The following is a 57,014-nucleotide window of genomic DNA, read 5'->3' on the forward strand; positions in this document are numbered from 1 at the left end:
TTTTGCTCTTCAAAACTGTAAAACTCTACGGCTTCAGCAACAATCTTGGCAGGAACTTCTACTGACAATGCTGATTTAGCAAATCTGGTAAATTGCCCAATCGGGTCGACTTTAAAGTCTTCGTACCAAAAAATCTCCTTAGGCACTCCCGACCAAGATTCGTAGAACCGCACCGCCCTCTCCAAAATGCCGTCGTGCAGGCACTCCTCAAAGGTGGCGTAAACGTCTCTACGCTTTGCGTAATAGGAGTAAAGTGCGGATGGTATGTCGCGAGCCACCATTATCGTTCTAGCTCGATCAAGACCCCATAATGGAGACTCGCCGCGATAACCATGGGTGTGAAGGCAATAGTCTCTGGGGATGCCAAGCTGGCTTAAGGGAGGAGCCTTTGCCGCGCGCGCGTCCGCTGGGTGAAACAGCGTTACTGGCTTTACTTCGCTTCCTTTGTATTGGCCAGATTCTTTGTACTCAATTTTATATTCACCTGTTAGGTGCTTCACCACCGCATAAGTTGTTACGTCGGTGGTCCAGTTCCACCCTGAAGAGGGAAACGACGCGATCAAGGTGGTGTTGGTTTTATCGCAGGCGACTAACCTCAGGTAATCAAGCGATCTCGTATTCATCCCCTTCTTCTTGGAAGGCATTATTATGCTTTTTGCCAATCTCAGCGACTGAACTAACATGCTTATTTCTCCATTGCTGAGCAGCTAGATAAAGTCCGGCGGCCTCACTGCGACGACAAGCAAATCCGACGCGATCGCCTTCGAATTGCTTCCTTTGACCCTGCCACACTTCAAACAATGACCACTCCGGGCCGACAGGCTCTAAGTGGTCTCAGGCCTCCTTGACAAAGAAGGATACGATGAAACTCGCCTCACGCTTCGAAGCGGCAACTTGCAGTGGCGCCGAATTGTTAGCCATGCCGAACGTGCCCGCCGTGAAGCTGATCTCCACCTCGAACACGCTGAACCATGCGATGGCATATGGCGCACCCGACAAGATTCGAACTTGTGACCTCTGCCTTCGGAGGGCAGCGCTCTATCCAGCTGAGCTACGGGTGCCTGGCCGGGGGCGGACCTTAGCGACCAGCCCGCCCCGATGCAAGGCCGACCGGCCGGTGCCCATACCGCTCCTGTCGCGCTCCATCGTGCCAATTGCAGGTCTATCTGCACCTATCTGCGGCTTATCTGCGCTTAAGTTAACCCTGCTTCGGCCTATTCCTGCTTATTCCTCCCTGTTTCCGCTTACTCCTGTTATTCCGGCCTGTCCGCCGTCCCCCGCCTCATGCACACAGGTGCATCGGCGAGGCGCGCATGATGGATGTCTCAATGTCCTTCCGGCGCCGCGACGAAACCTGGTCAGCCGCAGCCATCCGGTACCGCTGGCGCTCACCGGCAGGGTGCTCAGATTTGATTCGTTACGAGTGGGTACGCTGTACTCTGAGCGTTACCCGCCATCGGATTGTCCCGCGACTGCAGAGCCCGGCGTGCGCTCACAGGGAGAATAAACAAAAAGAGAACATTCGGCAAGCAGAATATGCAGAATACTGCTGTATTCCACTGCCTGTCCCCGCATCCCAACGTGAGGAATCCCTCACCCCTGCCGGCGCGTCAGCTCCAGGAACAGGTCTTCCAGATCGGCTTCCTGGGTCGAAAGGTCGGCGATCTCCAGACCGGCCGACTGGATACGCGCCAGCACGGTGGCAAACGGCGTCACGCTGGGACGGTAATGCAGGCGCAGGCGCCGCGGCCCGAGCAGTTCCGCCTTCAGGTCGGCGAGGACGGCCGGCGGCGCGTCGAGATCGGCGCCGAGGGTGAGAATCACGTCCTTGCGGTCGAGCCGCGCCAGCAGGGCCGGCGTCTCGTCGCTCGCCACCACGCTGCCGTGGTTGATGATGGCGATGCGGTCGCAGAGCGCCTCGGCCTCTTCGAGATAATGCGTGGTCAGCACCACCGTGGTGCCGGCGGCGTTGAGCTGGCGCACATAGGCCCAGAGCTGCTGGCGCAGTTCGATGTCGACGCCGGCGGTCGGCTCGTCCAGCACCAGCACCGGCGGCGCATGCACAAGTGCCTTCGCCACCAGCAGACGCCGCCGCATGCCACCCGAAAGCGTGCGCGCATAGGCTTCCGCCTTATCGCTCAGGCCCACCGCGGCGAGGATCTCGTCGGTGCGGCGCTCGGCCTTCGGCACGCCGTAGAGGCCGGCCTGGAATTCCAGCGCCTCGCGCGGCGTGAAGAAGGGATCGAGATTGAGTTCCTGCGGCACCACGCCGATGGCGGCACGGGCGCGGCGCGTGTCGGAATCGATGTCGTGACCCCAGATCGCGGCCCGGCCCGAGGTCTTGCGCACCAGGCCGGCGAGAATGTTGATCAGCGTCGACTTGCCGGCGCCATTGGGACCCAGCAGGCCGAAGAAGGAGCCGCGCGGCACCTCGAGACTGACGCCCTTCAGCGCCTGCTTCGCGCGGGCACCCCGGCCGTAGACTTTCACCAGGTCGCGCACCGCAATGGCAGCGCCTGCCAGCGGCGGAGAATCGGCTTCAGGCCCGGAAATGGCGGTTTGCGGCATGAAATTCACGGCGGACCCGCCGCTCCTGACGGCCTGTAGGACTGGCGTTCGAGGGACTGCTGCGCTAGGTATCACCTCGCGCCCGGAGGGTCAAACCGGCCGCACTTGCGAAGCGGAGACCAGCGTCATGCAAGCTACCAAGCCAGCCCCTGTCGAGACCATCACCGTGGAGAGCCCGGTCGTGGCCTGTGATGGCGGCGGCGGTCCGCTCGGGCATCCGCGGGTCTACCTCAACATGGGCAACAAGACCGACATCGAGTGTCCCTACTGCAGCCGTCGCTACGTGCTGGCCGCGGGCGCTCACGGCCATCACCACTGACGGCCGGCGGCTTGGCCGGCATGGCAGGCAAGCACCGCCTCTACCTCGTCGACGGCTCGGGCTACATCTTCCGCGCCTATCACGCGCTGCCGCCGCTGACGCGCAAATCCGACGGCATGCCGGTGGGCGCCGTCTCCGGCTTCTGCAACATGCTGGCTTCCCTGCGCGACAAGGCCGAGCATGACGAGGCTGTCAGCCACATGGCGGTCATCTTCGATGCCGCGCGCGAGAATTTCCGCAACGAGATCTATCCGCAGTACAAGGCCAACCGGACCGAGACGCCGGAAGACCTGATTCCGCAGTTCAAGCCGATCCGCGCCGCCTGTGCCGCCTTCGGCCTCGCCGCCATCGAGAAGGACGGCTTCGAGGCCGACGACCTGATCGCCTCCTACGCGAAGCTGGCGGAAGCCCAGGGCATCGAGACCTGCATCGTCTCCTCCGACAAGGACCTCATGCAGCTGGTGCGCGAAGGCGTCGGCATGATGGATCCGATGAAGGACAAGTCGATCGGCCGCGCCGAGGTGGAGGAGAAATTCGGCGTGCCGCCGGAGAAGGTGGTCGACGTGCAGGCGCTGGCCGGCGACAGCACCGACAACGTGCCCGGCGTACCCGGCATCGGCATCAAGACCGCGGCCGAACTGATCCGCACCTTCGGCGATCTCGAGACGCTGCTGGCGCGGGCGCACGAGATCAAGCAGCCGAAGCGGCGCGAAAGCCTGATCAACTTCGCCGAGCAGGCGCGCATCTCCTACCAGCTGGTACGGCTGAAGGACGACGTGCCACTCGAGCTCGGGCTCGACGACCTGAAGCTGGGCCCGGTGGAATGGCCGAAACTGGCGGCCTTCCTCGACGAGATGGAATTCCGCACCCTCAAGGGACGCATCGAGAGCCGGCTGAAACTGCGCGGCAACGCCTCGGTGGCGGCGGGCGCGATGGCGGCGCAGCCGGCGCCGGTGACGCCGATCGCCTTCGAGGGCGAAGGCGGACCGGAGACGCCGCCGCTCTCGCCGCCGCCGGAAGGCTACGGCATGGTGCAGGATCTCGACAGCCTGCGGGCCTGCGTGGCGCGCGCCTATGCCACCGGCATCGTCGCCATCGACACCGAAACCACCGACCTGTCGCCGACGCGGGCGAAACTGGTCGGCATCTGCCTCGCCACCACGCCGGCCGAGGCCTGTTACGTGCCGCTCGGGCATGTGAAGCCGGGCGGCGGTCTCGATCTCGCCGGCGACGGCGCGCTGAAGCAGATCCCGCTCGATGAGGCGCTGGCGGTGCTGAAGCCCATGCTGGCGGATCCCGCCGTGCTGAAGGTCGGGCAGAACATCAAGTACGACATGGCGGTGCTGGCGCAGTACGGCATCGAGATTGTCGGCTACGACGACACGATGCTGATGTCCTACGTGCTGGATGCCGGCAAGCATGGCCACGGCATGGACGAGCTTTCGGAACGCCATCTCGGCCATACGCCGATCTCCTACGATCAGGTGACCGGCACCGGACGCAACCGCATCACCTTCGACCAGGTGCCGCTCGAGAAGGCGCGCGATTATGCTGCCGAGGATGCCGACATCACGCTGCGGCTGTATTACCGGCTCAAGCCACGGCTGCTGACCGAGAAGCAGGTGACGCTCTACGAGACGATCGAGCGGCCGCTGCCGGCCGTGGTCGCCGCGATGGAATGCGCGGGCATCAAGGTCGATCCGGCCGAGCTGAACCGCCTGTCGGCCGATTTCGCGCAGCGCATGGAAGGCTTCGAGAAGAAGGCGCATGAACTGGCCGGAGAGCCGTTCAACATCGGCTCGCCCAAGCAGCTCGGCGAGATCCTGTTCGACAGGATGGGCCTGCCCGGCGGCAAGAAGGGCAAGACCGGCGCCTATGCCACCGGAGCCGACATCCTCGAGGAACTGGCGGCGCAGGGCCATGACCTGCCGCGCGTCGTGCTCGACTGGCGCCAGCTGCAGAAGCTGAAGAGCACCTATACGGACGCGCTGCTGCAGCAGATCAACCCGAAGACCGGCCGGGTGCATACCTGCTACTCGATCTCGTCCACCAATACCGGGCGCTTCGCCTCCAACGATCCGAACCTGCAGAACATCCCGATCCGCACCGAGGAAGGCCGCAAGATCCGCCGCGCCTTCATCGCCGAGCCGGGCCACAGGCTGATCTCGGCCGACTATTCGCAGATCGAGCTGCGCATCCTCGCCCATATCGCCGACATCGCGGCGCTGAAGCAGGCCTTCCACGAAGGCCTCGACATCCACGCGCTGACCGCCAGCCAGGTGTTCGACACGCCGATCGAGGGCATGGACCCGAGCGTGCGGCGCGCCGCCAAGGCGATTAATTTCGGCATCATCTACGGCATGAGCGCCTTCGGCCTCGCCGCCCAGCTCGGCATCCCGCAGGGCGAGGCGAAGGCCTATATCGACGCCTATTTCCGGCGCTATCCCGGCATCCGCGACTACATGGACCGCACCAAGAAGCAGGTGCGCGAGCGTGGCTATGTCAGCACCCTGTTCGGCCGCCGCGTGCATTTTCCCAACATCAACACGAAGAATCCCGCCGAGCGCGCCTTCTTCGAGCGCGCGGCGATCAACGCGCCGATCCAGGGCTCGGCCGCCGACATCATCAAGAAGGCGATGGGCCGCCTGCCCGCCGCGCTGCAGGCGGAAGGCCTGAAGGCCCGCATGCTGCTGCAGGTGCATGACGAACTGGTCTTCGAGGCACCGGATGCGGAAGTGGAAGCCACCATCGCGGTGGCGAAACGTGTGATGCAGAACGCGGCCTCGCTCGCCGTGCCGCTCACCGTCGAGGCCAATTCAGGCCTGAACTGGGACGACGCGCATTAAAGGAAGACGTGGATGGCCGGGACAAGCCCGGCCATGACATCTGTATTCCGGTCAGAAACTTTTTATTGTCATGCCCGGGCTTGACCCGGGCATCCACGAGTTTTTTACGGCACGCAGCGCTGCACGATGGCGCCGCAGGGTTCCAGCGTCTCGCGTCCGGTCGAGGTGCGGCCACGGAACTCCACCTGGGTCACCCGGCCCTGCTGCAGCACGAAGATCGCCTCGCAATACCGGAAATAGTCGTAGGATGCCTCGCCGCGGTTGGTCGGCGTGTAGCCGACATCCGACACCGCGGCGGCCGAGCGGCTCGTCTCGCGGAAATAGCTCCACAGATCGATGCCGTTCTCGCGATTGGTCGCCGTCGGCTGGCCGGCGCAGGCCTGCAGCTGCTCGGCGGTGAAGCCGATCATGCGGGTGCGGGCTGCCTCCGCCTTGTCGGCCAGCGGCGAGGCGCAGGCGGCAAGCGGCAGCAGCAGGACGGCGGAAAGAGCGCGGCGCATCGCCTCACTCTGCCGCATTGCCGCGGGGCGGTCAAAGGGCGGCTGAAAGGGATTCCCGGCTGGTGATTGTCGAGCCGTGCCGCTTCCGCTTAAATCCCGGCAAGCCGACAGGAGGAATCATGGCTGCCCCCATCGTGATCGAAGCCGTCAAGCTCAGGGCCGCCGTGCGCCATATCGTGCTGGCCGGCGGCAGCAACGAACGGGAAGCGGCGCTGGTGGCCGACAATCTCGTGCTGGCGAACCTGACCGGCCATGACAGCCACGGCATCGGCATGCTGCCGCAATACATCCTCGCCGTGGTGGAGAAGCGGCTGACCGTGAATGCCGCGCCGACGGTGACCGGCGACCACGGCGCCATCCTCAATCTCGATGGCAACATGGGTTACGGCCAGGTGATTGGCCATGACGCGATGGAGCTCGGGATCCGCCGGGCGCGCGAGCTGGGCGTCTGCATCGTGAGCCTGCGCAACAGCCACCATATCGGCCGCATCGGCCACTGGGGCGAGCAATGCGCCGCGGCGGGCTTCGTCTCGACGCATTACGTGAACGTGGTCGGCCGGCCGCCGCTGGTGGCGCCCCATGGCGGCTCGGATGCGCGCTTTGCCACCAACCCCTATTGCTGCGCCCTGCCCGCCACCGAGCCGGGCGGCGAGCCGCTGGTGCTCGACATGGCGACGTCGAAGATCGCCATGGGCAAGGTACGCGTCGCCATGAACAAGGGCGAGCAGGTGGCGCCCGACACGCTGATCGACGCGCAGGGCAATCCGACCACCGAGCCGCGCACCATGTTCAGCCAGCCGATGGGCGCGATTCTCGCCTTCGGCGGCCACAAGGGCTACGGGCTGGCGGTGATCGCCGAGCTGCTGGCGGGCGCCTTCACCGGCGGCGGCACGATCCATGACGGCAACTGGACGCGCAACACCATCACCAACAACATGCTCTCCGTCATCGTCGATCCGGCGAAACTCGGCGGCGCAGCGAACTGGCGCGACGAAATGGCAGCCTTCGTGAAATGGGTGAAGGCATCGAAGCCGGCGCCCGGCACCGACGAGGTGCTGGTGGCGGGCGAGCCCGAGCGCCGCGCGAAGGCAAAGCGACTGGCCGAGGGCGTGCCGGTCGATCCCACCACCTGGGGCGAGATCGTCGCGGCCGGCGAGTCGGTCGGCATCAGCGCCTCGCAGACCAACGCCGCCGCGGGAATCGCCACATGAAAGTGAAAGCCGTCATCGATGCCGCCGCCCGCCTGCGCCAGGCGGAGGAGAGCGGAACCCCCTGCGCCAACCTGCGCGACCTGTTCGACGCCGAGGACATCGCCGCGGCCTATGCCGTGCAGACCGCCAACCGCGACCACTGGCTGAAAGCAGGCCGCCGTCCGGTCGGACGCAAGATCGCCCTGAGCGCCAAGGGCGCGCAGGCGATGTTCAGAACCACCGAGCCGGCCTACGGCATGCTCTATGCCGACATGCTGCTCGGCGACGGCGACGAGGTCGCCAAAGGTCGCGTACTGCAGCCGCGGCTGGAAGGCGAGGTCGCCATGGTGCTGGACCGCGACCTCGACATGGAGGAACCGACCCTGGTCGACGTGCTGCGCGCCGTCGGCTACTGCCTGCCCGCCATCGAGATTGTCGGCTGCCGCATCGCCAGTCTCGACACGAAGCTGGTCGACCTCGTGGCCGACAATGCCGGCGGCGGCCTGTTCGTGCTCGGCGGGCCGGCGCGCAAGCTGGACGGCCTCGACCTGCGCCGCATGACCATGGTGATGACGAAGAACGGCGAGCAGGTGGCCCAGGGCACCGGTGCCAATGTCGCCGGCTCGCCGCTCAATGCGCTGGCCTGGCTGGCGGCCAGGCTGGTCACCGACGGCCAGCCGCTGAAGGCCGGCGACGTGGTGATGACCGGCACCTATTTCGCGATGCAGCCGGCCGCGCCCGGCGACCAGATCGAGGTGATCGCCGAAGGCCTCGGCCGCTGCAGCGTGAGCTTCGCGGCGTAAGCCTACCCGCGCGCCAGCTCCGCGGCGCGGTGGATGGCGGCGCGGATATCCTGGTAGGTACCGCAGCGGCAGAGATTGGTCATCGCCGCATCGATCTCCTCGTCGGTCGGATTGGCGGTCTCCTGCAGCAGGGCGACGGCGGCCATGATCTGGCCCGACTGGCAGTAACCGCATTGCGGCACGTCCAGCTCGGCCCAGGCGCGCTGTACCGGATGCGTCGGCATGCCATCGGCATCCCGCGTGGCCGACAGGCCCTCGATGGTGAGGATGGCCGCGCCCTCGGCAATATCGGCGACCGGCAGCGAGCAGGAGCGTACCGGCTCCCCGTCGATCAGCACCGTACAGGCGCCGCAGACGGCGATGCCGCAGCTGTATTTCGTGCCGGTCAGGTTCAGCACGTCGCGCAGAACCCAGAGCAGCGGCATCTCGCCTTCCACCTCGACGGTGACGGGCTTGCCGTTGATGTTCAGCACAGGCATGGCAGGGACTCCTCGGATGCCGCACCCTAGCATGACTGGACGGCAAAATCCCCAGGCGGCACAATCGGCGCCCAAAGATCCAGGAGGAAACGGCATGCGCGCCATCGAGTTGCAGGCTTTTGCGGTCGACCGCCTGGTGATGGCGGAGCGTCCGCAGCCGGAGCCGAAGCCCGGCGAGGTGCTGGTCGGGGTCAGGGCCTGCTCGCTCAACTACCGCGACTGGCTGATGGTGCAGGGCGCTTACAACCCGAAACAGAAGCTGCCCCTCGTTCCGCTGTCGGACGGTGCCGGCGAGGTGATCGCGGTCGGCCCAGGCGTCAGCGGCTTCAAGCCGGGCGACCGCGTGGTCCCGCATTTCTTCCCCAACTGGTCCAGCGGCGAGCCCAGCGCCGAACGCTTCAGCGTCTCCATGGGCGGACCGTATGACGGCTGGCTCTGCGAACAGCGGACCTACCCCGCCCATGCGCTGGCCAGGATTCCCGACCATCTCGACTTCGCCGAGGCCGCCACCCTGCCCTGCGCGGCACTGACCGCCTGGAGCGCCATCGTCACCCTGGGCAGGGTGCAACCGGGCGACCTCGTGCTGGTGCAGGGCACCGGCGGCGTGTCGCTCTTCGCGCTGCAGTTCGCGAAGCTCGCCGGTGCGGAAGTCATTGTCACCTCGTCCAGCGACGAGAAGCTCGAGAAGGCGAAGGCACTGGGCGCCGATCACGGCATCAACTACCGCAACACCCCGGAATGGGGCCGCGCGACGCGGACGATCACCGGCGGCCGGGGCGTCGACCATATCGTCGAGGTCGGCGGCGCCGGCACGCTGAACCAGTCGATCCGCGCCATCCGGCCCGGCGGCACGATCAGCATGATCGGCGTGCTGTCGGGGCCGACGAGCAACGACCTGCTGCTGCCGCTCGTCGTGATGCAGCAGGTGCGGCTGCAGGGCGTCACCGTCGGATCGAAAGACGGCTTCGACGCCATGCTGCGCGCCATGAGCCAGGCGAAGATGAAACCGGTGCTGGATCGCAGCTTCGATTTCTCGGAAAGTGGCGTGCGCGAGGCCTATCAGCACATGGGCAAGGGCGCGGCCTTCGGGAAAATCACGGTTTCCGTGTAACTCCGGGCGTCCATGGCCTTCGCGGCTGAAACCGGCTACCCTTCCGGCGCCGCTGAACGCGGCGGCAGGGAACGCCGGACGGCGGTGCAGGTTGAGGGATCATGAGCAATCCGGTGCGCGACAATCCCGGTCTTAACCGGTACGAACTCGAGGTTGATGGACAGATCGTGTTCGCCAATTACCGGCGCCGTGACGGCACGCTGGTCATCACCCATGTCGAGGCCCCCGTGCCGCTGCGCGGCACCGGCGCCTCGCACCGGCTGATGCAGGGACTGATGGACATCGTCCGGCAGGACGGCATGAAAGTCGTTCCGCTCTGCGGCTTTGCCTCGGCCTGGATCCGGCGCCACAAGGATTACGCCGACCTGCTGGCCGAGCGCTGATCCGGACAACCCTGCTTGTATGGCCTGACCGGCTGCCTATATTTGGCGGTAGACCGCAACAAACGGCCCGGGCGGTTGGCTTTTACCGGCCCGGCCATTATCTCTGAGCCATTCGCACGCTTTCCAACCGGAAGAAGACCTGATCATGGAACTTGGACTGACACCCGCCTCCCCTGCCACCGGCGCTGCCGCCGGCGCCCAGAACGGCGCCGCGGGCGCGGTCAAGGATGCCGACATCACCACCTTCATGCAGGATGTCGTCCAGGCTTCGATGCAGGTGCCGGTCATCGTGGATTTCTGGGCACCCTGGTGCGGCCCCTGCAAGCAGCTCGGGCCGGCGCTGGAGAAGGTCGTCAAGGCGGCCAATGGCAAGGTCCGCCTCGTCAAGGTCAACATCGACGATCCGAAGAACCAGCCGCTGGCGCAGCAGCTGCGCATCCAGTCGATCCCGGCGGTTTACGCCTTCTCCAAGGGGCAGCCGATCGACGGCTTCGTCGGCGCGCTGCCCGAAAGCCAGCTGAAGAAGTTCGTTGAAGGCCTGACCGGCGGCGCACTGGAAGGCGACACGGCCGGGCAGATGATCGAGGCCGGCAAGGCCGCGCTCGGCGCGCAGGACTGGACCGCGGCGGCCCAGGCCTTCTCGACCGCCCTCGGCGCGGAACCCGAGAATGTCGCGGCGCTTGGCGGCCTCGCCCGGGCGCTCGTTGGCATGGGCGAAATCGAGGAAGCCAGGGAAGTGCTGAAGCAGGTGCCGGAGGCGCAGGCGGGCCACGCCGATGTGGCGGCCGCGCGCTCGGCGATGGAGCTGCTCGAGCAGAGCGCCGGTGCTGCAGACCAGCTGCAGCCGCTGGAAGCCGCCGTCAACGCCAATCCGGACGATCACCAGGCCCGCTACGACTATGCCCTGGCCTTGGTCGGCGCGCAGCGCAACGAGGAAGCGATGAACCAGCTGCTCGAGCTGGTGAAGCGCGACCGCAAATGGAATGACGAGGCTGCGCGCAAGCAGCTGGTCAAGATGTTCGAGGCGCTCGGCCCCATGGATCCCCTCGTCGTGGATGCGCGCCGGCGCCTGTCGTCGATCCTGTTCGCATGAGCAGTGAGGAAGAGGCAGCCGCTCCCGTCGATCCCGGCAGCCTGAGCCGCGTCATCCCCATCTTTCCGCTCAGCGGCGTCTTGCTGCTGCCGCGCGGCCTGCTGCCGCTGAACATCTTCGAACCCCGCTATCTGGCGATGACGCGCGATGCGCTCAGCGGACACCGGCTGATCGGCATGATCCAGCCCGTCGAGAGCGGCCGCGGCAGGCAGCCCGATGTCTACAGCATCGGCTGCGTCGGCGAGATCGCATCGGCGGCGGATACATCCGATGGCCGCATCCTGATCACCCTGCGTGGCCTGTGCCGCTTCGCCGTCGAGGCGGAACTGGACGTCGATACGATGTACCGGCAGGTGACGGCGGATTACAGCCGCTTTGCCGCCGACGCAGTGCCGGCGCCCGCCGGGCAGTTCAGCCGTGACCGGCTGCTGAACGCGCTGCGCGCTTACTGCACGCGGCACAACCTGCCGGCCGACTGGGACTCGATCAACGCCGCCGGCGACGAGCTGCTGGTGCATTCGCTCTGCATGATCTGCCCCTTCACGCCGGGCGAAAAACAGGCTCTGCTCGAGGCTGCCGATTTCCCCGCGCGGGCCGAGATGCTGATCACGCTGCTGGAAATGGCGCTGCTCGACAATGTCGGACCGCAGCAGGGACGCAACCTTCATTGAGAAGACTGTCATGAGCGACACGCCCGCACAGACCCCGAACACGGCTTCCTCCCCGGTCGATCCGAAGCTGCTGGAGCTGCTGGTCTGCCCGGTGACCAAGGGCCCGCTGGTTTATGACCGCGAGCGCAACGAGCTGGTCAGTGAGAAAGCCGGCCTTGCCTATCCGATCCGCGACGGCATCCCGATCATGCTGGTCGACGAGGCGCGCCAGCTGGACGACACGCCGGCCCATGCCGGAGCCTGAGCATCGCAGCGACATGAACGAGGATTCGCCCTATCAGCGCGCCGGCCGCCCGGCCTGCTCGGAATTGCGCTACGTCTCGGCCGACAAGCGGCTTGAAGTCAGCTTCGCCGATGGCAAGCAGTTCAGCTTCACGGCGGAATTCCTGCGCGTTGAAAGTCCCTCGGCCGAGGTCCAGGGCCATGGCCCGGGACAGAAGACCCTGGTGCCCGGCCGGCGCCATGTCGGCATCATCGGCATCGAGCCGGTCGGCACCTATGCCGTGCGGCTGCGCTTCGACGACCTGCACGATACCGGCATCTACTCCTGGGAATGGTTCTATGACCGCGGTCATGACCAGGACGCGCTCTGGGCCGATTACCTGCAGCGCTTGGAAGCCCGCGGCCTCAGCCGCGATCCGCGGCGCTAGAGGCCAGGCGCGCGCCGGGCGCCACAAGTAACAGCCGATCAGAGCCACGAGCAGGCCGAGGGTCAGCCAGAACGGCGCGTCTGCCGGCTGAGGTGTGATCACGCCAGTGCCCTCGGCCACCAGCATCCAGGTCCCTTGAATGTACGGGCCTCAGCTCGTCCGCCGCCCCAGCTCGGCCTCCAGCGCGGTCACCAGTTCCTCGATCCGGTAGGGTTTGGGCAGGATGCGCAGGCCATGAGCCTCGGCAATCCCCTCCCCGTAACCCGTGGTCAGCACAACGGGAAGATGCGGCTGGATGCGCCGGGCTTCCTCGGCCAGCTTCACCCCGTTGCTGCCGCCAGGCAGCACGACATCGCTGAACAGCAGGTCGATGGGCTGGCCGCCCGGCTTGCGACTGTCTGAGAGGACACGCAGCGCTTCGTCGGCATTGCCGGCGCAGGCAACCACATAGCCGATATTCTCCAGCGCCGGGGCCACCAGCGCGATGGTCAGGGGATCGTCCTCGACCACCAGAATATGCTGCTTCTGCGACACCGCCATGGACATCTGGCCGTCCCGCCTGGCGAGCTTCGCCGACCGGGGCCGTCTGGTGCTGCGCGGCAGCAGCAGGGTGACGGTCGTGCGTCCCGGCTCGGAGTCGATATGGACAACACCGCCGGACTGGCGCGCGAATCCGTAGACCTGACTCAGACCCAGGCCTGAGCCGAGGCCGCTGGGCTTGGTCGTGAAAAAGGGCTCGAAAACCCGGGCGAGAATCTCGGGCGGCATGCCGGTGCCGCTATCGGTCACGCGCAGGCGGAGATAGCTCCCCTCCGGAATGTCCGACCGGTCCCCGACCATCACCTCGACATTGTCCGCGGCGATCACGAAGCGCCCGCCGTCGGGCATGGCGTCGCGGGCATTGGCGGCGAGATTGATCAGCGCCAGCTCGAACTGCGTCGGGTCGACCTCGACCGCCCAGAGATCGGGCCCGAACTCGGTGGCAATGGCGATGTCGGCGCGCAGCACGCGGGCCAGCAGGCCGGACATGCTGAGGATCTGGCTCGGCACGTCGATGACCTCGGTGCGCACCGCCTCGCGTCGCGCAAAGGCCATCAGCTGCCGCGTCAGCTTGGCGCCGCGCGAAATCGCCTGGAAACCGGCCTCCAGCAGCGGGCGCAGGCGGGCATCATTGCTGCGCCGGTCAACCATCTGCAGGCAGCTCGACAGCGCCTGCAGCAGATTGTTGAAGTCGTGCGCGACGCCACCGGTCAGCTGGCCGATGGCCTCCATCTTCTGCGCCTCGGCCAGCGCGGCGAAGGCCTGCTCGCGTTCGGCCACCGCCTGCTCGACGCGCTTCTCGAGTTCTTCGTTCAGGCGCCGCAGTTCGTCTTCCATCACCTTGCGGTCGTGGATGTCGGTGCTTGCGCCCGACCATCCTATGATCGCCCCGGAATCGTCGCGGATCGGAGCGGCGCGCACGAGAAACCAGCGCCAGGCGCCATCCGCCCGCCGGTACCGCGCCTCGACTTCATAGCCGGTATTGTCCTTCTGCGCCTTGCGCCAGGCGGCCTTGATCACCGCGACATCGTCCGGATGCACGCCTTCGACCCAGCTTCTGCTGCTCGCCTCGTCCGGAGTGAGCCCGCTGTATTCCAGCCAGCGATCATTGAAATAGCCCGACGGCCACGCCTGGTCCTTGCTCCAGACAATGGCGGGCACGACATTCGCCATCGTGCGGAAGCGCTGCTCGCTTTCGGCGAGCGCCTTCAAGGCCGCTTTCTGCTGGGTCATGTCCTGCACGATGCAGATGTAGCGGCGCTCCGCCTGCTGCAGCCGGGCAAAGCGGATGAAGACCGGCACCCGGCTGCCATCCCGGCGAATGTATTCCTTCTCGTAGGCATCGCAGACGCCGTCGGCATCGGCCTGCGCGAGATGCGCCGCCTCGACATCCGCGTATTCCGGCGGTGTGACCGTTGCCCAGTTCGCCAGACCGTCATCAAGCTCCCTGCGCGAATAGCCGGTCATCGCAAGATAGGCGTCATTCGCTTCGAGGATGTGACCATCGGCGTCGGTTACTGCAATTCCCACCAGATTCGAATCGGCAAGCCGGCGCAGCCGGACTTCGCTGCGTTCCAGCGCCATCCGGAGGTCCCGCTCCCCGGTGCGGTCCGAGATCACGATCCCGATGCCGGGACCAAGCGGAAAAATCCGCAGCATCGCCCGGCGCCGGGGATTCACGATGGAATCCATCTCGCGCTCGATCTCGCGCCCGGTCTCGAAAACCGCGCGACAGTATTCCGCGACGACGGAGCTGCGCACCGGGGAGAAGACATCGAAGAAGCTGCGGCCGATCACCGATGCGCGTTTCAGCTCGAACCAGTATTCCGCAGCCGCATTGAAGTGGACGATGCGCCAGCCGGTGTCCAGGGCATAGAAGCAGTCGCCGATGCGATCGAGGACAGGTGCGATCCGATCAAGCGCCGCCTGCGTCGCGGCCATGTCGCTGTCCGTCTGCGGATCGGATTGCAGATCCGTTGCCACCATGAGGCCCCCTTCCGGCATCCGGATGCTACACACAAGCCCGGACTGCCGCCAAACCCTTTCCTGCCCGGCTGGCCAGAGCCTGCCGTCGCGGCACGTCCCCGCGGTACGCGTCATGGTCGCGTGCCGACCGATTCGGGTTGTGGAGGCTAGAGTCGTTCGCCGCGCAGCAGCCGCGGCAGGGTGCCGAGATCGCCCATCGCATGCCGCATGAACAGCTTCTTCAGCGGCGGCAGGCGCTCCACCACGCCCAGGCCGAGATCGCGAGCGATTCGCAACGGCGCGATGTCGTTGGAGAACAACCGCGTCAGTCCGTCGGTGACGGCGCTGAGCACAAGCGTATCGGTGCGGCGCCACCGGGCATAGCGCTCCAGCACATCGGCCTGCCCCGGATCGAGTCCGAGTCGCCGCGCCTCCACCAGCGCCTCGGTAAGCGCGGCGATGTCGCGCAGGCCGAGATTGAGGCCCTGTCCGGCAATCGGATGAATCCCGTGGGCGGCATCGCCGATCAGCGCCAGCCGGTGATCGGTATAGCGCTCGGCATGCAGGAAGGTGAGCGGATAGGACCAGCGCGGCCCCACCACATGCGCCTCGCCATATCCGTCGCCGAAACGGCGGCGCATCTCGGCCTGGAAGTCGGCGTCGTCCAGCCCCATGATCGTGGCGGCCCGCTCGGTCGGCTCGGTCCAGACCAGCGACGAGCGATGCACGCCGTTCTCGTCATCGGTCATCGGCAGGATTGCGAAAGGCCCTGCCGGCAGAAAACGCTCCTGCGCCGCGCCCTCGTGGGGCAGTTCATGGGCCACCGTGCAGACGATGCCGGTCTGATCGTAGGACCAGGTGGTGGTCCGGATGCCCGCCTGCTCCCGCATCGCCGACTGGCGGCCATCGGCCCCGATCACCAAGCGTGCCCGCAGCTGCCGCCCGTCGGCCAGCGTCAGCTGCGCCGGCGCGCCGGAACCGGGCAGCCCGCGGTCCACCTTTGCCACTGTCATGGGCGCGATCAGCTGCGCGCCGGGCAGCTCCGCGAGCGCATCCTGCTGCGCCTGCCGCATGATGCGGTTTTCCACCATATAGCCGAACGGGGCGTCGCCGAGGTCACGATGGTCGTAATGCAGGAACAGCAGCGAGTCGCCGTCCGAGACCCGAATATCCCACATCGGCTGCGCCTCGCGCACATGGCGCCACAGACCGATGGCCTCCAGCATGCGCTGCGAAGCCAGCGCGATCGCCGATACCCGGCCGTCGAAGCCGGCACGCAGCACGCGGGCAGGATCCTCGCGGTCGATGATGGCGACAGACATGCCGTGGCTGGCCAGGGCGATGCCCTGGGTCAGCCCGGCGAGGCCGCCGCCCACGATGACGACATCGAAAAGCTCTGTTCGCGCGGAAGGTTCCATGGCCGTACCATCGGCAAGTCGGGCGAGGCTGTCCAGTCCCGGCGCCGCCCTGCGGATTTGGTTGGACGGCGCGCCGGGACGGGTCTAGCCTGCCGGCATGCAGCGGCGATCGCCTGTCGTCTCGATGCTGGCATGGCTTGCGGCCACCCTCCTCCTCACCGGAGCGGCGGCAGCACAGCGTGCTGCTCCCGAACGCGTCGCCAATGTCGACATCGAACTGATCCTGGCAGTCGACATTTCCGGCAGCATCGACCCCGACGAAGCCCGGCTGCAGCGCGACGGCTATGCCCGCGCCATCGCCGACCCCGCAGTGGTAAAGGCGATCCGCAGCGGCGTGCATGGCCGCATAGCGGTCAGCTATTTCGAATGGGCCGATGCAATGACCCAGGGCAGCCTGGTGGAGTGGATGCTGATCTCCGACCAAGCCAGCGCGGAAGCCGTGGCGCGCCGGCTGCTGGAGCATCCGATCCGCACCGCGCGGCGCACCAGCATTTCCGGGGCCATCCAGTATGCCATCCCGATCTTCGGCAGCGGCGAATACCGGGGCGTGCGCCGCGTGCTGGACATCTCCGGCGACGGCCCGAACAACGACGGCCCCCGCGTCGACCTGGTACGTGACCAGGCGCTGGCGGCCGGCATCGTCATCAACGGCCTGCCGATCATGAACGGCCGGGTCAATACCTGGGGCTTCCCGGTCCTCGAGGATCTCGACCTCTACTACGAAGGCTGCGTGATCGGCGGACCGGGATCCTTCGTCGTGGTGGCGGAAAGCTTCGACACCTTCTTCGAGGCGGTCCGCCGCAAGCTGATCCTGGAGATCGCCTCCGCCCCGCATGTCCCGCCGGCCTGGCAGCAGGGCGGCCCGGTGATCAGGACGCAGTCCGGCAGCCGCTACGCCAGGGGCTGCGATATCGGCGAGCGCCAGAGCAATGAATTCTGGCGTCGCCGCTTCGACCAGTAGCGCCGGCCACCGGCCCAGGTCTTCGCCCCCGGGCAAATCACAGCGCCCGGCCTTGGCCTTGCCCGTTTTTTGCCGTATTCCCGGGGAATAAAAACCGGCCATTCGGCCTACCTCTTTCTGCCGTCAGCTCTGGGGAGTTCCCGACCATGTCCACGCGTCCCGGTCCGTTCGACCGCGCCGATTTTCCCTTTGCCCTGCGTCTGGTGACCGAAGCCGCCGCCCTGGCCGCCTATGACTGGGTCGGCCGCAGCAAGAAGGAAGAAGGCGACGGCGCCGCCGTCGAAGCCATGCGCAAGGCGCTGGGCTGCATCAACGTCAATGCCGTGGTGATGATCGGCGAGGGCGAGAAGGACAAGGCGCCCCTGCTCTATCGCGGCGAGCGCATCGGCTCGGGCGAACCGGAAATCGAGATCGCGGTCGACCCGATCGAGGGCACGACCAACATGGCGAACGGCGTCGATAATTCCATGGCGGTGCTCGCCATGGCGCCGCGCGGCTCGATGTTCGACCTCGGCCCCAGCTTCTACATGGACAAACTGGTGGTGCCCGCGCCCGCCAGAGGCAAGATCGATCCGGCCTGGCCGGTGAAGAAGAAGCTGGAGGCGCTGAGCCAGGCCCTGAACAAGCCGGTCTCCGAGCTGCGCATCTTCGTGCTCAACCGCAAGCGCCACCATGCCATGATCAAGGAGATCCATGACGCCGGCGCCCGGACCATGCTGCAGGAGAACGGCGACGTCGCCGGCGCCTTCATGGCGCTGCAGAAGGGCGGCAACGTCGACGCGCTGTTCGGTACCGGCGGCTCGCCGGAAGGCATCATCACGGCGATCTTCACCCGCGCCATGGGCGGCGAATTCTTCGGCCGCGTCGATCCGCAGGGCGAGGACGAAGCCGCCAGGGTGAAGGACTTCGGCCTCGATCCGGCGCGGTGGATGAGCGGCAGCGAGCTGGTGAAGAGCGACGATGCCATCTTCGTCGCCACCGGCATCAATTCCGGGCCGCTCTGCCGCGGCGTCTCCTTCGAAGGCAACTTCGCGCGGCTGCACACCGTCATCCTGATGGCGAGAAACGGTGCGCGCTACGATCTGGTGAGCCGGATTCCGCGCGGCTGATCCCGCCATGGCCATCCGCGAGGTCCCGATCAAGCCCTTCGCCGGCCAGAAGCCCGGCACGTCCGGCCTGCGGAAGAAGGTCAGCGTCTTCCGCCAGCCCGGCTATCTGGAAGCCTTCGTGCAGTCGGTGTTCGATACGCAGGACAACCTGCGCGGCGGCACCCTGGCGCTGGGCGGCGACGGCCGCTACTTCAACCGCACGGCCATCCAGATCATCCTGCGCATGGCGGCAGCCAACGGCGTGGCCCGTGTGCTGGTCGGCCGGGGCGGCATCCTCTCGACGCCGGCAGCCAGCGCGGTCATCCGCGCGCGCAGGGCGCAGGGCGGCCTCGTCCTCTCGGCCAGCCACAATCCCGGCGGGCCCGACGGCGATTTCGGCATCAAGTACAATGTCGCCAATGGCGGGCCGGCGCCGGAAGCCGTGACCGGGGCGATCTACGGCCGCACGCAAACGATCGACCGCTACCGGACGGTCGACGCCGCCGAGCTGAACCTGGATGCGATCAGCGAGCAGACGCTCGAAGGCATGACGGTCGAGGTGATCGATCCGGTCGGCGACTATGCCGTGCTGCTGCAGCAGCTGTTCGATTTCGACGCCATCGCGGCGATGCTGAAGCGGCCCGATTTCCGCTTCCGCTTCGATGCCATGCACGCCGTCACCGGCCCTTACGCGAGGCGGCTGCTGATCGACATGCTGGGCGCCCCGGCAGGCTCGGTGATCAATGCCGAGCCGAAGGAGGATTTCGGCGGCGGCCATCCCGACCCCAATCCGGTTTACGCGAAGGCGCTTTACGACGACGCCGTCGTGCACGGGAAACTGGATTTCGCCGCCGCCTCGGACGGCGACGGCGACCGCAACATGATCCTCGGCAAAGGCATCGCGGTCTCGCCCAGCGACAGCCTGGCCGTGCTGGCCGCCAACGCAACGCTGGCGCCGGGCTATGCCAGGGGCATCGCCGGCATAGCGCGCTCGATGCCGACGAGCCGGGCGGCCGATGCGGTGGCGGCCGCCCTCGGTGTGCCCTGCTTCGAGACGCCGACGGGCTGGAAATTCTTCGGCAACCTGCTCGATGCCGGCCGCATCACGCTCTGCGGCGAGGAAAGCTACGGCACCAGTTCGGACCATGTGCGCGAGAAGGATGGTCTCTGGGCCGTTCTGTTCTGGCTGAACGTGCTGGCGAAATCACCGGGCGAGACGGTGAAGTCCATCCTGCAGGCCCATTGGCGCCGCTTCGGCCGTCACTACTACACACGACATGATTACGAGGCGGTGGATGCCGCGCTGGCGCAGCAGGCCATGGATGCCCTGCGCGCCGCCCTGCCCGGCCTGCCAGGCAGCAACATTGGCGATCTGACCATCACTGCCGCCGACGACTTCGCCTATCGCGATCCGATCGACAACAGCGAGAGCCGGGGCCAGGGTCTGCGCATCATCTGCGGCGACCGGGCGCGCATCATCGCGCGCCTGTCGGGCACCGGAACCGAGGGTGCGACGATCCGGTTGTATTTCGAAGCCTTCGAACCCGATCCGGCCCGGCAGCAGGACGACGTGCAGCAGCGGCTGAAACCGCTGATCGACTTTGCCGAAGCGAAAGCCGGTATACGTGCCCGCACCGGCCGCAGCGGGCCGGACGTGATCACATAGCCAACCAGAGGGGACCGATGACGACGCAGCCGCCGCCGATCGACCAGACTCCCGCCTGGCGGGCCCTTGCCGCCCATGCCTCCGCCATCCGGCAACGTCATCTACGCGACATCTTTGCCGCCGATCCGCAGCGCTTCGAACGCTTCTCCTTCCGCTGCGACGATCTGGTGCTCGACCTGTCGCGGCAGCGCCTGGAGCAGGAAACGCTGTCTCTGCTGCTCGATCTGGCACGCGAGGCCGATGTCGCCGGCTGGCGCGACCGCATGCTGGCCGGCGAGCGCATCAACACCACCGAGGATCGCGCGGTGCTGCATACCGCCCTGCGCCTGCCCCGGGAAAGCAGCCTGACCGTGGATGGCGAGGATGTCGTGCCGGCGGTGCACCGCGAGCTGCAGCGCATGGCGGAAATGGTGGAAGCCATCCGCGGCGGCGCCTGGCGCGGCGCCACCGGCGAGCGCTACCGCCATGTCATCGCCATCGGCATCGGCGGTTCCGACCTGGGTCCGCGCATGGTGACCGAGGCGCTTTCCGCCTACCGGCAGCCCGGGCTGGACATCCACTTCGTCAGCAATGTCGATGGCGCCGATATCGCCCGCGTGCTGGCCATCTGCGATCCCGCCGCGACGATGGTGATCGTCTCGTCGAAGACGTTCACCACCCAGGAGACCATGGCCAACGCCGAAACGGCCCGCGCCTGGCTGCTGGAGCGGCTCGGGTCGGGGGCGGACTGGACGAAGCATTTCCTCGCCATCTCGGCCAATCGCAGCGTGCCGGGCAAGTTCGGCATTCCCGAAAACGGCGTGCTGCAGTTCTGGGACTGGGTCGGCGGCCGCTACTCGCTGTGGTCGGCGATCGGCTTTCCCATCGCTCTCGGGATCGGCATCCAGGGTTTCCGCGACCTGCTGGCCGGAGCGCATGCCATGGACCGGCATTTCGCCGAAGCGCCGGCGGAGCGTAACCTGCCGGTCCTGATGGCTCTGGCCGGGATCTGGAACATCAACTTCCTTGGCCATACCGCGCTGGCGGTCCTGCCCTATGACCAGGGCCTTGCCCGTCTTCCCGCCTACCTGCAGCAGGCCGACATGGAGAGCAACGGCAAGTCGGTCGACCGCTGGGGCCGGAGCCTCGGCTATGCCACCGGGCCGGTCGTCTTCGGCGAACCGGGCACCAACGGACAGCATGCCTTCTACCAGCTGCTCCACCAGGGGCCGCAGATCATCCCCGCCGATTTCATCGTGCCGCTGTCCGGCGCCTACAAGCTGGGCCAGCACCAGGAGATGCTGCTGGCCAATGCCTTCGCCCAGGCGGAGGCGCTGATGCGCGGCCGCACCCGCGAGGAATCGGAAGCCGAGCTGCTGGCCTCCGGCATGGCGCCGGAGAAGGCGGCGGCGCTGGCGCCCCACCGGGTGTTCAGCGGCAACCGGCCGAGCACCACGATCGTCCTGCCGCGGCTGGATCCCTATCATCTCGGCATGCTGATCGCCCTCTATGAGCACAAGATCTTCGTCCAGGGGGCGATCTGGGGCATCAACTCCTTCGACCAGTGGGGCGTCGAACTGGGCAAGCAGCTGGCCAAGCCGATCCTCGAGGAACTGCTGGATCCGGCGCTCGAGCATCCCCATGACCCGTCGACACGGGCCATGATCGCCATGGCGCGGGCACGACCGAACGCGTAAGCTGCGTCCCGGGGTAACGGGACAGGCAAACCGGCATGAGCGAAGCCGATGCCGTGCGCCAGGGCATGCGGGAGATTGACTTCGTCCTGCATTCCTCATGGCGGCTAGGAAAGAACATCGTGGCGGGCTGGACCTATCAGGGCAGCCGCGTCAGTTTCTGCTTTTCCGAGGCCTATAACGTGCTCGGCCAGGCCGAGCAGCAGCCGCGCCTCATCCGCGGCAAGCGCATGATGGGCGCACGCACCTTTGCCGAGACCTGCAAGCTGCTACGCACGCGCGCGGTCACCATGGACCTGCCGTTCAGCATCGGCCAGGGCAGTCGCGACGTCAGCCCGCTCCAGATCGAGAACCTGGTCAAACGCTATACCGTGATCTCGACCACCAGCCGGGCGGTTATCCTGTTCGACATCGTCGGCTTCTCGAAGCATACGCCGCTGGAGCAGGTCGCCCAGCTGAGTTCGCTGGAATACAGCATCAATGCCGCCAACAAGCGGCTGAACGAAGCAGGTCTGCGGACGGAACTGGCGCGCTCCACCGTGGGCGACGGCTTTTATGTCTGGAACCGCAACAAGGGCCTGGAGCACGATCTGCGCACCTGGCTGGCGCTAATCCTGATCCTCACCGACAACGCACTGGCGCGGCAGAAGGGCAATCCCCGGCTGGTGCCGACCCTGCGGGCCGCCTTCTCGGTCGGCAGCCATTTCTCCTACCACCAGGTGGAAGGCAACACCCCGCGCGGCTTCGAATACATCGTCGGCGACGTGACGATCGCCCTGGCACGTATCATCGCCAAGGCGATGCCCGGGCAGATCCTGCTCGGGCAGTTCACCCGGGATGCGACCACCGTCGGCCAGCCGGCCACCATTGATGCGCTCGGTTTCCTCGCCTATGCCGAGAAGCTGATACCGCGGCTGCTGGAGATCGAGGTCGGACATGCCGCGCTGGCGGCGATCCGCGCCGGCATCACCAAGCCGTCAGGGCCAGGACGCGGGGGCATCGGCGTGTACCGCATCCGCGACAAGCACGGCTATGCGCACCAGGCATTCAATATCCGCATCACGGTGGAGCGGACCGACATGAACCCGCTCAATCTCGGGCTGCTCAACGAGGATCTGAAGGGCTTCGACGCCGAGCCGGCCGCCTACAGCGCCAGGCCGGTCGCCGCCCGATAGGCTGCGCGCCGGCGCTCAGCCCGGCATCTTCTCCACGGCGGCCAGGCCGTCACGCATCAGCCTGCTGGCGGCGTTCGCGCCGCCCACCAGTTCCAGCAGGCGCACCGCGCCGTAGACCTGCTGCTTCGCGGCCTCGCGGCCCTGCGCGTTCAGCTTGCCAGCCTTGATATCGGCGATCAGCGCCGCGCCACGCTGCTCGGCCTGCTGCGCGAGGCTTTTCAGCGCATCGCCGACATCCTTTTCGGCGCCGATCTCACCGGCCACCCTAGCGACTTTCTGGATCGCATAGATCCGGTTCTCGGCCTCGACCTTGGCGTCATATGATGCCTGCCCGCCGGCGCTGCCCTCTGCGGGCGCCGCCAGCGCGGCGGCGATCTTGCTGTCCGCGCCGTCCAGCATGCCGGCCCTGACCATCTGGCGCAGCTTGGCGCCCGCGGCATCCATCTCGGGCTGCGGCCCGTCCGCCATGCCGTCGGCCTTGAGGCGGCCGATCATGCGCACGAAATCATCGACCATGCCGGCGATGTTGCCGTCATCCATCTTTGCCGGGTCGCTGCGGCCGATGGTCTTGAAGAAACGCTTGCTGTCGCCGCTGATCATGCGACGGACATACTGGCCCGGCGTGAGGCCGGCGATACCGGTCGGAAGGTCGTTCAGCGTGTCGAAGACCGGCAGCAGCTGGAACGGATTGGTCATCCGCGCGGCGGTGAAGGCGATCATGTATCCGGGCAGGCCGGCGCCGCTGCCGCACAGTGCGACATAGGCGTCCCTGATCGCCTCGATCTGCTCGTCGAGCAGTTTGCCCACCGGCTTGGGCGACAGCTGCGTGCGCAGCTCCTCCAGCGGCCCGGCAAGCTCCAGCATGCCCATCATGTCTACGAGGTCGAGCAGTACGGTCTCGCCGCCGAGTTTCGCGACAAGTTCGGCGCGATAGGCCGGGTCCGTGTCGGCACGGCTGGTCTGCTCGCGCAGGCAGCGCGCGGCGATGCTCCACAGGGTCGCACCGAATCTCGGGATGCGCGGATCGGCCTCCGTGCCGAGCGCCGGAGCGGGCGACTGGCGCAGGCTGGCTTCCAGCTCCTTCACCGCCGCCTGGTCGAGGCACTGCAGGACGAAATCCCAGCATGGCGCCAGCGAGCTGCGCGCGATGCGGCCGAACTGCTTCTCGTTGTCTTCCGGCAGGATCAGCAGATCCTCGAAGGGATGGCAGAAGATGCGCTGCAGGGTCAGATGGCGCGGCGGCCGCGTCTTCACCAGGCGCGGACGCAGCGCGCCGAGCGCCGCATCCGCCATCGCTGCGGAAAGCACGACGGCGCGCGACCGTTCGATAAGCAGCGTGAGCTGTGCGACCTTCTCGTCGGGGATTTCGAATAGCTTGCGTTCGATATCACGCAGCTCGGCGGCCAGATCGGTCATACCCGTCTCCGTTTCACGCTTTCGACGCGCCGGACCATTTCGCTGTCAAGAGCACCCGTATTCCACCCCTCGAGGGCGCGCACCTGCATGCGCGAATTCTCCTGCATCCCCTGCGCGTTCGGCCGGTTTGCAGCCTCCTTTTCCGGAATGATCGGCAGAATGCGGTAAATTTCCGTTACCGCTTCGCGCTGGGCGTCGCGGTCTCGATCCTCGGCATCGCGCCACAGCAGGACGATGAATTCCCATCCGTCCACGGTCCACCACAGCCGTTCGACATCCTTCTGGATGTTGGGCAGCGCCTTCTCCCAGTTGGCCAGCACGCGGTCGGGATAGTCGGCCGGCCGCAGCGCGGCGGCGATCAGGTCGCGGGCGAACTCGGCGCTGAAATAGGCGATCCGGCTGATGGCGCGGGCGAGCCCGGCTGCCTCCGACTTGTCGGTCTCGGCCCAGGCGCCGATGTTGTCGGCCAGCTCGGACATGCCGGTCACCATGCGGCGCAGCCGGCATTCCTTCGGCATACCGCCGAGGCCGAGCGGCGCCAGCACCTCGCCCCAGCGCTCCAGCCGGTTGTACAGCTCGTTGGCACTGGTGCCGAACCGCTGGGCGATTTCGCCCAGGGCGCTCTTGATCCGCTCGCGGCTGCCCGGCGCGGTGAACTCCGCCATCTTCATGGTCATCGCACCGGCCGCCATCTTTTCCAGCGCCTGGCGGAACAGGAAGAAGCGGGTCAGCAGAAGCTCCTCTTCCTCTTCCGCCAGAGCTTCCTGGGCCGAGCGCTGCGATTCCGGGCCGGCCAACCCGGTCTTCGCCGTCTCCAGGGTGGCGCGGCGGACATCCGGCGGCAGGCAAGAGCCATGCTTGAGGATCGCCTCCTGCAGGGCGCGGTCGTGCATGGTCAGCGAGAAGATTTCGGGCACGTCTTTCCAGCGGATGACGTAATTGCCCTTCACGCCCGAAAAGGCCGAGACCGTCAGTTCGAGGTTGTCGCGGTCGTCCTTGCGGATGCGCGCCTGGCTCAGCGCCGGCGTGGTAAAGGCGACAGCGGTGCCGCGTTCCTCGAACCTGGCAGGCTGAAACTGCTGCCCCGCTCCCTTCGGAAAGTTCATTCCCCCCGCCCTGATAGAATAACAAGCGCCCAAGGCCTACTTAAGCACAGGAACGGGGCGGCGGAAACGACCGGCCCGCCGGTCAGGGCAGGCAGGCGCGGGATTTTTCGATCACCCGCAGGGTTTCGTTCCAGGTATCCAGCCGGTGCAGTTCGGCCGGGTCGACCCAGGCCACGGCGGCGGCGTCATCCCCGGCCACCGCCTCGCCGGATACCCAGCGGGCGGCATAGTCGACGATGGTGTAGTGGTACAGCACCCGGCCGGCCGCATCCCGCTGCACCGAATCGACCACCTCGACCAGCCCGAGCAGCTCGATCTCCACCCCGGTTTCCTCGCGGATCTCGCGCCGGATACCCTCGGCGACCGTCTCGCCAAGCAGCTGCAGGCCGCCGGGCAGGCTCCAGATGCCCTGCCGCGGCGGGCGGCCGCGCTGCACCATCAGCACTTTGCCGTCCTTCCACACGATGGCGCCGAGGCCGATCAGCGGCTGTTCGGGATATTCGCGGGACATTCCAACCTCTTTGCTTGCCGCCCGACCCTTGCGGCGACAGGATAGCAAAAAGCGCAGGGAAACGCCCATGATGGTCTATTTCGACGCGCGCAGCGCCGCGGTGATCGCCGATCCCTACCCGGCTCTGCGGGCGCTCCGCGACCATGACCCGGTCCACTGGAGCGACCGGCTCGGCGGCTGGATGCTGACCCGCTACGACGATATCCGCCGCTCGCTGCGCGATCCGCGCCTGTCCTCGGACCGGATGCGCCCCTTCTTCTCCCACCTGCCCGAGGATGCCCGCAGGGAGCTGCGCGATCTCGGCGAGCATATGGCGCTCTGGGCCGTGTTTAACGACCCGCCGGACCATACCCGCCTGCGCGGACTGATGAACAAGGCTTTTACCTCCTCCGCGGTGGCGGCACTCCGGCCGCGTATCGCCGAGCTCGTCCATGAACTGGTCGACGGCCTGCTGGAGCGGGGCGAGACGGATTTCATCCGGCATTTCGCCTACCCCCTGCCCGCCGGCGTGATCGCCGCCATGCTTGGCGTGCCGCGCGCGGATGTCGACCGGCTCAAGCAATGGTCGGACGATCTCGGCAGCTTCGTGCTGACCTCGCGGCTGTCGCCCGACAAATACACCCGGGCCAATACGGCAATCCGGGAGATGAATGCCTATTTCGGTGACCTCGTCGAAGCGCGCCGCCGGCAGCCGGCAGACGACGTCGCCTCGGCCCTCACGGCCGCCGGGGAGCGCGGCGATTTTCTCAGCCGCGACGAGCTGGTGGCCGCCTGCGTGCTGCTGCTCTTCGCCGGCCACGAGACGACGACCCACCTGCTGGGCAACGGCCTGCTGGCGCTGCTGCGGCATCCGGATCAGCTGCTCGCGCTGAAGGACAATGCCGAGGATGAAAAGGCGGTTTCAGCCGCGGTGGAGGAAATGCTGCGCTGGGACGGGCCGTCTCTGGCGCAGGTGCGGATCCTGGCCGACGATTACGAGCTCGGCGGCAGGGTCATGCGTAAGGGCGACCGGGTCTTCCAGATGCTGGCTGCCGCCAACCGCGACCCGGAGGCATTCGAGAACCCGGACGCCTTCGACATCGCGCGCCGGGACAACCGGCACCTGACCTTCGGCTTCGGCATCCATTTCTGCCTCGGCGCGCCGCTGGCCCGGCTCGAAGCCCAGATCGCCTTCCCGATCCTGCTGGACCGGCTGAAGGAGATCGGCCTCGCCGGCGCGCCGGACTGGAGCGATTCGATCGTGGTGCGCGGGCTGAACAGGCTGCCGATCCACTGCTCGGCAGCCTGAGTCCGGCGGGCGGCTATTCCGCCGCCTGCGCCTGGGCCGATTGCAGGATCTGCCAGATCTTCTGCGGCGTCGCCGGCATGTCGATATGGGTGACGCCGAGATCGGACAGCGCGTCGACCAGCGCATTGATCGTCGCCGGCGCCGAGCCGACCGCGCCCGCCTCGCCGGCGCCCTTGACGCCGAGCGGATTGGTCTTGCACGGCACCTCGCAGAGGATCACCTCGATATCGGGGAAGTGATCGGCCCGCGGCATGCAGTAGTCGGTGAAGCTGCCAGTCAGCAGCTGGCCGTCCTCGTCATAGACGACGCGCTCGTACAGCGCCTGCCCGATGCCCTGCACCACGCCGCCATGGATCTGGCCCTTCACGATGGTGGGATTGATCACCCGGCCCATATCGTCGGCCACGACATAGCGCACGACTTCGGCGACGCCGGTCGCCTCGTCCACCTCGATCTCGCAGACATGGCAGCCATTCGGGAAGGTGATCGCCTGCACCTGCCAGTCGGCGGCGGTGTCGAGGCCGCCCGCTTCGCCCGGCTTCGCGCCGGAGCGGCGGCGGGCTTCCTCCGCCACCTCCATGATGCCGGCGCCGCGGTCGGTCCCGGCGACGACGAAGCGGCCGGCGGCGAATTCGATGTCGCCCTGCGCCGTTTCCAGCATCTCGGCGGCCACCGCCTTGCCCTTCTCGATGATGGCATCCTTCGCCTTCAGGATCGCGCCGCCTTCCGAATACAGCGACCGCGCACCGCCGGTGCCGCCGCCGGTCGGAATCGCATCCGAGTCGCCCTGGCGAATGCGGATGCGGTCGAAGTCGACGCCAAGCTGCTCGGCGACGATCTGGCTGTAGGCGGTCTCGTGACCCTGGCCCGTCGACTGCGTGCCGACATAGACGTCGACGAAGCCGTCTTCGGCGAAGCGGATTTCCGCGCGCTCGGTCGGCGCGCCGCCGGTCGCCTCGAGATAATAGGCCATACCGATGCCGCGGCGCTTGCCACGCTTGCGGGCCTCGGCCCGGCGCGCCGGGAAGCCGGCCCAGTCGATCGCCTTCAGCGCGGTATCCGCCGTGTTCTCGAACTCGCCGGAATCGTAGGTCAGGCCCATGGCGCTGGTCCATGGGAAGGCGTTGGGCGGGATGTAGTTCCTGCGCCGCAGTTCGGACGGATCGATCTTCAGCTCACGCGCCGCGGTGTCGATCAGCCGCTCCATCACATAGTTGGATTCCGGACGCCCGGCGCCGCGATAGGCATCCACCGGCACGGTGTTGGTGAAGATGCCCTCCACCCGCGCATGGACTGCCTGGAACCGGTAGACCGAGGACAGCACCTTGGTGCCCGCCATAGTCGGAATCATCGGCGCATAGGTGGAGAGATAGGCGCCCATATCGGCGATGTTGTGGGTGCGCAGCGCGAGGAAGTTGTTGTCCTTGTCCAGCGCCAGCTCGGCATGGGTGAGATTGGCGCGGCCATGGGTATCGGTCAGGAAGGCCTCGCCGCGCTCCGACGTCCATTTCACCGGACGGCCCAGTGCGCGGGCGGCGAACAGCGTCATCACCTGTTCGGGATAGATGAAGATCTTCATGCCGAAGCCGCCGCCGACATCGTCGGTCCTGACGAGGAATTTCTCCTCCGGCAGGTTGAAGATCTTGGCCAGCAGCTTCTTCTGCACCCACACGCCCTGGGTCGGCACATAGAGCGTGAAGCGGCCGCTGTCCTTGTCGAAGGCCGCCAGCGAGACGCGCGCCTCCATCGAGGCGACGACGACGCGGTTGTTCTCCAGCGTCAGCTTCACGACCTTCGCCGCCGAGGCGAACAGCGCATCGGCCTTGGCCTTGTCGCCCACTTCCCAGTCGAAGGCACGGTTGTTCGGCACCTGCGGCCAGATCTGCGGCTGCCCCGGATCCGTCGCGGTCCTGAAATCGGCCGCGGCCGGCATCGGATCGTAGTCGATTTCGATCAGCTCGGCGGCGTCGCGCGCCTGGGCGGTGGTTTCCGCCACCACGAAGGCGACCGGGTCGCCGACATGACGCACCATGCCATCGGCCAGTGCGGGACGCGGCGGATCGGCGCGCATCGAACCGTCACGGTTTTTCAGCGGAATGGTGCAGGGCAGATCGCCGATGCCGGCAGCCTTCAGATCGGCGACCGTGTAGACGGCCAGAACGCCCGGCGCCGCCTGGGCCGCCGTGGTGTCGATCTTCACGATCTTGGCATGCGCATGCGGCGAGCGCAGCATCACGCCGTAAGCCTGGCCGGGGAGCGAGATATCGTCGGTGTAACGCCCCTTGCCTGTGATGAAACGCTGGTCTTCGACGCGGCGAACCGGCTGGGCCTGGCCGAATTTGGTCATCGGGCGTCCTTTCTGGGGCAGTCAGGTCTGGGAAGCTGCGGGAAATGATAGGGATTCCGACCTTCCTTTCAACCCGTCCGGATGCGCCGATTGCAGCGGCGCAAGCCCCTACGGCCCATGGGCCCGCAGCGTGCGGTAGGTCCAGAAAGGCAGGGCACCCATGATGACGCAGAAGCCGGAGAACAGGAACACGGCCGTGTAGCCGCCGGTCAGGTCGTGCAGCTTGGCGCCGGCGAAGGTCCCGAGCGCCACCCCCAGGCCGGAACCCACCATGATGGTGCCGAAGATCATGCCGAATCTGCGCCCCTGGAAGATGCGGGCTGCCGTCGCGCCCACCATCGGCCCGCGGGCACCGAAGGACAGGCCGACGAGCAGCACGAAGGCCGCCAGCAGCACCGGTCCCTGCCAGAGCTTCAGGGCCCAGAGCGAGGCCAGACCGCCGAGGCTGAAGAGATAGGAAATCGCCGCCGAGGGATGCCGGCCGATCCGTCCGTCCGCCCAGGCGAACCCAACGATGCCCAGCGGGGTCAGAACACCGACGAAGCCGTAGATCGAGGCAGCCTGCAGCGGCGCGTAGCCGAGTTCGACCAGATAGGCCACGGCCTGCACCATCACCGAGAACATGCCTGCCCCGGTGAAGAAGAAGACCGAGGCGAGTCCCCAGAAGGCCGGATTGCGCAGCGCCTGGCCAAGCGTCCAGCCTTCATCGACACCGCCATCGAGGCGCGGCGCCGGCGGCGGCACGACGATGCGGCCGGCCTGCGCCTGCGGCCAGGGGATCAGAAGCAGGGCCGGGGTGACCAGCACCGCCGCCCCTGCCAGGACGAGATAGGCGTTTCGCCATCCCCAGGTCTCGATGGCGAACTGCGCCAGCGGCACCATCAGCAGCGAGCCGATTCCCAGGGCGGCGTAGACCACGCTCATGGCGCGGGAAAGCTGGGCGCCGTCGAACCAGCGTGCGACCAGCGCCGAATGCGGCGCATTCCCGAGCGAGGCGGCGGAGGCGCCGACGCCAATCCCGATGAAAAGGTAGAGCTGCCACAGCTGGCCGGCGAAGGAGGCCGCCAGCAACCCACCGATCAGCAGGACGAGGCCGCCGATATACAGCCTCAGGGGACCGAAACGGTCGAAGCAGTAGCCGGCCAGCGGCGCGGCGCAGCCGGCCAGCATCATCTGCAGCGAATAGATCGCCGCGACATCGGCACGATCCGCCTGGAATTCCTCGGTGAGCGCCAGCAAAAAGGTCGCAAAGCTCTCGCCGACTCCGCGCGACAGCGCGTTGAGTAGAAAGCACAGGACAAGGATCAGGATTGCCGTGCGCGCGCTGTCCTTTACTACGCCGTCCTCGGGCATGATCAGCCCTCGGCCTGGCGCAGCATGTTGCGGGCGATGACCAGTTGCTGGATCTGGCTGGTGCCTTCATAGAGACGGAACAGCCGGACATCACGGTAGAAGCGTTCCACCGCGTATTCCTGCATATAGCCGGCACCGCCGTGGATCTGTACCGCGCGGTCGGCCACCCGCCCGACCATCTCGGAGGCGAAATATTTGCAGCAGGCCGCTTCCATCGACACATTCTCGCCGGCGACATAGCGTCTTGCCGCGTCGCGGATCATGCTGCGTGCGGCGTAGGCTTCCGTGCGGCTGTCGGCCAGCATGGCCTGCACCAGCTGGAACTCGGCGATCGCCTGGCCGAACTGCTTGCGTTCACGGGCGAAGCCAAGAGCCTCATGGATCAGCCGCTCCGCCGCGCCGACGCACATGGCCGAGATATGCAGCCGGCCGCGGTCCAGCACCTTCATCGCGGTCTTGAAGCCCTGCCCCTCACGCCCACCGATGATATTGGCGGCCGGCACCTTCACATTGTCGAAGATCACGTCGGCGGTATGCGCGCCGCGCTGTCCCATCTTCCGGTCCGGCTTGCCGATCGTGATGCCGGGCGTCTTCGCCTCGACGATGAAGGCCGTGACGCCACCGGCCCCCTTCGTATTCGGATCGGTGCGCGCCATCAGCGTGAAGATGCCGGCATGCGGCGCATTGGTGATGTAGCGCTTGGTGCCGTTGATGACATAGTGGTCGCCCTGGCGCTCGGCGCGGGTGCGGATCGAAGCCGCATCCGAACCCGCATCCGGCTCGGTGAGCGCGAAGGAGGCAATCACCTCGCCGCTGGCCAGCCGCGGCAGCCAGGTCTGCTTCTGCTCCGGCGTGCCGTCGATCAGGATGCCCTGGCTGCCGATGCCGACATTGGTGCCGAACAGGCTGCGGAAGGCCGGCGAGGTCCAGCCCAGTTCGAAGACCAGCTCGATCTCCTCCGCGAGATCGAGGCCGAGGCCGCCATACTCCTCGGGGATCGAAATACCGAACAGGCCCATCTCGGCGAAGGCCTTGCGGATCTCGTCGGGGATCCGGTCTTCCTCGGCAATCTGCTGCTCCAGCGGGACAAGCCGCTCGCGGATGAAGCGGCGCAGGGTCAGACGGGTCTGCTCAAGCGTTTCCTGGTCCATGATTCACTCTTCCGATCGGTCTGCGGCCAAGGTGGCACAACTCGATTGCATCGAAAAGCCGGCCGCCTCAACGCTTGCGGAAGGCAATGGCGGCGGCCCAGCCGGCGAGGACGGCGAGCAGCACCGCCACCATGCCGTAGACGCCGGGCTCCTGCCGCGAAAAGTCGAAGACCTGCTGCTCGATGCCATGCTTGTCGATGAACAGCGGCGTCGACTGCGCCGCCACGATGCGGTCGTTGCGGATCAGGTAGATTTCCGCACGGTAAGTACCGACCGGCACCGTGGACGGGAAACTCAGTTCCGTGCGGAACAGCTTGGGGCCAAGAAAATCGATGGCGTCCACCGCCTCGTGATACAGGCCTTCGCGGATCTTCTGCCGGATGATCGCACGGCGGAAATCGGCCATGTCGGGCGGCGGTTCGCCACCCAGATGGCGGAAACGCAGATTGTCGGTGCCGATCTGCAGCCGCTGCAGCAGCGGTTCCGGCGCGATCTCCTCGAGCGGCTTGTTGCTGACCACCGCGTAGTAGCCGGGCACGCCGTCGAAGCTGACCGAGCGTTCGGTCAGCCACAGGCCGAGCGTCCGCCCCTTGCGGCGCACCACCGCATTGCTGACCGGACCGCGCACCACGACGATGATGTCGCCCGGCTCGTCGATGGCGCCGAACAGCAGCAGTTCCGTACCAGTGAAGCTGGAGGTGATGGCGATCAGATGCGAGGACAGGTCGGTGATCAGCGGTGCATCGGCCGGCGCCGGACCGCGCGGCGCGTTGCGCGTCGCCTGCGCCGCGGCTTCGCCGACGGCCAGACCGCAGACCAGGATGACAAGGAGCAGCGCCGCCTTCATGGCTGCATCCCCGTTTCGAGGAAATAGGGGTCGGCGGGAGGCCAGACCAGTTCGAAGGCCAGCGCGATGGCGACGGTCAGCACCAGCGCGGCCAGCAGGCCGCGGATCTGCTCGCCGCGCAGCCGGGCACCATGGCGCACGCCGTACTGCGCACCGATCACCGAGCCGATCAGCAGGATCAGCGCAAGCGTCACATCCACCGTCTGCGTCGTCACCGCATGCAGCATCGTCACGTTCGCGGTGACAAAGATGATCTGGAACAGCGAGGTGCCGACCACCACGGCGGTCGGCATGCCGAGCAGGTAGATCATCGCCGGCACCAGCATGAAACCGGCGCCGACACCCATGATGGCGGCCAGGATGCCGACGACGAAGCCGAGCATCACCGGCAGCAGCACGCTGATGTATAGCTGCGAGCGGCGGAACCGCATCTTGAAGGGCAGCGCGCGAATGAGCGGATGGTCGTGCAGCCGCTTGCGGCGGCCGACCGGCTGGGCGGCGTTGGGTTTGCCGAACAGCGCCTTCAGGCTTTCGGCCATCATCATGGTGCCGATGATGCCGAGGATCAGCACGTAGGACAGCGCGATGACGGTATCGAGCTGGCCGAGCCGCTTGAGCACGCTGAAGAGGTAGGCCCCGAAGCTCGAGCCGAGCAGACCGCCCACCAGCAGCACCAGCCCCATCTTGAAATCGACGTTGTTCTTGCGCCAATGGGCGTAGACCGCCGACACGCTGGAGGCGACGACCTGATTGGCGGAGGTCGCGACCGCGACCGGCGGCGGGATGCCGATGAAGATGAGCAGCGGGGTCAGCAGGAAGCCGCCGCCGACACCGAACAGACCGGACAGGTAGCCGACCGCCCCGCCCAGCCCGAGCAGCAGCCAGAGATTGACCGACAACTCAGCGATGGGCAGGTAAATCGGCATTCTGCTGGGGGGTCCGGTACGCGAGGGAAGCCTAGAGTGACACGGGATTTATTGCGTTTGCGTAATCGGTCTACTTGGCTGCCGCTGCCGTCTCCCCGCTGTCGGACCGCACCCCGGCGCGCTCCAGCTCGCGGCCGAGATTCCCGCTCAAAAAACTGAAATACATACGGAAATCGGAAAACAGCGACCAGAAGGGGTAGCGGAAGGTGGCCGGCCGGTTTTTCTCCACGAAGAAATGGGCGATCCAGGCCGGACCATAGCCCGCCACCAGACCCGCGAGCAGCCAGCGCCAGTCGCCGGTGAGAATCAGGGCGACCAGGCAGGCGATTGCCAGCGTGGTCCCGAGGTAGTGCCAGGCCCGGGTCGCCGGCTTGCCGTGCTCCCGCAGGTAATAAGGCCAGAAATCGGCATAGTTGGAAATCCGATTGTCGGACATTGCCGCCTCCTCCACAGCTCGCACGGTCAGTGTACGCCTCTAAAGCCCGGATTTCCAAGCTAAATTCCGGAAAATCCACAGCGCCCAGAATCAATTTGACGTTTACGTAAACGTAAACTAAGACTCCCTGCCGATATCGAAAACAGGACCAGCGTGGGAGGGCCTGCCGTGTCGGAAAAGACCTATACGATCACAGACCTGGCGCATGAGTTCAAAGTCACTGCGCGCGCCATCCGGTTCTATGAGGACAAGGGCCTGCTGCATCCGACCCGCAACGGCATGATGCGGGTCTATGCCAAGCGCGACCGCGCCCGGCTGCAGCTGATCCTGCGCGGCAAACGGCTCGGCTTCAGCCTGTCCGAAATCCGCGAGATGATCGATCTCTACGATGTCGGCGACAACCGCATCGAACAACTGACCGTGACCCTGAAGCGCTCGCGCGAGCGCCTGGCAGCGCTCGAGACCCAGCGTCAGGACATCGAGGACGCCATCAACCAGCTGAAGCAGGACGTCCGCATCCTCGATGACTTCCTCAAGCTGGCGCGGGAGCGCGGCGCCGCGATCTCGTTCAAGGAATACGTGCAGGGCCTGTCGCAGCAGCAACAGCCCCAGCAGCTGGCCAACGTCGCCGAATAAACACCCCCGTCCTCCGCCGGCCGGCCGACGGCCGGCGGACCCAATCCATCCGTCCGTTCCGAAGGAGTGTTCAAGATGCGCAATGTGGTGATCGCCGGTTATGCCCGCTCGCCGTTCACGCTGGCCCGCAAGGGCGCCCTCGCAAAGGTCCGTCCCGATGACATGGCCGCGCAGGTGGTGAAGGCGCTGATCGAGCGCACCGGTATCGATCCCAAGGCCATCGAGGATGTCATCGTCGGCTGCGCCTTCCCCGAGGGCGAGCAGGGCCTCAACGTCGCGCGCCTGATCAGCTTTCTGGCCGGCATCCCGCAGGATGCCGCCGCCACCACGGTGAACCGCTTCTGCGGCTCGTCCATGCAGAGCATCCACCAGGCCGCCGGCGCCATCCAGATGAATGCCGGCGAAGTCTTCATCTGCGCCGGCGTCGAGAGCATGACCCGCGTGCCGATGGGCGGCTTCAACACCCTGCCGAACCCGAAGCTGCTGCAGGACTACCCGCAGGCCTATGTCTCGATGGGCATCACCGCCGAGAACCTGGCGAAGAAGTACAACATCGACCGCAAGGCGCAGGAGCAGATGGCGGTCGAGAGCCATGCCAAGGCGACCGCGGCCCAGAAGGAAGGCCGGCTGAAGGATGAGATCGTGCCGATCGTCGACGGCAACAACCGCGTCGAGCTTGACGGCTGCATCCGTCCGGACACCAGCGCCGAAGCGCTGGCCGGCCTGCAGCCCGCCTTCGACCAGAACGGCACCGTCACCGCCGGCACCTCCTCGCCGCTCACCGACGGCGCCTCGGCCACGCTGGTCTGCTCGGAGGATTTCGCCAAGGCGCACGGCCTGAAGCCGCTGGCCCGCATCAAGTCGATCGCCGTCGCCGGCTGCGCGCCGGAGATCATGGGTATCGGCCCGGTGCCGGCGACCAGGAAGGCGCTTGAGCGCGCCGGCCTGTCGCTGAAGGACATCGACATCATCGAGCTGAACGAGGCCTTTGCCGCCCAGGCGCTCGCCTGCGTGGCGGAAGCCAGATACGACATGGCGAAGGTCAACCTCGACGGTGGCGCCATCGCGCTGGGCCATCCGATGGGCGCCACCGGCGCGCGCATCACCGGCAAGGCGGCCGCGCTGCTGAAGCGGGAAGGCAAGCAGTTCGCGCTTGCCACCCAGTGCATCGGCGGCGGTCAGGGTATCGCCACCGTCCTCGAGGCCGTCTGATCAGCGTCGGAGTTCTGTGACCATGAGCGAGATCAAGAAAGTCGCGGTGATCGGCGCCGGCGTGATGGGCTCGGGCATTGCCGCCCATGTCGCCAATGCCGGCATCCCGGTGGTCCTGCTGGACATCGTGCCGGAGGGCGCAAACGACCGCAGCGTGCTGGCGAAGACCGCCATCGAGAAGATGCTGAAGACCAAGCCGGCGCCCTTCATGCATCCGAAGGTGGCCAGGCTGGTCACCCCGGGCAATCTGGAAGACGATCTCGACAAGCTCGCCGACGTGGACTGGATCTGCGAGGCGATCATCGAGAATGTCGAGCTGAAGCGGAAGCTCTATGCCACGCTGGAGCAGAAGCGGAAGAAAGGCTCGATCGTCACCTCCAACACCTCGACGATTCCACTCGACCTGCTGACCGAAGGCCTGCCGGATTCCTTCGCGGCCGATTTTGCCGTCACGCACTTCTTCAATCCGCCGCGCTACATGCGCCTGCTGGAGCTGGTGAAGGGTCCGAAGACCCGGCCGGAGGTGATCGAATCCCTGCGCCGCTTCGGCGACGTGAAGCTCGGCAAGGAGGTGGTCGACTGCAAGGACCGCCCGGGCTTTATCGCCAACCGCATTGGCATCTACTGGTCCACGGTCGCCACCGCGCTGGCCTATGACCTCGGCCTGACCGTCGAGGAAGCCGACAGCATCGTCGGCAAGCCGATGGGCGTGCCCAAGACCGGCATCTTCGGCCTCGCCGACCTGACCGGCATCGACCTTGGCCCCTATGTGGTCGGCTCGATGCTCAAGACGCTGCCGAAGACCGATCCGCTGCATCAGTTCTACCGGGCGGACCATCCGCTGAACGCCCTGATGCAGAAGATGATCAAGGACGGCTATACCGGCCGCAAGGGCAAGGGCGGCTTCTACCGCGCCAGGGGCAAGGAAGCACTGGACCTGAAGACCGGCGAATACCGCCCCACCCAGCGTGCCAGTCTCGAGTCCGCCAAGGCGGCGAAGAAAGGTCTGCGCGCTCTCGTCGAGCATCCCGACAAGGGCGGCCAGTATGCCTGGGGCGTGCTGAGCCGCGTGCTATCCTACGCCGCCGATCTGGTGCCGGAGATCGTCGACGACATCGCCGCGGTCGATACCGCGATGAAGACCGGCTACGCCTGGAAATACGGCCCCTACCAGCAGATCGACCAGCTCGGCACGGGCTGGTTCGCCGAGAAGCTGAAGGCGTCGGGCATGCCGGTGCCGAAGATGGTCGAGATCGCCGCCGGCCGGCCCTTTTACAAGGAAGAGAACGGCAAGGCCTACCGGCTGACGCCGCAGGGCGACTACGCCGAGATCGCGGTCGAGCCCGATGCCTGGACGCTGGCCGACATCAAGCGCGGCAAGCAGCCGATCCTGTCGAACAAGGGCGCCAGCATCTGGGATGTCGGCGACGGCGTCGCCTGCCTCGAGCTTCACACCAAGATGAATGCGGTGGATGCCGACATCATCGCCATGGTCAAGGAAGCGGCGAAGATCGACAAGAAGGGTTTCAAGGCGCTGATCATCGGCAGCGACTCCGACAATTTCTCGGTCGGCGCCAATGTCGGCATCGCGCTCTTCCAGGCCAACATCGCCATGTGGCCGGCCATCGAGCAGGGCATCTCGGAAGGCCAGGATGCCTACATGAAGCTGAAATACGCACCCTTCCCCGTCGTGGCGGCCGTGGCCGGCATGGCGCTTGGGGGCGGCTGCGAGCTGGCGATGCATTCCTCGGCCATCCAGGCCCATGCGGAGAGCTATATGGGCCTCGTCGAGGTTGGTGTCGGCGTGATCCCGGGCTGGGGCGGCTGCAAGGAGTTGGTCACCCGCGCGATTACCAACAGGAAGCGCCCGGGCGGCCCGATGCCCGCGCTGGCGCAGGTCTTCGAGGCGATCTCGACGGCCAAGGTGGCGACGTCCGCCATGGAAGCGCGCGACATGCTGATCCTGCGCGACAGCGACGGCATCACCATGAATCGCCGCCGCCTGCTGGCCGATGCCAAGAAGCGCGCGCTGGAACTGGCGAAGGATTACAAGCCGCCGGTGCCGGTCGAGATCAGCCTGCCGGGACCGTCGGCCAAGGCCGCCATGGAACTCGCGGTGCAGGGCTTCCACCAGCAGGGCAAGGCGACCAGGCACGACGTCGTCGTCTCGATGGCGCTCGCCAACGTGGTGTCGGGCGGCAAGACCGACATCACCGAGGTGGTCACAGAGAAGAAGCTGCTGGAACTCGAGCGCGAGAATTTCATGTCGCTGATCAAGACCAGCGCCACGCTGGACCGCATCGAGCATATGCTCACCAAGGGCAAGCCCCTGCGTAACTGAGCAATGCGGAACTGATTACGGAGAGAGTGCGATGCCGAGCTATACCGCGCCCGTCAAGGATTTCCAGTTCGTCCTGCACGACCTGCTGCAGGTGGAGAAGCTGAGCAACCAGCTCGGCTTCACCGACGCCACCCGCGACGTGATCGATGCCGTGCTGGAAGAAGGCGGCAAGTTCATGAGCGAGGTGCTGGCGCCGCTGAACCAGGTCGGCGACAAGCATGGCTGCAAGTGGGACAACGGCGTGGTCACCACCCCGCCGGGCTTCAAGGAAGCCTACCAGCAGTATTGCGAGGCCGGATGGGGCGGCCTGACCGCGGAAACGAAGTACGGCGGCCAGGGCCTGCCCCATGTGCTGGGCATCGCCATGGCCGAGATCCAGTCGGCCGCCAACATGGCCTTTGCCATGTATCCCGGCCTGACCCACGGCGCCTACGAGGCGCTGCTGCGCCACGGCTCGGAAGAGCAGAAGAACATGTATCTGCCGAACATGGCGTCGGGCAAATGGACCGGCACCATGAACCTGACCGAGCCCCATTGCGGCACGGATCTGGGCCTGATGCGCACCAAGGCCGAGCCGCAGGACGACGGCAGCTACCTGATCACCGGCACCAAGATCTTCATCTCCGCCGGCGAGCATGACCTGGCCGAAAACATCATCCATCTCGTGCTGGCCAAGATCCCGGGCGGCCCGGAGGGCATCAAGGGCGTCAGCCTCTTCCTGGTGCCGAAATTCCTGGTCAATCCGGACGGCAGCCTCGGCGCCCGCAACGGCGTCACCTGCGGTTCGATCGAGCACAAGATGGGCATCCACGGCAACTCCACCTGCGTACTGAACTACGACCAGGCCAAGGGCTGGCTGGTCGGCCAGAAGCACAAGGGCATGCAGGCGATGTTCGTGATGATGAATGCCGCCCGCCTCGGCGTCGGCGTGCAGGGCCTCGCCCAGGCCGAAGTCGCCTACCAGAATGCCCTCACCTACGCCAATGACCGCCTGCAGGGCCGCTCGATCTCGGGCGCCAAGAACCCGGACAAGCCGGCCGATCCGATCATCGTGCATCCGGACATCCGGCGCATGCTGATGACCATCAAGGCGTTCACCGAAGGCGCCCGCGCGCTGGCGCTGTGGACCGGCATCGAACTCGACATCGCGGCCAAGCATCCCGACGAGCAGCGCCGCCAGGAAGCCGACGATCTCGTGGCCTTCCTCACCCCGATGGTGAAGGCCTACATGACCGATTTCGGCTACCAGTGCACCACCATGGCGCAGCAGGTCTATGGCGGCCACGGCTACATCGCCGAGTGGGGCATGGAGCAGTTCGTGCGCGACGCCCGCATCGCCATGATCTACGAGGGCGCCAACGGTATCCAGGCGCTTGACCTCGTCGGCCGCAAGCTGCCGACCGGCATTGGCCGGCTGGCACGCCGCTTCTTCCATCCGGTATCACAGTTCATCGAAGAGAACATGATGAACCCGGATATCGGCAAGGACTACGTCATGCCGCTGGCCAAGGCCTTCGCCCGCTTCCAGACCGCCACCGCGGTGATCAGCGAGCGCGGCCTGAAGAACCCGGACGAAGCCGGCGCGGCCTCGTGGGACTACCTCAACATGTTCGCGCTGGTGGCGCTCGGCTTCATGTGGGCCCGCATGGCCCAGGTCGCGAGGCAGAAGCTGGCCGAAGGCGCGGAGGACAGGGAGTTTTACGAAACCAAGCTGGTCACCGCCCGCTTCTTCATGGAGCGCATGCTGCCCGACACGGCGGCGCAGCTGGCCAAGATCCAGGCCGGCGGCGAAAGCATGATGATGTTGAAGGCCGCCAATTTCTGACCGTCACGCCGTGCAGTGCACGGCTTCCCTTGAGTCTAGTGGAGGAAACCAGAGAATGACCGAATACGGCATCCCGCGCAGCATCTATAACGATGACCACCAGATGTTCCGCGAGGCGGCGCGCAAGTTCTTCGAGCGCGAGGTCGTCCCCTATCACCAGAAATGGGAAGAGGAAGGCATCGTGCCGCGCGAGGTCTGGCGCAAGGCGGGCGAAGCGGGCTTCCTCTGCGCCACCATGCCGGAGGAATACGGCGGCTCGGGCGTTGACCGCCGCTATTCGGCGATCCTGATGGAAGAGCAGGCCTATACCGGCTGCTCCGGCCCCGGCTTCTCGCTCCACTCCGATATCGTCGCGCCCTACATCCTCGCCTATGGCTCGGAAGAGCAGAAGAAGAAATGGTTGCCCAGGATGGCGACCGGCGAGGTGATCGGCGCCATCGCCATGACCGAGCCGAGCGGTGGCTCCGACCTGCAGGCGGTGAAGACCACGGCCATCCGGGACGGCAACGAATACGTCATCAACGGCCAGAAGACCTTCATCACCAACGGCCAGAACGCCGACCTTGTGATCGTGGTGACCAAGACCGACCCCAAGCAGGGCGCCAAGGGCACGACACTGTTCCTGGTCGAGGCCGGCCGCGAGGGCTTCACCAAGGGACGCAATCTCGACAAGCTTGGCATGAAGGCGCAGGACACCTCCGAGCTGTTCTTCGCCGATGTCCGCGTGCCCCCCGAGAACATGCTGGGCGGCGAAGGCCAGGGCTTCTTCTACCTGATGCAGGAACTGGCCTGGGAGCGCCTGCAGATCGCCATCATGGCGGTGGCCGGCTGCGAGGCCGCGCTGAACTGGACCATCGACTACACCCGCGAGCGCAAGGCCTTCGGCAAGTCGGTGCTGGATTTCCAGAACACCAAGTTCGAGCTGGCCGAGATGAAGACCGAAACCCAGATTGCCCGGGTTTTCGTGGACAAATGCATCGAACTGGTCGCCGAGCGCAAGCTGGATGCCGCCACCGCGGCAATGGCGAAATACTGGTGCAGCGACCTGCAGTGCAAGATCCTCGACCGCTGCCTGCAGCTGTTCGGCGGCTACGGCTTCATGTGGGAATACCCGATCACCCGCGCCTATGCCGATGCCCGCGTGCAGCGCATCTACGGCGGCACCAACGAGATCATGAAGGAGTTGATCAGCCGCACGCTGTGACCCAGTTCATGCCTTGAGAGTCAACCGATGCTGAGGGAGAGAAAACAATGACCGAAGCCTTCATTTACGATGCGGTCCGCACCCCGCGCGGCAAGGGTCGCGCCAGCGGCGCGCTGCATGAAGTCACTCCGATGCGGCTGGCCACCACGGTTCTGGAGACCGTGCGCGACCGCAACGAGCTGGACACTTCGCTGGTCGACGATGTGGTGCTGGGCTGCGTCATGCCGGTCGGTGAGCAGGGTTCCGACATCGCCCGCGTCGCCGTGATCCAGGCCGGCTATGCCGAGACGACCGCCGGCGTGCAGATCAACCGCTTCTGCGCCTCGGGCCTGGAGGCCTGCAACATGGCCGCAGCCCAGGTCATGTCGGGCCAGTCGCAGATGGCGATCGGCGGCGGCGTGGAAAGCATGAGCCGCGTGCCGATGGGTTCGGACGGCGGCGCCTGGGCAACCGACCCGGCCGTTGCGCTGCCCACCTATTTCGTGCCGCAGGGCATCTCGGCCGACCTGATCGCCACCAAATACGGCTTCAGCCGCGCCGACGTGGACGCCTATGCCGTCGAGAGCCAGAAGCGCGCCAAGCGCTCCTGGGATGAAGGCCGCTTCGCCAAGTCCATCGTGCCGGTGAAGGACATCAACGGCCTGACCATCCTGGACCGGGACGAGCATATGCGCCCGGATACCACGATGCAGACGCTGGCCTCGCTGGAACCCTCTTTCGTCAGTCTGGGCGAGCAGTTCGGCTTCGATTCCGTGGCCACCCAGCGCTACCCGGAGGTCGAGCGGATCGAGCATGTCCACCATGCCGGCAATTCCTCGGGCATCGTGGACGGCGCCGCCGCCGTGCTGATCGGCAGCAAGGAAGCCGGCATCAAGGCCGGCCTGAAGCCGCGCGCCCGCATCCGCAGCTTCGCCTCGATCGGCTCGGAGCCGACCATCATGCTGACCGGCCCCAGCTTCGCCGCCGAAAAGGCGCTGAAGATCGCCGGCATGCAGCCGTCCGACATCGATCTCTGGGAGCTGAACGAGGCCTTCGCCTCGGTCGTGCTGCGTTTCATGCAGGTGCTGAACATCCCGCATGACAAGATCAACGTGAATGGCGGCGCCATTGCGCTGGGCCATCCGCTGGGCGCCACCGGCGCGATGATCCTCGGCACCATGGTCGACGAGCTGGAGCGCACCGGCAAGAGCACGGCGCTCGTCACGCTCTGCGTCGGCGCCGGCATGGGCACCGCCACCATCATCGAGCGCGTCTGAAGCGCCACGGAAGAATCTGGAGAGGAAGACCTATGATCGACTATTCCGTCGACAGCGCCGGCGTTGCGTCCATCGTCTGGAACATGGCCGAACGGCCGATGAATGTCATGAACGGCGAGAGCCTCGCGGCTTTCAGTGATGCCGTCTACAAGGCGATCGGCGACAAGGCCGTCAAGGGCGTGATCGTCACCTCGGCGAAGAACGACTTCGTCGCCGGCGCCGATCTGGTGAACCTGCTGAAGGAAAGCGCCGACGCCGCCAGGGCCCTGCAGAATTCCTTCAAGCTGCAGAAGCTGTTCCGCGACATCGAGAAGGCCGGCAAGCCCTTCGTCGCCGCCATCAATGGCACGGCGCTGGGCGGCGGCTATGAGATCTGCCTTGCCTGCCATCGCCGCATCGCCGCCGACAATCCGAAGGCGCTGATCGGCCTGCCGGAAGCCACCATCGGGCTGCTGCCCGGCGCCGGCGGCACGCAGCGCCTGCCCCGCCTGATCGGCGTGTCCAAGGCCCTGCCGCTGCTGCTTGAGGGCAAGAAGATGGACCCGAAGGCGGCGCTGGCGATCGGCATGGTGGACGAAGTGGTCTCCCCCGCCGACCTGCTCAAGCGCGCCCATGAATGGGTTCTGGGCGACGGCCAGAACAGCCACGTGAAGCCCTGGGACCAGAAGGGTTTCCGCGTGCCGGAAGCAGCCAACACGCCGCGCGGCGCGCAGGTCTTCACCGCCGGCAATGCCATGCTGCGCGCCAAGACCTACGGCAACTACCCCAATGCCCAGTACATCATGTCCTGCGTCTACGAGGGAACGCTGGTCGATATAGATACCGGCCTGAAGATCGAAAGCCGGTATTTCGTCGCCTGCACCCAGTCGAAGGAAGCGCGCAACATGATCCGCTCGCTGTTCTTCTCGATCGGCGAGGCGAACAAGCTGGCCAACCGACCGAAGAACGTGCCGACCCAGACCTACACCAAGGTCGGCATCCTCGGCGCCGGCATGATGGGCGCGGGCATCGCCTGGGCCGCCTCCTCGGCCGGCCTGCAGGTCGTGCTGCTGGATTCCACCCAGGAGGCCGCCGAGAAGGGCAAGGCCTATACCGCCGGCCTGCTCGACAAGCGGATCAAGGCCAAGCGGGCCACCGAGGCCGACAAGGAGAAGCAGCTGGCCCTGATCAAGCCCACCACGTCGTATGACGACCTGAAGGGCTGCGAACTGGTGATCGAGGCGGTGTTCGAGGATCGGGCCATCAAGGCCGACGTGACGAAAAAGGCCGAAGCCCAGCTGGAGCCGACCGCCATCTTCGCCTCAAACACCTCGACCCTGCCGATTACCGGCCTGGCCGAGGCGAGCAGCCGCCCGGCCAACTTCATCGGCCTGCATTTCTTCTCGCCGGTCGACAAGATGCCGCTGGTCGAGATCATCCGCGGCAAGCAGACCTCGGACGAGACGCTTGCCCGGGCCATGGACTTCGTGAAGAAGATCCGCAAGACGCCGATCGTGGTGAACGACAGCCGCGGCTTCTACACCAGCCGCGTGTTTGCCACCTACGTCACCGAGGGCCTGACCATGCTGGCCGAGGGCGTCAACCCGGCCATCATCGAGAATGCCGGCAAGGCCGCCGGCATGCCGGTCGGACCGCTGGCGCTGGCCGACGAGGTCTCGCTGGAGCTGATGCACCGCGTCCGCACCCAGACGAAGAAGGATCTCGGCGACGCCTACAAGGCGGACGGGTCCGAACCGGTGCTGCAGACCATGGTCGAGAAACTCGGCCGCATCGGCAAGAAGGCCGGCAAGGGCTTCTACGAGTATCCCGCCGACGGCAAGAAGCGCCTGTGGCCGGAGCTGGCCAGGCATTTCCCGGTCAAGCCCGAAGCCGAGCAGCCCGCTCTCGCAGACGTGATCAAGCGGCTGATCTACATCCAGTCGGTCGAGACCGCGCGCTGCCTGGAGGAGAAGGTCGTCATTGACGTGCGTGATGCCGATGTCGGCTCGATCATGGGTTGGGGCTTCCCGCCCTTCCGCGGCGGCACGGTCAGCAACATCGATACCGTCGGCGTGAAGCCGTTTGTGGCGGAATGCGATGCGCTGGCGCAGAAATACGGCGCCCGCTTCACGCCGCCGAAGCTGCTGCGCGAAATGGCCGACCAGGGCAAGGCCTTCTACGCCGCCTGACCGGTTTCCCCGCAGTATCGTACACCGTCGAAGAGAGCCGATCCCCCGATCGGCTCTCTTTATATCTACGGTCTTATGCAGTCATGTGTTGCGCCGCAGCATGGCTGTGTCTTTCGTCAGTCTGCGTCAAATCCCGTTGACCGCACGGGGAAACGCGACATAGGCTGCGCCCCAACAAAAAGACTTCGCCTCCCGAGTGCGAGTTCCAAAGCCCAACCGCAGGACAGGCCGATGCCGGTCACCCATGCGGACTGGTGCTGGAGTGGTAGACCGTCCAGACGTCTTTCTGGCGGTCCGTGTCGCTTACCAACGAACACGAACACCGGGAGGAATGCATGAAGACCAACATCACCAAAACCGAAGGCGCTGTAAAACAATCACGCCGCAAGTTCCTGAAGGCCGGCGGCCTGGCAGCCGCAGCCGCGGCCGGCACCGTCGCGATGCCCAATGTTTCGCGCGCGCAGACCGTCACCCTGAAGCTGCAGAGCTCCTGGGTTGCGGCCGACCCCTTCTCCGACATGGCGCAGCAGTATGTGCAGCGGGTCAACGAGATGGCCGGCAACCGGCTGAAGATCGACTACCTGCTCGGCGGTGCCGTGGTGCATCCGTTCAGCGTGCAGGACGCGGTGCATAACGGCGTCATCGATGCCACCCATACCGTGCCGGTCTACTGGTACGGCAAGCACAAGGCAGCCTCGCTGTTCGGCACCGGCCCGGTCTTCGGCTTCAACGCCGAACAGGGCCTGGGCTGGATCTACTATGGCGGCGGCAAGGAGCTCTACAAGGAGCTGATCGACGACATCCTGAAGCTCAACATCGTCAGCTTCTTCTCCATGCCGATGCCGACCCAGCCGCTCGGCTGGTTCAAGAAGCCGGTGCGCAGCGCGGCCGACATGAAGGGCCTGAAATACCGCACGGTCGGCCTCGCGGCTGACCTGATGCAGGTCATGGGCGCGGCAGTGGCGCAGATCCCGGGCGGCGAGATCGTGCCGGCCATGGAACGCGGCGTCATCGATGCCTTCGAGTACAACAATCCGACGGCGGACCGTCGCTTCGGGGCGCAGAACGTCGCCAAGAACTACATGCTCGGCAGCTATCACCAGGCGACCGAGTATTTCGAAATCATGTTCAACAAGCAGAAGTTCAACTCCCTGCCGAAGGAGCACCAGGCGATCCTGCAGTATGCCGCCGAGGCTGCCTCCTCGTCGAACTACTGGTACGCCATGGACCTCTACTCCAAGGACCTCCAGGAGCTGAAGGAGAAGGACAAGGTCAACGTTCTGCGCACTCCGAAGGATGTGTTCGAGGCACAGATCAAGGCCTGGGACGTGCTGATCGAGCAGCTCGGCAAGGATCCGTACATGAAAAAGGTCATGGAGTCGCAGAAGGCCTGGGCCAAGCGCGTGGTCTACTACGAAACCATGAACGCGGCCGATTACGTGACGGCCTATGAGCACCATTTCGGGAAGATGGAAGGCTGAACCGGTTTGTTCCGGCCTTGAGTTGTACTGGAGGGCGGCATCGTCAGGTGCCGCCCTCTTGTGATGGTCCGCCTTTTGCGTTCGGGTGACAGAAAATGACTCGCCTCCTGCTTTTCATCGACCTGCTCAGCGCCTGGGTCGGCAAATGCTTCGGCTGGCTGATCCTCGTACTGACGCTTGGCGTCAGCTACGAAGTCTTCATGCGCTACCTGCTCAACGCGCCCACCACCTGGGCCTTCGACATGAGCTACATCACCTATGGCGCGCTCTTCCTGATGGCCGGCGCCTATACCCTGTCCCGGAACGGCCATGTCCGCGCGGACATATTCTACCGCCTCTGGCCGCCGAAGGTGCAGGCCACGGTCGATCTTATTCTCTATATCATTTTCTTCTTTCCGGCGGTTCTCGCCTTCATCTGGGCCGGCTGGAACTTCGCCAGGCTCTCGGTGATGTTCAAGGAGCTCAGCATCTTCAGTCCCGCCGGCGTTCCGGTCTTCCCGCTCAAGGCACTGATCCCGGTCACCGGCGTGCTGCTCTTCTTCCAGGGCATCGCCGACGTGATCCGCTGCATCGTCTGCATCCGCACCGGCGCGTGGCCGCAGCGGCTGCATGACGTCGAGGAAATGGAAACCGCGATCCTTGCGGAGCAGAAATTCCAGCGCGAACAGGCCGAAAAGGCCGCCGCTTCAGGCAGGGGGGCCTGAGTTATGACCGATCCGCAGGTTGGCATTCTGATGCTGTCTCTGTTCATCATCATCGTGCTGCTCGGATTCCCGATCGCATTCACGCTGATGGCCATGGGCGTGGGCTTTGGTTACTACGCCTATGCGGGGCCGAACCAGCTCGACAACATATTCGACAACCGCGTCTTCAGCCTTCTGGTGCAGAAGACGTTCGAGGTCACGTCCAGCGACGTGCTCACCGCCGTGCCCCTGTTCCTGTTCATGGGCTATCTGGTCGAGCGATCGAACATCCTCGACCGCCTGTTCCACTCGATCCAGGTTGCGGCCAAGAATGTACCCGGCTCGCTGGCCGTTGCGACCCTGATAACCTGCGCGCTGTTCGCCACGGCAACCGGCATCGTCGGCGCCGTGGTCACGCTGATGGGCCTGCTGGCATTTCCGGCCATGCTGCGCGCCGGATACAATACCAGCCTTGCGGCCGGCGTGGTCTGCGCCGGCGGCTGCCTCGGCATCCTGATCCCGCCGTCCATTCTCCTGATCGTCTACTCGGCGGCAGCGGGCGTGTCGGCGGTGAAACTCTATGCCGCGGCCATCTTCCCGGGCTTTCTGCTCGCCGGCCTGTATGTCGTGTATGTGATCATCCTGGCGACGATCAAGCCGCAATGGACGCCGAAACTCCCCAGGGAGATGACCGAAGTTCCGCTTGGCAAGGTTCTCTGGGCGCTGCTGACCTCCTTCCTGCCCCTGGCAGGCCTGATTCTGGCGGTGCTGGGCGCCATCCTGTTCGGACTGGCCACGCCGTCGGAAGCCGCCGCGATCGGCGCACTCGGCAGCATCATCCTGGCCGCGGCCTATCGCCAGCTCACCTTCGAGCGCATCAAGGAGGCGGTTTATCTCACCGCCCGCGCGACCGCGATGGTCTGCTACCTCTTCATCGGCTCCTGGATTTTCTCCGCGTCGTTCTCCTATCTGGGCGGCCATTCGGTGGTCGAGCATTTCATTCTCAGCCTGAACCTGTCACCGATCGAGTTCCTGATCCTGACGCAGATCATCATCTTCCTGCTGGGCTGGCCGCTGGAGTGGAGCGAGATCGTCATCATCTTCGTTCCGATCTTCCTGCCGCTGCTGAAGGCGTTCGAGATCGACCCCCTGTTCTTCGGCATCCTGGTGGCGCTGAATATCCAGACCTCGTTCAACACGCCGCCTATGGCAATGGCCGCCTATTATCTGAAGGGCGTGGCGCCGCCGCATGTGAAACTCACGGAGATCTTCTCCGGCTCACTGCCGTTTGTCGGACTGGTCTTCCTGTCTATGGTCACGGTCTATGTCTTCCCCGAGATCGTGATGTGGCTGCCGGACTATCTCTATACGCCCCGGTGAGAACGGAATGACGAGTGACGTGATGACCAGTAACGCTCTGGAATGGATGTCGGCCAAGGATGCGGCTGCGGCAATCGCCGCCGGCCGCATCACATCGAAAGAGCTGACCGAGGCCTGCCTCGCCAGCATCGAGCGGCAGGAGGAGACCGTCGGCGCCTGGACCTTCCTCCGGCGCGAGCATGCCCTGATGCAGGCGGAAATGGCCGACGACGCCCACCGGGCCGGCCGGCCGCAGGGCCCGCTGCATGGCGTGCCGGTCGGCGTGAAGGACATCTTCGACACCCATGACATGCCGACGGAAGACGGCTCCCCGCTGCATGCCGGCCGCACCCCGCGCCGGGACGCCACCGCCGTGGCCCGGCTGCGCCAGGCGGGAGCCATCATCATGGGCAAGACGGTGACCACCGAGTTCGCCGTCTACAATCCCGGCAAGACGGCCAATCCCCATGACCCGAGCCGCACGCCGGGCGGTTCGTCCAGCGGCTCGGCCGCCGCAGTGGCGGCCGGCATGGTGCCGCTTGCCATCGGCAGCCAGACCAACGGCTCGGTGATCCGGCCGGCCTCCTTCTGCGGCATCGTCGGCTACAAGCCGAGCTTCGGGCTGATTTCCCGCCACGGCGCGCTGACGCTGTCGCGCACCCTGGACCATGTCGGCGTCTTCGCCCGCTCGGTCGAGGATGCCGCCCTCATCGCCGAATGCATGATCGGCTTCGATCCCGCCGACCCCGATACCAGACCGGTCGCGCCGCCGCCGCTGCTCGCTGCCGCGCAATCCGCGCCGCCCGTGCCGCCGCGGCTCGCCTTCGTGCCCTCCCCGGTCTGGGACCAGGCCGAGCCGGAAACGCAGGCCGCCTTCGAGGAACTGTTCGAGGCGGTGAAGGAGGTGCCCGGCGTGCATATCGAGCGCCTCGATCTTTCGGAGCGCTACGCCGAGGCGATCGAGCTGCACCGCGTCATCATGGAAACGGACCTGGCGGTGAACCTGCGGGCGGAATACGACGCCGCGCCCGACCAGATCAGCCCGGTGCTGCGCGCCATGATCGAACGCGGCCGCAGGGAGCATGGTGCCTTCGACTATGCGCGGGCAATCGCCTCCATCCCGGCCCTGAACAGCCTGCTGGAAGACATCCTCTTCGCCTATGACGCGATCATCACGCCGGCAGCCCCCGGGGTGGCGCCGCCCAGGGCAACCACCGGCAGCCCGGTCTTCTGCACCCTGTGGACCCATTGCGGCCTGCCGGCGGTTACCATCCCGCTGCTGCAGGGCGAAAGAGGCCTGCCCATCGGCGTGCAGCTGGTCAGCATCCGCGGCGACGATGCCCGGCTGCTGCGCACCGCCAGCTGGCTCGCGAAACTGGACCTGAGCTGAAGGAGCGCGCGCATGTTCAAATCCAATCTGATTACGGGCCTGATCGGCATCGCGCTGCTCTGCGGCTTTCTCGGCGTCTACATCTTCTGGGTGCCGGCCCCGCCGCTGGTCGCCGTCATGATCTTCGTTCTCGCCCTGCTGCTCTTCGACTTCGTCCGCAGCATGCGCGAAATCCGCCGCAACAATTCCGGCCGGTGAGCAAGGCAGCCATGAGCCAGCCCGCGCTGAAAGCCGTTTCCGACATCCGCTCCACCGTCTCGGCCGAGGAATGGCAGACCCGCGTCGACCTTGCCGCGGCCTACCGCCTTGTCGCCCATTACGGCTGGGATGACCTGATCTTCACCCATATCTCCGCCCGCGTGCCGGGGCCGGAGGAGCATTTCCTGATCAATCCCTACGGCTGGATGTTCCATGAGATCACGGCCTCCTCGCTGGTGAAGGTCGATCTGGACGGCAACATCGTCTCGGAGACCGACCAGATCATCAATCCGGCCGGCTTCACCATCCATTCCGCCGTGCATGCCGCCCGCCGGGATGTCGGCTGCGTGCTGCACCTGCATACCGGCGACGGCATCGCCGTCTCGGCGCAGGCCGAGGGCCTGCTGCCCCTGAGCCAGACCGCCATGGTGGCGCTGAGCAATCTCAGCTACCACGACTTCGAAGGCATCGCGCTCAATCTCGACGAACGCGAGCGGCTGGTGCGGGACCTCGGCCAGAACAACCTGATGATCCTGCGCAATCACGGCACGCTGGCCTGCGGCCGCACCGTGGCGCAGGCCTTCCTCAACATCCACCTGCTGGAACGCGCCTGCCAGGCACAGGTGCGCGCGCTGGCCGGCGGCCGGCCGATGCACATGCCGCCGCCGGAGGTTCAGGACACCGTCAAGCAGCAGGTGCGCGGCATGAAAATCGATGTCAGCGGCCTGGCCTGGGCCGGCCTGCTGCGCATGCTGGATGCGAAGGATCCCGGCTACCGGACCTAGTAGGCCGTGAACAGCACCATGAAGGCGGAAACAGTGACGGTGGCGATCAGGGTCGTCACCAGGATGGTGCTGGAGGTGCGCTCGACAAAGACATTCTGCTGCGTCGCCAGGATATAGACATTCGCCGCCGTCGGCATCGAGGCCTGGATCACCGCCACCGCGGTGAGAAAGGGATCGAGCTTCAGGAGATGGGCGAACATCCAGACCAGCAGCGGATGCAGTGCCAGCTTGCCGATGGTCGTCAGGCTGACCTGCTCGATCCCCTCCGACAGCGGCCGGCCGACCAGCGTCAGCCCGAGGCCGAACAGCGCGCAGGGCGCGGCGGAATCCGACAGCAGTTTCAGCAGCGCCTCCACCGGCACCGGCAGGCTCAGGCCGGTGAGGCCCCAGAGCAGACCGGCGAAAGTCGAGATGATCAGCGGATTGCGCGCCATGCCCCAGGCGACCCGGCGGAAAATGGCGAGCCATGAGGCATTGCCGCCGCCGGAGCCCTCGATGATCGCCGTGGTCAGCGGGATCAGCACGATATGGTCGAAGACGATGACCAGCACGGCGGGCAGCACGGCGGCATCGCCGAACAGGGCGACCAGGATGGGCAGGCCCATATAGCCGACATTGCCGAAGGCGGCGCCCATGCCCTGCACCGCCCGCTCGCCCCAGTTCAGGCCGGAGAACAGCAGCCGGCTCGATATCAGCACGATGCCGTAGACCAGCACGCCGCCGGCGCCGTAGACCGCGACGAATTTCGGGTCGAAAGCCTCCAGAACCGGCGCCGAGGACATCTTCACGAACAGCATTGCCGGCAGCGCGAACCAGATCACGAAGGCATTGAGGCCGAGATAGGCCTGCGCCGTGATCAGCTTCGAGCGTCCCGCGGCATAGCCGGTGAAGATCAGCCCGAAAAACGGCAGCGAGACATTGAGCAGGGTTTCCATGTCCCGCCGTCCGTATCGCTCACGCCGCCGGTACGGTGACAAGCCGGCGGGCGAAAGCCTGCCGGACGAAGTCGGGCATCGTAATCGACTTGCGCGCCTTGAGGTCGAACAGCACGGCGACCACCTCGGCACGCGCTACCGGCTGATGCGTGTAGCTGTCCATCAGGACATGGCAGAAGCGCCAGGTCTTGTCGCGCAGCTCCAGCATGCCGGTGCGGTTGTAATAGGCATCGCCGACCCGCAGCGGCCGCAGATAGTCGATCGTGTAGTCCAGCGCCGCCGAGCCGATGCCCTCTTCCGCCATCCGCTCGCGCGACAGGTCGCCGCCGGCCAGCATGTTGCCGGCCGCTTCCGAGAAGCGCGCCATGTAGAAGCGGGTCGCCATGCGGCCCGTCTCTTCCGCCTCCCAGCGATCCACCGAACCGCGGCAGGATTCGTACATGCCCTCGACCGGCGCGGCGGGTGCCGGCGGCGAGCCGGCAGGCTTCAGCGGCGGCGGGCCCTGGAACTGCGCGGCCAGCCTTTCCGCCGCGGCCGCAACATTGGCCGGAAGCGGGAGGAAGCCGCCGTCATCGAGACGGTCGAGAGCAATAGTCGCCTCGGCCGTGGCCGACAGCGAGCCGGTCTCGGTGTCGAAAAGCTCGTGGTAGAGCTCTATCCGGTCGCCGGCGACGGCGCGGACGCCGCTACGCAGCGTGATGACGGCGCCTTCATGGTTCTCGCGCTTGAACTGGATGCGGTGCCGCAGCGGACGTACTGCCACGCCGTCGGCACGGCGACGTTTCGGGCCGTAGCCCAGCGCCAGCAGCAGCTGCTTCTCAGCCTCGGCGAAGCGCGAGAGATAGAACTGCACGTTCAGATGCCCCATACGGTCGCATTCCCAGGGCTGCACCGGCGAACGCCCGGTGACGGCCCAGCCATCTGTCTGCGTCGGCACCGCCACCTGCTCCGGCGGCTCGTCACCGCGCACGATGAACTTCTGGAATCCGGTCCGGATTTCGTCGGGCAGCGGCACCGACTTGCGCCGCTCGAGGTCGAAGCACAGCGCCAGCACGTCGGCCTTCATGCACAGCGCGCCTGTCTCGGCGTTGAACAGCCGGTGGTGGAAGCGGATCTTGCGGCCCTCGGCCAGCGTCATGCCACTTTCCATCCGCACCAGATCGCCCGCATGCAGCTCGTTCACATAGTCGATGTTCTGGTTCACCGCGACCGAGCCGAGGCGGTGCTTCTCAAAGGCCTCGCGGCCGAAGCCGGCCGCCAGCATGATCGAGGCCGCAGCGTCACTGATCCGGCCGACATAGAACTGGATGTTCATGTGGCCATACTGGTCGCATTCCCAGGCAGCGACCGAGCCGCGATAGGTTTCGATGAAATTGCTCACGGGGGGCTCATTGTATTCGGTTGATGTCGTCATGTTCGCCCGTCAGGCGGAGGCGCGCAACCTTTGCACCAGCATCTCCACATGCCGGCGCACCACGGCCTCGCCTCCGTCCCCCAGCACCTTGAGGCGGCCGGTGGCTTCCAGCACCAGCGCCCCGGTGATGCAGGCGGCCAGCGATACCGTCTCGGCCCGCAGGGTTTCGGGATCCAGCGGGGCCAGCCGGCGCATCGCGTCGCCCAGCACGCTGTAGCACTGGATCAGGCGCCCGTTGAGCAGCCGGTCGAGTTCCGGCGTCAGGCCGGCGGGACGGAGGCCCTGCCCGAGATAGAGGCCGAGATAGAGGTCGTCCGCCCGCGCCCGGTAGAAGCTGTAGAAACCGAGTGCGCCGGCCAGCAGCTGCTGATCCGCCTCTGCCTTTGCCACCGCCTCGCGCAGGTGCTTCTGCAGGTCCGACAGCGACGCGGCCAGCATGTCGGCATACAGCGCCTCCTTGGCCGGGTAGTGCAGATAGACCGTGCCGACCGCCACGCCGGCCTCGGCCGCGATGGCGCGGAGCGTCGCGCCATCAAGGCCGTCGCGGGCGAAGACGCTGCGCGCCGCGGCAAGAATCGTCTCGCGCTTGAAGGCCTTCACGGCCCTGCGGCGCTTCTCCCTCGCCGGGTTCTCCGCAGCCGCCTCAGCGGGCATTTTTCCAGGCCAGCGGATCGCCGCCGTCGCGTTCCTTCACCGCGGCCTTGAACCCGATCTGCTCGCACCGCGCCTTGAAGGCGACGCCCTCCGGCGTATGGCGGGTGATGCCGTCGAACAGGGTGGCGAGCGTCTGCGTCGAGTTCAGGCCCATATTGTCGTAGGCCTGGTTGACCATCAGCTTCTGCATCATCAGCTGGTTCTTCGGCACCGAGGCGATCCGCGCCAGCAGGGCCTCGACATGGGCGTCCAGGTCCGTCTCGGGCACGGCATCGATCACCAGGCCGTACTCCTTCGCGGTGACGCCGTCGATCAGGTCGCCGGTCAGCAGCATGCGCTTGGCCTTCTCGGCGCCCAGGCGGTAGACCCACATCGCCGTGGTCGGGCAGCCCCAGATGCGCGCCGGGGGATAGCCGATCTTCGCATCCTCGGCCATGACGACGAGGTCGCTGCAGAGCGCGATGTCGCTGCCGCCGGCAACGGCGAAGCCGCGCACCTTCGCGACGACCGGCTTGAGCGACCGCCACAGGCTCATGAAGCAGTCGGTGGCCTGGCGCATCCACTGGTAATCGACCAGCGGGTCCCAGGGCATTTCCTGGCTGCCCAGCACCGGCCGCGGCGCCTCGGCAAAGGTCTTCAGGTCATAGCCGGCGCAGAAGGCCCGGCCAGCGCCGGTCAGGCAGATGACATGGACCTCGTCGTCCTGGTTGGCGCGCTCCACTGCGGCGCGAAGGGCGAGCGGGGTTTCCTCGACGATGGCATTCAGGTGCTCGGGCCGGTTCAGGGTAATCCGGGCGATGCGGCCGTCGCGTTCATACAGGACGATGGGTTCGGGCATGGTTTCCTCCGGCTGATTCCGGAGAAAACTCTAACATTGCTCATGAAAATGAACAACGTTCATAAATCAGCTTCCCGATATCGGACGTCGGGCAGCGGATTGTGGATATAGGGCGGAATATCGCGGAAACCGAGCCGGTCGTAGAGCCGGTTGGCCTCCGGCATCCGGTGCAGGGTGTCCAGCCGCATGACCCGGTAACCGAGCCGCCGGCCCTCCGCCATGATCGCTTCGGCCAGCCTGCGGCCGAGTTTCAGGCCGCGGGCGGCCGGATCGACATAGAGGCGCTTCATCTCGCAGATGCCCGGCTCGAGCGCGCGCAGCGCCACCACGCCCTTCGGCTCCCCATCCACCCTGGCCAGCAGCAGGGCGCCGCCCTGCTCCGGCGCGTATTTGCCCGGCAGTCCGGCGAGCTCGGCATCGAAACCCTGAAAGCAGAGGCTGAAATCCAGCGACTGCGCATAGGCGAGGAACAGCCGTCCGGCGGCGGCGAGGTCGTCGGCGCTTTCGGCCGGCGCGATGGTGATGGTCGGAGTCGTCTGCATGCGTCTATCTGAAGGGAAAAGGGCGAGGCGCTCAACAGGGGAAAGCGCCTCGCCCACCGGCCTTACGTGCCGGTATCGGCGGCATTCGGGGCAGCCGCTGATCTCATGGCCCTAAAGCGTCACGCTGCCCTCCAGATAGGGAACGCAGCTGCCGGCCATGCGCACGCGCTCGCCATCGAACCGGCAATGCAGCGTGCCGCCGCGCCTGGAGGCCTGGTAGGCGGTGATTTCGCTTTTGCCCAGCCGCTGCGCCCAGTAGGGCACGATGGTGCAATGGGCCGAGCCGGTAACCGGATCTTCGGGAATGCCTTTGGCGGGCGCGAAGAAACGCGACACGCAGTCGACGCCCGGCCGGTCGCCCGGCGCGGTGACGATCACAGCGAAGCGGTCGAGATCCATCAGCCCCTGCATGTCGGGCGCCAGGTTCCGCACCGTCTCGGCGCTGTCATAGACCAGCAGGTAATCGCGTGCCGCCAGCACCTCGGACGGCGGTTTGCCAAGCGCCTGCAGCAGGCCGGCGCAGGCGGTGGCGGGCGCGGCCGGCCGCGCCGGAAAATCCAGCACCAGCCGGCCGCTCTCGCCGTCCTGCGTGACCGTCAGCATGCCGCTCTTCGTATGGAAGTGAATGCGCTCCGATGCGCCGTCGAGGCGATTGAAGATCACCCAGGCGCTGGCCAGCGTCGCATGGCCGCAGAGGTCGACCTCCACCTCCGGCGTGAACCAGCGCAGGCCGTAGCCGTCCTTCTCGCGCACGAAGAAGGCCGTCTCGGCCAGATTGTTCTCTGCGGCGATCGCCTGCATGGTCGCATCCGGCAGCCATTTCTCCAGCGGCATCACGGCGGCCGGATTGCCCCGGAACACCGCATCGGCAAAGGCATCGACCTGGTAGATCGGCAGACGCATCGTCACTCCCTGTCTTGAAGATCGAACCCCGGCTTGGCCGGCGCCGCCGCTCGCGCTGCGGCCGCCGGCCCTTCCGGGGAGGAAAGGATCAGGCGTTATCGAAGCCAGAGCGGCTTGCTCAGCTCGGCTTCCACATCGGCGCGGGTGAGGCCGACGTCCTTCAGGATTTCGTTCGGCAGGCTGGCCAGATGCGCGCGCTCGCGCACTTCCCGCTGCCAGTCGAGCAGCATGATCACGAGGCCGGTCGCGCCCCGGGCGCTGACGGCGACCACGCGGTCGATAACCCGGCCGATCGTGCTGCCCGCGCGTTCGACCGGGCCAATTTCGTAAGGCCGGCCGATTGTACTGGTACAATTCGTCATAGCATCCCTCCGGATTGATACGCTTTTAGGCAGATTGCGCCCCGGCAATCGAAGCATTGCGATCATTATTTGACTCTTTGATTGGGTCAATGCTAAATATTGTCACCATGACAATGTGGGTACCGAAACTCGAAAACTTTCCCGGCCCGCGCTACCAGGCGCTGGCGGCCGCGATCGAGGCCGCGGTGCAGACGGGCGAACTTCCCGTCGGCACCAAGCTGCCGCCACAGCGCAATCTCGCCTGGAAGCTGGGCGTCACCGTGGGCACGGTCAGCCGCGGCTACATGCTGGCGGAGCAGAAGGGCCTGCTGAGCGGCGAGGTCGGCCGCGGCACCTTCGTGAAACCGC

At 66.1% G+C, this 57,014-nt stretch carries 52 protein-coding genes and 1 tRNA gene (1 of these 53 running past the window's edge); 30 read left to right on the top strand and 23 right to left on the bottom strand.

The window, feature by feature from the left end; translation table 11 throughout:
• The 3 genes from VKZ87_RS12675 to VKZ87_RS12685 all read right to left on the bottom strand — a co-directional run.
• The coding region (locus VKZ87_RS12675; protein WP_324221624.1) for a hypothetical protein at positions 1-683 on the bottom strand (683 nt) is incomplete at its 3' end.
• A 301-nt stretch (positions 684-984) separates the two neighbouring features.
• A tRNA-Arg gene (locus tag VKZ87_RS12680) sits at positions 985-1,061 on the bottom strand.
• A 532-nt stretch (positions 1,062-1,593) separates the two neighbouring features.
• Positions 1,594-2,568 carry an ABC transporter ATP-binding protein gene (locus VKZ87_RS12685; RefSeq protein WP_324221625.1) on the bottom strand — a complete coding sequence of 325 codons (975 nt, stop codon included), beginning with the start codon at positions 2,566-2,568 and terminating at the stop codon, positions 1,594-1,596.
• A 127-nt stretch (positions 2,569-2,695) separates the two neighbouring features.
• On the opposite strand from VKZ87_RS12685, the gene VKZ87_RS12690 reads away from it, so the two are divergent.
• Positions 2,696-2,887 (top strand): zinc-finger domain-containing protein, encoded by a 192-nt coding sequence (locus VKZ87_RS12690; RefSeq protein ID WP_324221626.1) that lies wholly within the window; start codon positions 2,696-2,698, stop codon positions 2,885-2,887.
• Positions 2,888-2,907: 20 nt separating this feature from the next.
• Complete coding sequence (polA, locus tag VKZ87_RS12695; RefSeq protein WP_324221627.1) at positions 2,908-5,733, top strand: DNA polymerase I; 2,826 nt, start codon at positions 2,908-2,910, stop codon at positions 5,731-5,733.
• Between the two features lie 104 nt (positions 5,734-5,837).
• Here the strand turns inward: polA and VKZ87_RS12700 are convergent, their stop codons facing one another.
• A complete protein-coding gene (locus VKZ87_RS12700; RefSeq protein WP_324221628.1) occupies positions 5,838-6,233 on the bottom strand; it encodes a hypothetical protein in 396 nt (131 codons plus the stop codon).
• 119 nt (positions 6,234-6,352) lie between these two features.
• On the opposite strand from VKZ87_RS12700, the gene VKZ87_RS12705 reads away from it, so the two are divergent.
• Together VKZ87_RS12705 and VKZ87_RS12710 are read left to right on the top strand one after the other, a co-directional pair.
• Positions 6,353-7,444 (top strand): malate/lactate/ureidoglycolate dehydrogenase, encoded by a 1,092-nt coding sequence (locus tag VKZ87_RS12705; RefSeq protein WP_324221629.1) that lies wholly within the window; start codon positions 6,353-6,355, stop codon positions 7,442-7,444.
• Positions 7,441-8,226 (top strand): 2-keto-4-pentenoate hydratase, encoded by a 786-nt coding sequence (locus tag VKZ87_RS12710; RefSeq protein ID WP_324221630.1) that lies wholly within the window; start codon positions 7,441-7,443, stop codon positions 8,224-8,226. Before VKZ87_RS12705 ends, VKZ87_RS12710 begins: the two co-directional genes overlap by 4 nt.
• Positions 8,227-8,228: 2 nt before the next feature.
• Here the strand turns inward: VKZ87_RS12710 and VKZ87_RS12715 are convergent, their stop codons facing one another.
• The gene (locus VKZ87_RS12715) at positions 8,229-8,705 is read right to left on the bottom strand and encodes a (2Fe-2S)-binding protein (protein ID WP_324221631.1); all 477 of its coding nucleotides are present in this window, start codon (positions 8,703-8,705) and stop codon (positions 8,229-8,231) included.
• Between the two features lie 94 nt (positions 8,706-8,799).
• On the opposite strand from VKZ87_RS12715, the gene VKZ87_RS12720 reads away from it, so the two are divergent.
• From VKZ87_RS12720 to VKZ87_RS12745, 6 genes are all read left to right on the top strand, one after another.
• On the top strand, positions 8,800-9,816 hold the full coding sequence (locus VKZ87_RS12720) for an NAD(P)-dependent alcohol dehydrogenase (RefSeq protein WP_324221632.1): 1,017 nt from the start codon (positions 8,800-8,802) through the stop codon (positions 9,814-9,816).
• 101 nt (positions 9,817-9,917) lie between these two features.
• A complete protein-coding gene (locus VKZ87_RS12725; protein WP_324221633.1) occupies positions 9,918-10,199 on the top strand; it encodes a GNAT family N-acetyltransferase in 282 nt (93 codons plus the stop codon).
• 145 nt (positions 10,200-10,344) lie between these two features.
• Positions 10,345-11,292, top strand: a complete 948-nt coding sequence (locus VKZ87_RS12730; protein ID WP_324221634.1) for a co-chaperone YbbN — start codon at positions 10,345-10,347, stop codon at positions 11,290-11,292.
• The gene (locus VKZ87_RS12735; protein WP_324221635.1) at positions 11,289-11,963 is read left to right on the top strand and encodes an LON peptidase substrate-binding domain-containing protein; all 675 of its coding nucleotides are present in this window, start codon (positions 11,289-11,291) and stop codon (positions 11,961-11,963) included. The genes VKZ87_RS12730 and VKZ87_RS12735 overlap by 4 nt, the downstream gene beginning before the upstream one ends.
• 10 nt (positions 11,964-11,973) lie before the next feature.
• A complete protein-coding gene (locus VKZ87_RS12740) occupies positions 11,974-12,207 on the top strand; it encodes a Trm112 family protein (RefSeq protein ID WP_324221636.1) in 234 nt (77 codons plus the stop codon).
• Positions 12,194-12,613, top strand: a complete 420-nt coding sequence (locus VKZ87_RS12745) for a gamma-butyrobetaine hydroxylase-like domain-containing protein (protein WP_414655651.1) — start codon at positions 12,194-12,196, stop codon at positions 12,611-12,613. Before VKZ87_RS12740 ends, VKZ87_RS12745 begins: the two co-directional genes overlap by 14 nt.
• A 150-nt stretch (positions 12,614-12,763) precedes the next feature.
• On the opposite strand, the gene VKZ87_RS12750 is transcribed toward VKZ87_RS12745, so the two are convergent.
• On the bottom strand, positions 12,764-15,139 hold the full coding sequence (locus tag VKZ87_RS12750; RefSeq protein ID WP_324221637.1) for a PAS domain S-box protein: 2,376 nt from the start codon (positions 15,137-15,139) through the stop codon (positions 12,764-12,766).
• A 146-nt stretch (positions 15,140-15,285) separates the two neighbouring features.
• Positions 15,286-16,536 carry a UbiH/UbiF/VisC/COQ6 family ubiquinone biosynthesis hydroxylase gene (locus VKZ87_RS12755; protein ID WP_324221638.1) on the bottom strand — a complete coding sequence of 417 codons (1,251 nt, stop codon included), beginning with the start codon at positions 16,534-16,536 and terminating at the stop codon, positions 15,286-15,288.
• Positions 16,537-16,633: 97 nt separating this feature from the next.
• Here VKZ87_RS12755 and VKZ87_RS12760 point away from each other — a divergent pair, with 97 nt between their 5' ends.
• The 5 genes from VKZ87_RS12760 (at position 16,634) to VKZ87_RS12780 (ending at position 23,099) form a co-directional block, all read left to right on the top strand.
• On the top strand, positions 16,634-17,497 hold the full coding sequence (locus tag VKZ87_RS12760; protein ID WP_324221639.1) for a DUF1194 domain-containing protein: 864 nt from the start codon (positions 16,634-16,636) through the stop codon (positions 17,495-17,497).
• A 146-nt stretch (positions 17,498-17,643) separates the two neighbouring features.
• Positions 17,644-18,606, top strand: a complete 963-nt coding sequence (glpX, locus tag VKZ87_RS12765; RefSeq protein ID WP_324221640.1) for a class II fructose-bisphosphatase — start codon at positions 17,644-17,646, stop codon at positions 18,604-18,606.
• Positions 18,607-18,613: 7 nt separating this feature from the next.
• The gene (locus VKZ87_RS12770; RefSeq protein WP_324221641.1) at positions 18,614-20,251 is read left to right on the top strand and encodes an alpha-D-glucose phosphate-specific phosphoglucomutase; all 1,638 of its coding nucleotides are present in this window, start codon (positions 18,614-18,616) and stop codon (positions 20,249-20,251) included.
• A gap of 17 nt (positions 20,252-20,268) precedes the next feature.
• The gene (pgi, locus tag VKZ87_RS12775; RefSeq protein ID WP_324221642.1) at positions 20,269-21,927 is read left to right on the top strand and encodes a glucose-6-phosphate isomerase; all 1,659 of its coding nucleotides are present in this window, start codon (positions 20,269-20,271) and stop codon (positions 21,925-21,927) included.
• 35 nt (positions 21,928-21,962) lie between these two features.
• Complete coding sequence (locus tag VKZ87_RS12780) at positions 21,963-23,099, top strand: hypothetical protein (RefSeq protein WP_324221643.1); 1,137 nt, start codon at positions 21,963-21,965, stop codon at positions 23,097-23,099.
• Between the two features lie 15 nt (positions 23,100-23,114).
• On the opposite strand, the gene VKZ87_RS12785 is transcribed toward VKZ87_RS12780, so the two are convergent.
• The 3 genes from VKZ87_RS12785 to VKZ87_RS12795 all read right to left on the bottom strand — a co-directional run bounded on the left by VKZ87_RS12785 (position 23,115) and on the right by VKZ87_RS12795 (position 26,132).
• Entirely contained in the window at positions 23,115-24,515 is a 1,401-nt protein-coding gene (locus tag VKZ87_RS12785; RefSeq protein WP_324221644.1) for a hypothetical protein, read from the bottom strand.
• Positions 24,512-25,621, bottom strand: a complete 1,110-nt coding sequence (locus VKZ87_RS12790) for a hypothetical protein (protein ID WP_324221645.1) — start codon at positions 25,619-25,621, stop codon at positions 24,512-24,514. The genes VKZ87_RS12785 and VKZ87_RS12790 overlap by 4 nt, the downstream gene beginning before the upstream one ends.
• Before the next feature lie 82 nt (positions 25,622-25,703).
• Positions 25,704-26,132: an NUDIX hydrolase gene (locus tag VKZ87_RS12795; protein WP_324221646.1), complete on the bottom strand. Its 429-nt coding sequence runs from the start codon at positions 26,130-26,132 to the stop codon at positions 25,704-25,706.
• A gap of 67 nt (positions 26,133-26,199) precedes the next feature.
• On the opposite strand from VKZ87_RS12795, the gene VKZ87_RS12800 reads away from it, so the two are divergent.
• Positions 26,200-27,420 (top strand): cytochrome P450, encoded by a 1,221-nt coding sequence (locus tag VKZ87_RS12800; RefSeq protein WP_324221647.1) that lies wholly within the window; start codon positions 26,200-26,202, stop codon positions 27,418-27,420.
• A gap of 13 nt (positions 27,421-27,433) precedes the next feature.
• Here VKZ87_RS12800 and VKZ87_RS12805 read toward each other — a convergent pair whose 3' ends face one another.
• The 6 genes from VKZ87_RS12805 to VKZ87_RS12830 form a co-directional block, all read right to left on the bottom strand.
• Positions 27,434-29,767: a xanthine dehydrogenase family protein molybdopterin-binding subunit gene (locus VKZ87_RS12805; RefSeq protein WP_324221648.1), complete on the bottom strand. Its 2,334-nt coding sequence runs from the start codon at positions 29,765-29,767 to the stop codon at positions 27,434-27,436.
• Positions 29,768-29,875: 108 nt separating this feature from the next.
• Positions 29,876-31,120, bottom strand: a complete 1,245-nt coding sequence (locus VKZ87_RS12810; protein ID WP_324221649.1) for an MFS transporter — start codon at positions 31,118-31,120, stop codon at positions 29,876-29,878.
• A 2-nt stretch (positions 31,121-31,122) separates the two neighbouring features.
• Positions 31,123-32,271 carry an acyl-CoA dehydrogenase family protein gene (locus VKZ87_RS12815; protein ID WP_324221650.1) on the bottom strand — a complete coding sequence of 383 codons (1,149 nt, stop codon included), beginning with the start codon at positions 32,269-32,271 and terminating at the stop codon, positions 31,123-31,125.
• A gap of 67 nt (positions 32,272-32,338) precedes the next feature.
• Entirely contained in the window at positions 32,339-33,118 is a 780-nt protein-coding gene (locus VKZ87_RS12820; RefSeq protein WP_324221651.1) for a TIGR02186 family protein, read from the bottom strand.
• A complete protein-coding gene (locus VKZ87_RS12825; protein ID WP_324221652.1) occupies positions 33,115-34,044 on the bottom strand; it encodes a sulfite exporter TauE/SafE family protein in 930 nt (309 codons plus the stop codon). The genes VKZ87_RS12820 and VKZ87_RS12825 overlap by 4 nt, the downstream gene beginning before the upstream one ends.
• Before the next feature lie 70 nt (positions 34,045-34,114).
• The gene (locus tag VKZ87_RS12830; RefSeq protein WP_324221653.1) at positions 34,115-34,480 is read right to left on the bottom strand and encodes a DUF962 domain-containing protein; all 366 of its coding nucleotides are present in this window, start codon (positions 34,478-34,480) and stop codon (positions 34,115-34,117) included.
• 168 nt (positions 34,481-34,648) lie between these two features.
• Between VKZ87_RS12830 and VKZ87_RS12835 the strand changes: the two genes are divergently transcribed.
• The 13 genes from VKZ87_RS12835 (at position 34,649) to VKZ87_RS12895 (ending at position 51,018) form a co-directional block, all read left to right on the top strand.
• Positions 34,649-35,116: a MerR family DNA-binding transcriptional regulator gene (locus VKZ87_RS12835; protein ID WP_324221654.1), complete on the top strand. Its 468-nt coding sequence runs from the start codon at positions 34,649-34,651 to the stop codon at positions 35,114-35,116.
• A 75-nt stretch (positions 35,117-35,191) separates the two neighbouring features.
• Entirely contained in the window at positions 35,192-36,328 is a 1,137-nt protein-coding gene (locus VKZ87_RS12840; RefSeq protein ID WP_324221655.1) for a thiolase family protein, read from the top strand.
• A gap of 22 nt (positions 36,329-36,350) precedes the next feature.
• Positions 36,351-38,669, top strand: coding sequence for a 3-hydroxyacyl-CoA dehydrogenase/enoyl-CoA hydratase family protein (locus tag VKZ87_RS12845; RefSeq protein ID WP_324221656.1), 2,319 nt, complete (start codon positions 36,351-36,353; stop codon positions 38,667-38,669).
• A gap of 31 nt (positions 38,670-38,700) precedes the next feature.
• A complete protein-coding gene (locus VKZ87_RS12850; protein ID WP_324221657.1) occupies positions 38,701-40,494 on the top strand; it encodes an acyl-CoA dehydrogenase C-terminal domain-containing protein in 1,794 nt (597 codons plus the stop codon).
• A 55-nt stretch (positions 40,495-40,549) separates the two neighbouring features.
• Positions 40,550-41,698, top strand: a complete 1,149-nt coding sequence (locus VKZ87_RS12855; protein WP_324221658.1) for an acyl-CoA dehydrogenase family protein — start codon at positions 40,550-40,552, stop codon at positions 41,696-41,698.
• A gap of 47 nt (positions 41,699-41,745) precedes the next feature.
• Positions 41,746-42,954, top strand: coding sequence for an acetyl-CoA C-acetyltransferase (locus VKZ87_RS12860; RefSeq protein WP_324221659.1), 1,209 nt, complete (start codon positions 41,746-41,748; stop codon positions 42,952-42,954).
• 32 nt (positions 42,955-42,986) lie between these two features.
• Positions 42,987-45,122 carry a 3-hydroxyacyl-CoA dehydrogenase NAD-binding domain-containing protein gene (locus VKZ87_RS12865; protein WP_324221660.1) on the top strand — a complete coding sequence of 712 codons (2,136 nt, stop codon included), beginning with the start codon at positions 42,987-42,989 and terminating at the stop codon, positions 45,120-45,122.
• Between the two features lie 335 nt (positions 45,123-45,457).
• Entirely contained in the window at positions 45,458-46,603 is a 1,146-nt protein-coding gene (locus tag VKZ87_RS12870; RefSeq protein WP_324221661.1) for a TRAP transporter substrate-binding protein, read from the top strand.
• Between the two features lie 95 nt (positions 46,604-46,698).
• A complete protein-coding gene (locus VKZ87_RS12875; protein ID WP_324221662.1) occupies positions 46,699-47,307 on the top strand; it encodes a TRAP transporter small permease subunit in 609 nt (202 codons plus the stop codon).
• Positions 47,308-47,310: 3 nt separating this feature from the next.
• Positions 47,311-48,666, top strand: coding sequence for a TRAP transporter large permease subunit (locus VKZ87_RS12880; protein WP_324221663.1), 1,356 nt, complete (start codon positions 47,311-47,313; stop codon positions 48,664-48,666).
• A 22-nt stretch (positions 48,667-48,688) separates the two neighbouring features.
• The gene (locus VKZ87_RS12885) at positions 48,689-50,035 is read left to right on the top strand and encodes an amidase (protein ID WP_324221664.1); all 1,347 of its coding nucleotides are present in this window, start codon (positions 48,689-48,691) and stop codon (positions 50,033-50,035) included.
• 12 nt (positions 50,036-50,047) lie between these two features.
• Positions 50,048-50,233 carry a hypothetical protein gene (locus VKZ87_RS12890; protein ID WP_324221665.1) on the top strand — a complete coding sequence of 62 codons (186 nt, stop codon included), beginning with the start codon at positions 50,048-50,050 and terminating at the stop codon, positions 50,231-50,233.
• 11 nt (positions 50,234-50,244) lie between these two features.
• Positions 50,245-51,018: a class II aldolase/adducin family protein gene (locus VKZ87_RS12895; RefSeq protein WP_324221666.1), complete on the top strand. Its 774-nt coding sequence runs from the start codon at positions 50,245-50,247 to the stop codon at positions 51,016-51,018.
• Here the strand turns inward: VKZ87_RS12895 and VKZ87_RS12900 are convergent.
• The 7 genes from VKZ87_RS12900 to VKZ87_RS12930 form a co-directional block, all read right to left on the bottom strand.
• Complete coding sequence (locus tag VKZ87_RS12900; RefSeq protein WP_324221667.1) at positions 51,015-51,953, bottom strand: AEC family transporter; 939 nt, start codon at positions 51,951-51,953, stop codon at positions 51,015-51,017. The two genes, VKZ87_RS12895 and VKZ87_RS12900, sit on opposite strands and share 4 nt — an antisense overlap.
• Positions 51,954-51,972: 19 nt before the next feature.
• The gene (locus tag VKZ87_RS12905) at positions 51,973-53,334 is read right to left on the bottom strand and encodes a thioesterase family protein (protein WP_324221668.1); all 1,362 of its coding nucleotides are present in this window, start codon (positions 53,332-53,334) and stop codon (positions 51,973-51,975) included.
• A 42-nt stretch (positions 53,335-53,376) separates the two neighbouring features.
• The gene (locus tag VKZ87_RS12910) at positions 53,377-53,967 is read right to left on the bottom strand and encodes a helix-turn-helix domain-containing protein (protein WP_324221669.1); all 591 of its coding nucleotides are present in this window, start codon (positions 53,965-53,967) and stop codon (positions 53,377-53,379) included.
• Positions 53,968-54,010: 43 nt separating this feature from the next.
• On the bottom strand, positions 54,011-54,859 hold the full coding sequence (locus VKZ87_RS12915; RefSeq protein WP_324221670.1) for a crotonase/enoyl-CoA hydratase family protein: 849 nt from the start codon (positions 54,857-54,859) through the stop codon (positions 54,011-54,013).
• A 59-nt stretch (positions 54,860-54,918) separates the two neighbouring features.
• A complete protein-coding gene (locus tag VKZ87_RS12920) occupies positions 54,919-55,401 on the bottom strand; it encodes a GNAT family N-acetyltransferase (RefSeq protein WP_324221671.1) in 483 nt (160 codons plus the stop codon).
• Positions 55,402-55,512: 111 nt separating this feature from the next.
• A complete protein-coding gene (locus VKZ87_RS12925) occupies positions 55,513-56,304 on the bottom strand; it encodes a PhzF family phenazine biosynthesis protein (protein WP_324221672.1) in 792 nt (263 codons plus the stop codon).
• A gap of 95 nt (positions 56,305-56,399) precedes the next feature.
• Positions 56,400-56,666 (bottom strand): DUF1127 domain-containing protein, encoded by a 267-nt coding sequence (locus tag VKZ87_RS12930; RefSeq protein WP_324221673.1) that lies wholly within the window; start codon positions 56,664-56,666, stop codon positions 56,400-56,402.
• Positions 56,667-56,773: 107 nt separating this feature from the next.
• Here VKZ87_RS12930 and VKZ87_RS12935 point away from each other — a divergent pair, with 107 nt between their 5' ends.
• Positions 56,774-57,014, top strand: partial view of a PLP-dependent aminotransferase family protein gene (locus VKZ87_RS12935; RefSeq protein WP_324221674.1) — the 5' end (the start) only. 1,184 nt of this gene lie beyond the right edge of the window; 241 of the gene's 1,425 nt are visible here — the first part of the coding sequence; it begins with the start codon at positions 56,774-56,776; its stop codon lies off the right edge, out of view.

Origin of the sequence: Ferrovibrio sp. (assembly GCF_035304305.1) — a bacterium.
In the GTDB taxonomy this organism is placed as follows: domain Bacteria; phylum Pseudomonadota; class Alphaproteobacteria; order Ferrovibrionales; family Ferrovibrionaceae; genus Ferrovibrio.

Coding starts and splice junctions, on each gene's coding strand:
- VKZ87_RS12685 (WP_324221625.1), bottom strand. CDS start 2,568: ATGCCGCAAACCGCCATTTCCGGGCCTGAAGCCGATTCTCCGCCGCTG.
- VKZ87_RS12690 (WP_324221626.1), top strand. CDS start 2,696: ATGCAAGCTACCAAGCCAGCCCCTGTCGAGACCATCACCGTGGAGAGC.
- polA (WP_324221627.1), top strand. CDS start 2,908: ATGGCAGGCAAGCACCGCCTCTACCTCGTCGACGGCTCGGGCTACATC.
- VKZ87_RS12700 (WP_324221628.1), bottom strand. CDS start 6,233: ATGCGCCGCGCTCTTTCCGCCGTCCTGCTGCTGCCGCTTGCCGCCTGC.
- VKZ87_RS12705 (WP_324221629.1), top strand. CDS start 6,353: ATGGCTGCCCCCATCGTGATCGAAGCCGTCAAGCTCAGGGCCGCCGTG.
- VKZ87_RS12710 (WP_324221630.1), top strand. CDS start 7,441: ATGAAAGTGAAAGCCGTCATCGATGCCGCCGCCCGCCTGCGCCAGGCG.
- VKZ87_RS12715 (WP_324221631.1), bottom strand. CDS start 8,705: ATGCCTGTGCTGAACATCAACGGCAAGCCCGTCACCGTCGAGGTGGAA.
- VKZ87_RS12720 (WP_324221632.1), top strand. CDS start 8,800: ATGCGCGCCATCGAGTTGCAGGCTTTTGCGGTCGACCGCCTGGTGATG.
- VKZ87_RS12725 (WP_324221633.1), top strand. CDS start 9,918: ATGAGCAATCCGGTGCGCGACAATCCCGGTCTTAACCGGTACGAACTC.
- VKZ87_RS12730 (WP_324221634.1), top strand. CDS start 10,345: ATGGAACTTGGACTGACACCCGCCTCCCCTGCCACCGGCGCTGCCGCC.
- VKZ87_RS12735 (WP_324221635.1), top strand. CDS start 11,289: ATGAGCAGTGAGGAAGAGGCAGCCGCTCCCGTCGATCCCGGCAGCCTG.
- VKZ87_RS12740 (WP_324221636.1), top strand. CDS start 11,974: ATGAGCGACACGCCCGCACAGACCCCGAACACGGCTTCCTCCCCGGTC.
- VKZ87_RS12745 (WP_414655651.1), top strand. CDS start 12,194: ATGCCGGAGCCTGAGCATCGCAGCGACATGAACGAGGATTCGCCCTAT.
- VKZ87_RS12750 (WP_324221637.1), bottom strand. CDS start 15,139: ATGGTGGCAACGGATCTGCAATCCGATCCGCAGACGGACAGCGACATG.
- VKZ87_RS12755 (WP_324221638.1), bottom strand. CDS start 16,536: ATGGAACCTTCCGCGCGAACAGAGCTTTTCGATGTCGTCATCGTGGGC.
- VKZ87_RS12760 (WP_324221639.1), top strand. CDS start 16,634: ATGCAGCGGCGATCGCCTGTCGTCTCGATGCTGGCATGGCTTGCGGCC.
- glpX (WP_324221640.1), top strand. CDS start 17,644: ATGTCCACGCGTCCCGGTCCGTTCGACCGCGCCGATTTTCCCTTTGCC.
- VKZ87_RS12770 (WP_324221641.1), top strand. CDS start 18,614: ATGGCCATCCGCGAGGTCCCGATCAAGCCCTTCGCCGGCCAGAAGCCC.
- pgi (WP_324221642.1), top strand. CDS start 20,269: ATGACGACGCAGCCGCCGCCGATCGACCAGACTCCCGCCTGGCGGGCC.
- VKZ87_RS12780 (WP_324221643.1), top strand. CDS start 21,963: ATGAGCGAAGCCGATGCCGTGCGCCAGGGCATGCGGGAGATTGACTTC.
- VKZ87_RS12785 (WP_324221644.1), bottom strand. CDS start 24,515: ATGACCGATCTGGCCGCCGAGCTGCGTGATATCGAACGCAAGCTATTC.
- VKZ87_RS12790 (WP_324221645.1), bottom strand. CDS start 25,621: ATGAACTTTCCGAAGGGAGCGGGGCAGCAGTTTCAGCCTGCCAGGTTC.
- VKZ87_RS12795 (WP_324221646.1), bottom strand. CDS start 26,132: ATGTCCCGCGAATATCCCGAACAGCCGCTGATCGGCCTCGGCGCCATC.
- VKZ87_RS12800 (WP_324221647.1), top strand. CDS start 26,200: ATGATGGTCTATTTCGACGCGCGCAGCGCCGCGGTGATCGCCGATCCC.
- VKZ87_RS12805 (WP_324221648.1), bottom strand. CDS start 29,767: ATGACCAAATTCGGCCAGGCCCAGCCGGTTCGCCGCGTCGAAGACCAG.
- VKZ87_RS12810 (WP_324221649.1), bottom strand. CDS start 31,120: ATGCCCGAGGACGGCGTAGTAAAGGACAGCGCGCGCACGGCAATCCTG.
- VKZ87_RS12815 (WP_324221650.1), bottom strand. CDS start 32,271: ATGGACCAGGAAACGCTTGAGCAGACCCGTCTGACCCTGCGCCGCTTC.
- VKZ87_RS12820 (WP_324221651.1), bottom strand. CDS start 33,118: ATGAAGGCGGCGCTGCTCCTTGTCATCCTGGTCTGCGGTCTGGCCGTC.
- VKZ87_RS12825 (WP_324221652.1), bottom strand. CDS start 34,044: ATGCCGATTTACCTGCCCATCGCTGAGTTGTCGGTCAATCTCTGGCTG.
- VKZ87_RS12830 (WP_324221653.1), bottom strand. CDS start 34,480: ATGTCCGACAATCGGATTTCCAACTATGCCGATTTCTGGCCTTATTAC.
- VKZ87_RS12840 (WP_324221655.1), top strand. CDS start 35,192: ATGCGCAATGTGGTGATCGCCGGTTATGCCCGCTCGCCGTTCACGCTG.
- VKZ87_RS12845 (WP_324221656.1), top strand. CDS start 36,351: ATGAGCGAGATCAAGAAAGTCGCGGTGATCGGCGCCGGCGTGATGGGC.
- VKZ87_RS12850 (WP_324221657.1), top strand. CDS start 38,701: ATGCCGAGCTATACCGCGCCCGTCAAGGATTTCCAGTTCGTCCTGCAC.
- VKZ87_RS12855 (WP_324221658.1), top strand. CDS start 40,550: ATGACCGAATACGGCATCCCGCGCAGCATCTATAACGATGACCACCAG.
- VKZ87_RS12860 (WP_324221659.1), top strand. CDS start 41,746: ATGACCGAAGCCTTCATTTACGATGCGGTCCGCACCCCGCGCGGCAAG.
- VKZ87_RS12865 (WP_324221660.1), top strand. CDS start 42,987: ATGATCGACTATTCCGTCGACAGCGCCGGCGTTGCGTCCATCGTCTGG.
- VKZ87_RS12870 (WP_324221661.1), top strand. CDS start 45,458: ATGAAGACCAACATCACCAAAACCGAAGGCGCTGTAAAACAATCACGC.
- VKZ87_RS12875 (WP_324221662.1), top strand. CDS start 46,699: ATGACTCGCCTCCTGCTTTTCATCGACCTGCTCAGCGCCTGGGTCGGC.
- VKZ87_RS12880 (WP_324221663.1), top strand. CDS start 47,311: ATGACCGATCCGCAGGTTGGCATTCTGATGCTGTCTCTGTTCATCATC.
- VKZ87_RS12885 (WP_324221664.1), top strand. CDS start 48,689: ATGACCAGTAACGCTCTGGAATGGATGTCGGCCAAGGATGCGGCTGCG.
- VKZ87_RS12890 (WP_324221665.1), top strand. CDS start 50,048: ATGTTCAAATCCAATCTGATTACGGGCCTGATCGGCATCGCGCTGCTC.
- VKZ87_RS12895 (WP_324221666.1), top strand. CDS start 50,245: ATGAGCCAGCCCGCGCTGAAAGCCGTTTCCGACATCCGCTCCACCGTC.
- VKZ87_RS12900 (WP_324221667.1), bottom strand. CDS start 51,953: ATGGAAACCCTGCTCAATGTCTCGCTGCCGTTTTTCGGGCTGATCTTC.
- VKZ87_RS12915 (WP_324221670.1), bottom strand. CDS start 54,859: ATGCCCGAACCCATCGTCCTGTATGAACGCGACGGCCGCATCGCCCGG.
- VKZ87_RS12920 (WP_324221671.1), bottom strand. CDS start 55,401: ATGCAGACGACTCCGACCATCACCATCGCGCCGGCCGAAAGCGCCGAC.
- VKZ87_RS12925 (WP_324221672.1), bottom strand. CDS start 56,304: ATGCGTCTGCCGATCTACCAGGTCGATGCCTTTGCCGATGCGGTGTTC.
- VKZ87_RS12930 (WP_324221673.1), bottom strand. CDS start 56,666: ATGACGAATTGTACCAGTACAATCGGCCGGCCTTACGAAATTGGCCCG.